This window comes from Pseudomonas triclosanedens, from assembly GCF_026686735.1.
Classification (GTDB): domain Bacteria; phylum Pseudomonadota; class Gammaproteobacteria; order Pseudomonadales; family Pseudomonadaceae; genus Pseudomonas; species Pseudomonas triclosanedens.
The window spans coordinates 3,203,238-3,260,908 of record NZ_CP113432.1 but is presented as its reverse complement, the minus strand read 5'-3'; the positions used below and the strand labels follow the sequence as shown (position 1 = coordinate 3,260,908).

The 57,671-nt window shown below is 65.8% G+C and carries 41 protein-coding genes and 2 pseudogenes (1 of these 43 only partly in view); 36 read left to right on the top strand and 7 right to left on the bottom strand.

The features are described from left to right. Window positions 1-8,157: the 3' portion of a calcium-binding protein gene (locus tag OU419_RS14980; RefSeq protein ID WP_268171615.1), read on the top strand. 447 nt of this gene lie to the left of the window's left edge; the window shows 8,157 of its 8,604 coding nt (coding positions 448-8,604); its start codon lies beyond the left edge, outside the window; its stop codon occupies window positions 8,155-8,157. 330 nt (window positions 8,158-8,487) lie between these two features. On the opposite strand, the gene OU419_RS14975 is transcribed toward OU419_RS14980, so the two are convergent. Further along, complete coding sequence (locus OU419_RS14975) at window positions 8,488-10,077, bottom strand: arylsulfatase (RefSeq protein ID WP_254476554.1); 1,590 nt, start codon at window positions 10,075-10,077, stop codon at window positions 8,488-8,490. Window positions 10,078-10,416: 339 nt separating this feature from the next. Between OU419_RS14975 and OU419_RS14970 the strand changes: the two genes are divergently transcribed. The 3 genes from OU419_RS14970 (at window position 10,417) to OU419_RS14960 (ending at window position 16,220) form a co-directional block, all read left to right on the top strand. Beyond that, window positions 10,417-12,273, top strand: a complete 1,857-nt coding sequence (locus OU419_RS14970; protein ID WP_254476553.1) for a DUF1302 domain-containing protein — start codon at window positions 10,417-10,419, stop codon at window positions 12,271-12,273. Window positions 12,274-12,285: 12 nt separating this feature from the next. Further along, window positions 12,286-13,650 (top strand): DUF1329 domain-containing protein, encoded by a 1,365-nt coding sequence (locus OU419_RS14965; RefSeq protein ID WP_254476552.1) that lies wholly within the window; start codon window positions 12,286-12,288, stop codon window positions 13,648-13,650. A gap of 155 nt (window positions 13,651-13,805) precedes the next feature. Beyond that, on the top strand, window positions 13,806-16,220 hold the full coding sequence (locus OU419_RS14960) for a LuxR C-terminal-related transcriptional regulator (protein ID WP_254476551.1): 2,415 nt from the start codon (window positions 13,806-13,808) through the stop codon (window positions 16,218-16,220). Here OU419_RS14960 and OU419_RS14955 read toward each other — a convergent pair. After that, entirely contained in the window at window positions 16,200-17,114 is a 915-nt protein-coding gene (locus OU419_RS14955; protein WP_254476550.1) for a LysR substrate-binding domain-containing protein, read from the bottom strand. The two genes, OU419_RS14960 and OU419_RS14955, sit on opposite strands and share 21 nt — an antisense overlap. A 116-nt stretch (window positions 17,115-17,230) precedes the next feature. On the opposite strand from OU419_RS14955, the gene OU419_RS14950 reads away from it, so the two are divergent. From OU419_RS14950 to OU419_RS14930, 5 genes and pseudogenes are all read left to right on the top strand, one after another. Next, window positions 17,231-18,058: an FAS1-like dehydratase domain-containing protein gene (locus OU419_RS14950; protein ID WP_254476549.1), complete on the top strand. Its 828-nt coding sequence runs from the start codon at window positions 17,231-17,233 to the stop codon at window positions 18,056-18,058. A gap of 50 nt (window positions 18,059-18,108) precedes the next feature. Then, window positions 18,109-19,268: pseudogene (locus tag OU419_RS14945) on the top strand (acyl-CoA dehydrogenase family protein). 30 nt (window positions 19,269-19,298) lie between these two features. Then, window positions 19,299-20,648 (top strand): MmgE/PrpD family protein, encoded by a 1,350-nt coding sequence (locus OU419_RS14940; protein ID WP_254476548.1) that lies wholly within the window; start codon window positions 19,299-19,301, stop codon window positions 20,646-20,648. 92 nt (window positions 20,649-20,740) lie between these two features. After that, window positions 20,741-21,931 carry a CaiB/BaiF CoA transferase family protein gene (locus OU419_RS14935; protein WP_254476547.1) on the top strand — a complete coding sequence of 397 codons (1,191 nt, stop codon included), beginning with the start codon at window positions 20,741-20,743 and terminating at the stop codon, window positions 21,929-21,931. Window positions 21,932-21,945: 14 nt separating this feature from the next. After that, complete coding sequence (locus tag OU419_RS14930; RefSeq protein WP_254476546.1) at window positions 21,946-22,761, top strand: HpcH/HpaI aldolase/citrate lyase family protein; 816 nt, start codon at window positions 21,946-21,948, stop codon at window positions 22,759-22,761. Window positions 22,762-22,845: 84 nt separating this feature from the next. Here OU419_RS14930 and OU419_RS14925 read toward each other — a convergent pair whose 3' ends face one another. Beyond that, window positions 22,846-25,536, bottom strand: a complete 2,691-nt coding sequence (locus tag OU419_RS14925; protein ID WP_254476545.1) for a LuxR C-terminal-related transcriptional regulator — start codon at window positions 25,534-25,536, stop codon at window positions 22,846-22,848. 260 nt (window positions 25,537-25,796) lie between these two features. Here OU419_RS14925 and OU419_RS14920 point away from each other — a divergent pair, with 260 nt between their 5' ends. The 19 genes from OU419_RS14920 (at window position 25,797) to OU419_RS14830 (ending at window position 45,390) form a co-directional block, all read left to right on the top strand. Then, window positions 25,797-26,927, top strand: coding sequence for a CaiB/BaiF CoA transferase family protein (locus OU419_RS14920; protein WP_254476544.1), 1,131 nt, complete (start codon window positions 25,797-25,799; stop codon window positions 26,925-26,927). 36 nt (window positions 26,928-26,963) lie between these two features. Beyond that, a complete protein-coding gene (locus OU419_RS14915; RefSeq protein WP_254476543.1) occupies window positions 26,964-28,652 on the top strand; it encodes a GMC family oxidoreductase in 1,689 nt (562 codons plus the stop codon). Window positions 28,653-28,864: 212 nt separating this feature from the next. Further along, complete coding sequence (locus OU419_RS14910; protein ID WP_254476542.1) at window positions 28,865-30,421, top strand: acyl-CoA synthetase; 1,557 nt, start codon at window positions 28,865-28,867, stop codon at window positions 30,419-30,421. Window positions 30,422-30,456: 35 nt separating this feature from the next. Next, the gene (locus OU419_RS14905) at window positions 30,457-31,641 is read left to right on the top strand and encodes a lipid-transfer protein (RefSeq protein ID WP_254476541.1); all 1,185 of its coding nucleotides are present in this window, start codon (window positions 30,457-30,459) and stop codon (window positions 31,639-31,641) included. 15 nt (window positions 31,642-31,656) lie between these two features. Next, window positions 31,657-32,097: a MaoC family dehydratase N-terminal domain-containing protein gene (locus tag OU419_RS14900; RefSeq protein WP_254476540.1), complete on the top strand. Its 441-nt coding sequence runs from the start codon at window positions 31,657-31,659 to the stop codon at window positions 32,095-32,097. 11 nt (window positions 32,098-32,108) lie between these two features. Then, window positions 32,109-32,516: a MaoC family dehydratase gene (locus tag OU419_RS14895; RefSeq protein WP_254476539.1), complete on the top strand. Its 408-nt coding sequence runs from the start codon at window positions 32,109-32,111 to the stop codon at window positions 32,514-32,516. A 15-nt stretch (window positions 32,517-32,531) separates the two neighbouring features. After that, window positions 32,532-33,359, top strand: a complete 828-nt coding sequence (locus OU419_RS14890) for an SDR family NAD(P)-dependent oxidoreductase (RefSeq protein WP_254476538.1) — start codon at window positions 32,532-32,534, stop codon at window positions 33,357-33,359. Between the two features lie 63 nt (window positions 33,360-33,422). Next, window positions 33,423-34,571: an acyl-CoA dehydrogenase family protein gene (locus OU419_RS14885; protein ID WP_254476537.1), complete on the top strand. Its 1,149-nt coding sequence runs from the start codon at window positions 33,423-33,425 to the stop codon at window positions 34,569-34,571. Between the two features lie 70 nt (window positions 34,572-34,641). Then, window positions 34,642-35,433 carry an enoyl-CoA hydratase/isomerase family protein gene (locus OU419_RS14880; RefSeq protein ID WP_254476536.1) on the top strand — a complete coding sequence of 264 codons (792 nt, stop codon included), beginning with the start codon at window positions 34,642-34,644 and terminating at the stop codon, window positions 35,431-35,433. 19 nt (window positions 35,434-35,452) lie between these two features. Next, on the top strand, window positions 35,453-36,859 hold the full coding sequence (locus tag OU419_RS14875) for a coniferyl aldehyde dehydrogenase (RefSeq protein ID WP_254476535.1): 1,407 nt from the start codon (window positions 35,453-35,455) through the stop codon (window positions 36,857-36,859). 9 nt (window positions 36,860-36,868) lie between these two features. Then, entirely contained in the window at window positions 36,869-37,960 is a 1,092-nt protein-coding gene (locus OU419_RS14870) for a Zn-dependent alcohol dehydrogenase (RefSeq protein WP_254476534.1), read from the top strand. Between the two features lie 16 nt (window positions 37,961-37,976). After that, entirely contained in the window at window positions 37,977-38,954 is a 978-nt protein-coding gene (locus OU419_RS14865) for an NAD(P)H-dependent flavin oxidoreductase (RefSeq protein WP_254476533.1), read from the top strand. Beyond that, the gene (locus tag OU419_RS14860) at window positions 38,951-39,403 is read left to right on the top strand and encodes a PaaI family thioesterase (RefSeq protein WP_254476532.1); all 453 of its coding nucleotides are present in this window, start codon (window positions 38,951-38,953) and stop codon (window positions 39,401-39,403) included. The genes OU419_RS14865 and OU419_RS14860 overlap by 4 nt, the downstream gene beginning before the upstream one ends. Window positions 39,404-39,417: 14 nt before the next feature. Next, a complete protein-coding gene (locus OU419_RS14855) occupies window positions 39,418-39,807 on the top strand; it encodes a Zn-ribbon domain-containing OB-fold protein (protein ID WP_254476531.1) in 390 nt (129 codons plus the stop codon). Further along, on the top strand, window positions 39,804-40,955 hold the full coding sequence (locus OU419_RS14850) for a thiolase (protein ID WP_254476530.1): 1,152 nt from the start codon (window positions 39,804-39,806) through the stop codon (window positions 40,953-40,955). Before OU419_RS14855 ends, OU419_RS14850 begins: the two co-directional genes overlap by 4 nt. A 210-nt stretch (window positions 40,956-41,165) precedes the next feature. Next, window positions 41,166-42,362 carry an acyl-CoA dehydrogenase family protein gene (locus OU419_RS14845; protein WP_254476529.1) on the top strand — a complete coding sequence of 399 codons (1,197 nt, stop codon included), beginning with the start codon at window positions 41,166-41,168 and terminating at the stop codon, window positions 42,360-42,362. A 13-nt stretch (window positions 42,363-42,375) separates the two neighbouring features. Then, window positions 42,376-43,518 (top strand): acyl-CoA dehydrogenase family protein, encoded by a 1,143-nt coding sequence (locus tag OU419_RS14840; protein ID WP_254476528.1) that lies wholly within the window; start codon window positions 42,376-42,378, stop codon window positions 43,516-43,518. 133 nt (window positions 43,519-43,651) lie between these two features. After that, on the top strand, window positions 43,652-44,416 hold the full coding sequence (locus OU419_RS14835) for an electron transfer flavoprotein subunit beta/FixA family protein (RefSeq protein ID WP_268171598.1): 765 nt from the start codon (window positions 43,652-43,654) through the stop codon (window positions 44,414-44,416). Then, complete coding sequence (locus OU419_RS14830; RefSeq protein WP_268171596.1) at window positions 44,416-45,390, top strand: electron transfer flavoprotein subunit alpha/FixB family protein; 975 nt, start codon at window positions 44,416-44,418, stop codon at window positions 45,388-45,390. Before OU419_RS14835 ends, OU419_RS14830 begins: the two co-directional genes overlap by 1 nt. 249 nt (window positions 45,391-45,639) lie before the next feature. Here OU419_RS14830 and OU419_RS14825 read toward each other — a convergent pair whose 3' ends face one another. Both OU419_RS14825 and OU419_RS14820 read right to left on the bottom strand, forming a co-directional pair. Then, window positions 45,640-46,791, bottom strand: coding sequence for a PASTA domain-containing protein (locus OU419_RS14825; RefSeq protein ID WP_254476339.1), 1,152 nt, complete (start codon window positions 46,789-46,791; stop codon window positions 45,640-45,642). Between the two features lie 236 nt (window positions 46,792-47,027). Next, a pseudogene (locus OU419_RS14820) lies at window positions 47,028-47,297 on the bottom strand (transposase); the annotation flags it as partial. A gap of 191 nt (window positions 47,298-47,488) precedes the next feature. On the opposite strand from OU419_RS14820, the gene OU419_RS14815 reads away from it, so the two are divergent. Continuing rightward, window positions 47,489-48,451: a bifunctional GNAT family N-acetyltransferase/nucleoside diphosphate kinase regulator gene (locus OU419_RS14815; RefSeq protein ID WP_254476341.1), complete on the top strand. Its 963-nt coding sequence runs from the start codon at window positions 47,489-47,491 to the stop codon at window positions 48,449-48,451. Window positions 48,452-48,753: 302 nt separating this feature from the next. Here the strand turns inward: OU419_RS14815 and catA are convergent, their stop codons facing one another. Together catA and OU419_RS14805 are read right to left on the bottom strand one after the other, a co-directional pair. Then, complete coding sequence (catA, locus tag OU419_RS14810) at window positions 48,754-49,674, bottom strand: catechol 1,2-dioxygenase (RefSeq protein WP_254476343.1); 921 nt, start codon at window positions 49,672-49,674, stop codon at window positions 48,754-48,756. Between the two features lie 166 nt (window positions 49,675-49,840). Beyond that, complete coding sequence (locus OU419_RS14805; RefSeq protein WP_254476345.1) at window positions 49,841-51,544, bottom strand: sigma-54-dependent Fis family transcriptional regulator; 1,704 nt, start codon at window positions 51,542-51,544, stop codon at window positions 49,841-49,843. A 386-nt stretch (window positions 51,545-51,930) separates the two neighbouring features. Between OU419_RS14805 and OU419_RS14800 the strand changes: the two genes are divergently transcribed. The 7 genes from OU419_RS14800 to OU419_RS14770 all read left to right on the top strand — a co-directional run bounded on the left by OU419_RS14800 (window position 51,931) and on the right by OU419_RS14770 (window position 57,521). Next, window positions 51,931-52,188 (top strand): phenol hydroxylase subunit, encoded by a 258-nt coding sequence (locus OU419_RS14800; protein WP_254476347.1) that lies wholly within the window; start codon window positions 51,931-51,933, stop codon window positions 52,186-52,188. A gap of 55 nt (window positions 52,189-52,243) precedes the next feature. After that, on the top strand, window positions 52,244-53,239 hold the full coding sequence (locus OU419_RS14795; protein ID WP_254476349.1) for an aromatic/alkene monooxygenase hydroxylase subunit beta: 996 nt from the start codon (window positions 52,244-52,246) through the stop codon (window positions 53,237-53,239). Then, a complete protein-coding gene (locus tag OU419_RS14790) occupies window positions 53,236-53,505 on the top strand; it encodes an MmoB/DmpM family protein (RefSeq protein WP_254476350.1) in 270 nt (89 codons plus the stop codon). The genes OU419_RS14795 and OU419_RS14790 overlap by 4 nt, the downstream gene beginning before the upstream one ends. A 32-nt stretch (window positions 53,506-53,537) precedes the next feature. Continuing rightward, on the top strand, window positions 53,538-55,052 hold the full coding sequence (locus OU419_RS14785; RefSeq protein WP_254476351.1) for an aromatic/alkene/methane monooxygenase hydroxylase/oxygenase subunit alpha: 1,515 nt from the start codon (window positions 53,538-53,540) through the stop codon (window positions 55,050-55,052). A gap of 58 nt (window positions 55,053-55,110) precedes the next feature. After that, entirely contained in the window at window positions 55,111-55,470 is a 360-nt protein-coding gene (locus OU419_RS14780) for a phenol hydroxylase subunit P4 (RefSeq protein ID WP_254476352.1), read from the top strand. Between the two features lie 11 nt (window positions 55,471-55,481). Then, on the top strand, window positions 55,482-56,543 hold the full coding sequence (locus OU419_RS14775; RefSeq protein ID WP_254476354.1) for an NADH:ubiquinone reductase (Na(+)-transporting) subunit F: 1,062 nt from the start codon (window positions 55,482-55,484) through the stop codon (window positions 56,541-56,543). A gap of 78 nt (window positions 56,544-56,621) precedes the next feature. Next, window positions 56,622-57,521 carry a SphA family protein gene (locus tag OU419_RS14770; RefSeq protein WP_254476356.1) on the top strand — a complete coding sequence of 300 codons (900 nt, stop codon included), beginning with the start codon at window positions 56,622-56,624 and terminating at the stop codon, window positions 57,519-57,521. The last annotated feature ends 150 nt before the right edge of the window (window positions 57,522-57,671 follow it).

The window sequence follows — 57,671 nt, the reverse complement described above, 5'->3', positions numbered from 1 at the left end:
GGCCTGCTGGTGCTCGATCGCAACGCCAACGGACGCATCGACGGCGGTGCCGAGCTGTTCGGCACCGAGACGCTGCTGGCCAACGGCAAGTTCGCCTCCAACGGCTTCGAGGCCATCGCCGACCTCGACCAGAACAAGGACGGCATGCTTTCCGCCGCCGACGAGGCGTTTTCCAACCTGCGAGTCTGGATCGATGGCAACAGCGACGGTGTTTCCACCGAAGCGGAACTGCACACGCTGACCTCGCTCGGGATCGAGTCGATTTCCACTCAGTACCAGGTAACGCCCCGGCGCGATGCCAATGGCGTGGAGCACCGTGAGTTCGGCGAGGTGACCTACGCGGATCAGTCCAAGGGGCTGGCCAATACGCTCTGGTTCAACTCCGACCGCACCGACACCATTCCCATTGAAATCCACACCGGCGAAGGTATTCCGCTGCCCGCCGATATCCTGGCCCTGCCCAATGCCGCGGGCTACGGCAACACCTATTCGCTGCACCAGGCGATGTCGCTGGATGCGTCCGGGCAACTGAAGAGCCTGGTCACTGCCTTCACCCAGGAAACCAGCGCCGCAGGCCGCAAGGCACTCATCGGCCAGATCCTGTTCCTGTGGACCGGCCAGAGCAACACGCCGCCCGGCAGCCGTGGCTCGGATATCGACGCCCGCCAGCTTGGCGTGCTGGAGTCCTTCTGGGGCTTCGCGGCCCTGCAGGAGAACCCCACCGGCCTGTATGCGCAGAGCTTGCGCACGGTCTACCAGCAGCTGGAACAGTCCATCTACTCGCAGTTGATGACATCCGGCTCGGCGCGCGGCGACTTTGCGCTGGTTTCCTCCACCGTCCAGGGCACCACCCGGACCTTCGACTTCACTTACCTGGCCTCCAAGTACGCCTTGCGTATCAGCCAGGGCGACGCGACGGCCACTGCCGATCTCAAGGATGCCATCGACATCGCTGCGGGCCTGAACCCGTACGATCCGTCCGTACGCAGCCAGTTCCTCGCGGCCCTGGAGAGCAGCTCGAACTACCTCAGTTCCGCCGACCGGCACACGCTGTACCAGGTGATCCGGGCCGGTGACGACACCATTGTCGGCACCAGCGGCGCGGACATCCTGCGTGGCTATACCGGCAACGATGTCATCAGGGGGGGCGCGGGGAACGACCTGATCCACGGCAACGAAGGCAACGACACCCTGTATGGCGGCGAGGGCAACGACTTCCTGCTGGGCAATCAGGGTAACAACACGCTGTACGGCGAGGCCGGCGACGACAACCTGTTCGGCGGCGAAGGACGCGACAATCTCCACGGCGGTGCCGGTAACGACGTACTCATCGCCGGCAGCGGGGCGAACTCTCTCTACGGCGATGACGGCGACGACACGCTGTTCGCCGGCGATGGCGCGAGCATGCTGTCGGGCGGCGCCGGCAACGACTTCTACATGTTCGCCGCCGGCAACGGCAATACCATCATCAACAACTGGGACAACCAGACCGGCAACATCGACAAGCTGATCATCGATGACTACGCGCTGTCAGAGCTGTCCATCACCCGCTTCAACGACGATCTGATCATCAGGGTGAAGGAGACCGGGCGGACGCTGACCGTCCAGTCCTATTTCCAGAACGATGGCGCGGGCGGCTACGCGCTCGACTACATCGGCCTGGAAAAGGACGGCACCATCCTCGACGTCGCCGCCGTCAAGGCGCTGGTGCAGGTACCTTCCGAGAACGCCGACCGGCTCTACGGCTATGCGGTCTCGGACACGCTGTCCGGGCTGGGCGGGAACGACCTGATCCATGGAGGTGCTGGCGACGACATATTGTCCGGTGACGCCGGCGACGACCAGGTCACCGGTGGTGCCGGCTCCGATGTCTATCGCTTCGAGCGCGGCTGGGGCCAGGACATCATCGACAACTACGATACCGGCACGGCCAAGACCGACGCCATCGTGTTCGGCCAGGGCATCGCCCAGGCTGATATCGCCATCACCCGCAATGGCTCCGACCTGGTGCTGAGCCTCAAGGGCACGACAGACCGGATCACACTGCGGAACTACTTCGAGAGCGACGGTGCCAGCGCCTACAAGCTCGAGGAAATCCGCTTCGCCGACGGCTCGCAGTGGACCGTCGAGCAGGTCAAGGCGCTGGCGATCCTCGGCACCGACGGCAATGATGTGCTGACCGGCTATGCCAGCGCCGACAGCATTTCCGCTGGCGCCGGCAATGACCGCATCGAGGCGCGTGGCGGCAACGACAGCCTGGACGGTGGCGAAGGCAACGACACCCTCGATGGCGGCGCTGGCGACGATGTGCTGACCGGCGGCACGGGCAACGACACGCTGACCGGCGGCGCAGGCTCCGATGTCTACCGCTTCGAGCGCGGCTGGGGCCAGGACATCATCGACAACTACGATACCGGCACGGCCAGGACCGACGCCATCGTGTTCGGCCAGGGTATCGCCCAGGCCGATATCGCCATTACCCGCAATGGCTCCGACCTGGTGCTGAGCCTCAAGGGCACGACAGACCGGATCACGCTGCGGAACTACTTCGAGAATGACGGCGCCAGCGCCTACCGGCTCGAGGAAATCCGCTTCGCCGACGGCGCGCAATGGAACATCGAGCAGGTCAAGGCGCTGGCGATCCTCGGCACCGACGGCAACGACGTACTGACCGGCTATGCCAGCGCCGACAGCATTTCCGCTGGCGCCGGCAATGACCGCATCGAGGCGCGCGGCGGCAACGACAGCCTGGACGGTGGCGAAGGCAACGACACCCTCGATGGCGGCGCTGGCGACGATGTGCTGACTGGCGGCACGGGCAACGACACGCTGACCGGTGGCGCAGGCTCCGATGTCTACCGCTTCGAGCGCGGCTGGGGCCAGGACATCATCGACAACTACGACTCGTCCGAGGCCAGGGTCGATGCCATCGCCTTCGGCAGCGGCATCGCCAGCGGCGACATCCTGGTCACCCGCAACTACTCGGACCTGATCCTCACGCTCGCGGGCTCAACCGACCGCATCACCGTTCGCGGCTATTTCAACCAGGATGGCGCCAGCCATTCGCGGCTGGACGAAGTGCGCTTTGCCGATGGCACTGTCTGGACCGTGGAAACGGTCAAGACCCTGGCCATCCAGGGCACCGCGGGCAACGACAACCTGCGCGGCTACGCTACCGCCGACAGCATTGCCGCTGGTGCCGGCGACGATTGGGTCTATGGCGAGGCAGGCAACGATTCGTTGAGCGGCAACGAAGGCAACGACCAGCTCTACGGCGATAGCGGAGACGATTCGCTCAACGGCGGTGCCGGCGACGACCGGCTGATGGGCGAGGCCGGCGACGATATTCTTGAGGGCGGCGAGGGTAACGACAACCTGGTCGGTGGCGCTGGTTCCGACCGCTATCGGTTCGCTCGCGGCTGGGGCCAGGACACGCTGGACAACTACGACACCGATACGACAGGGCTGGACGCCATCGTCTTCGCCGACGGTATCGTACCGGCAGACATCGCCGTCACCCGCAACGGCGACAACCTGGTGCTGTCGCTGGCCGGTACCGGCGATCGCATCACCGTGCTCAACTTCTTCCAGGCCGATGGCCAGAGCGACTACCGGCTCGACGAGGTCCGCTTCGCCGACGGTACCGCCTGGAATATCGAGCAGGTCAAGGCGCTGGCCATCACCGGCACCGCCGCGAACGATCACCTGCGCGGCTACGCCAGTGACGACGTGATCTCGGCCCAGGGTGGTGACGACACCGTCTACGGTGCCGCGGGCAATGACACCATCGATGGCGGCCAGGGCAATGACGGGCTGTATGGCGAAGCCGGCAACGACATCCTGTCCGGCAACGAAGGCGACGACCGGCTCTGGGGCGGCGATGGCAACGACGTGCTGGCAGGCGGTACCGGCACTGACCTGCTCAGCGGCGGCGCTGGTGCCAACACCTATGTCTTCCGCGCCGGCGATGGCCGGGACAGGATCAACGACGAGTACACCTCCGGCCTGACGCTCAAGCTGCCGGATGCGACCGACGCGAACGTGGTCTTCAGGAAGGTCGGCAACGACCTGCAGATCAGTTTCATCGGCAATGCCGGCGACCAACTGACGCTGGAGGGCTTCTACCAGGGTGAAACGCCGCGCACGACCATCGACCTGCACCTGGGCAGCAATCCGTCGGCCCTCCTGGGAGCGGCAGAGCTGTACCTGCTGACCCTCAAGGGCACGGCGCTGGCGGATGTCATCCATGCCTATACGGCCAATGACATGGTGCACGGGCTGGATGGCAACGACTTCATCGATGCCGGTGCGGGCGACGACCAGATACACGGCGGTTCGGGCGACGACACGCTGCTGGGTGGCGTCGGCAACGACATCGTCGATGGCGGTGTCGGCAGCGATCTGCTCCAGGGCGGCGACGGCGACGATACCTATACCTTCGCCGGCGGCAGTGGCAGCGATGTGATCGAAGACAGTGCCGGGGCGGATACCCTGAACTTCGGCGATGCGCTGGCGAGCGAGCTGCTGCTGCGTCGCGATGGCCTGGACCTGGTGATCACCCGCGCGGCCACCGGTGACCAACTGCGCATTCGCGGCCAGTTCTCCGACCAGGCCGGAGTGCCGGGTTCGACGGCGGTGGAGGCCATCACCTTCGCCGACGGAACGCGCTGGGATCACGCGCAGATCAAGCAGATGGCGCTTGCCGGTACCGAGGCTGCCGACGAGATCTTCGGGCACGCCGATAGTGACCTGATCCACGCCGGCGGTGCCGACGACATCGTTCACGGCCAGGACGGCAACGACCAGATCCACGGCCAGGACGGCGCCGATACCCTCAACGGCGGCGACGGTGACGACCTGCTGTTCGGCGAGGCCGGCGACGACCTGCTCAACGGCGACTGGGGCAACGACACGCTGCACGGCGGTGCCGGCAACGACACCCTTAATGGGGGTGGCGGCGACGATCGCCTGTATGGCGAGGAGGGCGACGATAACCTGGTCGGCTCCGGCGTGCTCGACGGTGGTGCCGGTGACGATATCCTCGTCGGTTCCGGCGAGCTGCATGGCGGCGACGGCAACGACCAGTTGACCGGCGAAGCGTTCGACCTGCTTTCCGGCGGCGCCGGCGACGACATCCTGATCGCCTACAACAGCCCGTGGGACCAGGGCAGCAACATCCTCCAGGGCGGTACCGGCAACGACACGCTGTACGGTTCCTTCGGCGAAGACACCTACCGCTTCGCCCTCGGCGACGGGCGTGACCTGCTGATCGAGCGGCGCCCGGACGAGGCTTACAGCAACGTCGCCGCGACCGCGGATGTGCTGGAGTTCGGCGAAGGCATCTCGGCCGGCGACCTGACCTTCAACCGCCGTGGCCTGGACATGATCATCGAGCACGCCAATGGCACCGATTCGATCACCGTGCAGAACTGGTTCAGGGAACCGACGGATCACTTCAAGCTGGACCGCTTCGTCTTCGCCGACGGCAGCGAGCTGTCGCAGGCCGAGGTGGAAAGCCGGGTGATCCACTGGGGAACCGTGGGGGCTGACAGCTTCCTGGGCTACCGTGCGCAGGACGATCTGATGCGCCTGGGCGACGGTGACGACAAGGCCTGGGGCCGCGCCGGCAACGACACGCTGCATGGCGAGGGCGGCAACGACTACCTCGAAGGCGAGGCGGGCGACGACACTGTCTTCGGTGGCAGCGGTGACGACCAGCTCGACGGCGGCGCCGGCAGCGACTGGCTCGCGGGCGGCACCGGCAACGACAAGTATGTCTACAACGAAGGCGATGGCTTCGATGTCATCGACAACAGTGGCGGCGGCAACGATGGAGTGTTCTTCGGCGAGGGCATCGGCGCAGACCGCCTGAGCTTCCGCCGTGACGGCGACGACCTGCTGATCGAGGTCGATGCCGATCCGGCCCAGGGTGTTCGCGTCCTGGGGCACTTCGCTGGCGGCGACAAGGCTATCGCCTATGTCCAGCCCAACGGCGGCTTCATGATCCAGGCGGCGCGCATCGCCCACATCGCGGCAGCCAACGGCGTGCCCGGTGGCTATAGCGCGGTGATCGACGGCACGTCCGCCGGCGAGCAGCTCTCCGGTTACGACAGCCGCGACCTGATCCGTGGCGGTGCGGGCAACGACACCCTGTTCGGCATGGGCGGCGACGACCAGGTCGAGGGTGGCGATGGCAACGACTACCTGTCCGGCGGCAACGGCATGGCCACCGGTTCGGGCAACGATGTGATCATCGGCGGCGCCGGCAATGACGTGCTGGACGGCGAGGATGGCAACGACCAGTTGGCCGGCGGCGCGGGTGACGACAAGTACTACTACCGCGCCCAGGGTGGCCTGGATGTGATCGACAACGCCGGTGGCGGGTTCGACGGGGTGTTCTTCCTCGAAGGGATCGATCGCAGCCGCCTGAGCTTCCACCGCGAAGGCGACGATCTGGTGATCCTGGTCGACAAGGACCTGGCGCAGCAGGTGCGGGTGAGCAAGCACTTCCTCGGCGGCGACAATGCCATCGACTACGTGCAGCCCGACGGCGGCAGTTACCTGACCACCGCGCAGATCGCCGGGATGCTGACGGCTCTGCCGGACGGATCGGGAGGGCCGACCGACCCGACCGATCCGACGGACCCGACCGATCCTACCGACCCGACCGATCCGGGCACTCCGCCGGTGCCCGGTGTGGGTGGCGACGATGTGCTGACCGGCACCGCAGGGCATGACGTACTGCTCGGCGGCGCCGGCAACGACACGCTCAACGGTGGCGCCGGCAACGACCGGCTGGTGGGCGGCGAGGGCAATGACCTGTACATCTATACCGCCGGCCAGGACGTCATCGAGGAGCAGGGCAACGGTAACGACACGCTGCGCTTCGGCAATGGCATCACCTTCAACCAGGTCGGTTCCGGGCTCACCAAGTCCGGCAACGACCTGATCCTCAAGGTGAACGGCAGCACCACCAACCAGGTGACGCTGAAGAACTACTTCCTGGGCGGCGAGAACCTGGTCGAGACCATCACCTTCGAGACCGGTGGCCAGCTCACGGCGGCGCAGATATTCGGCGCCTTCGGCCTGCCGGTTCCGTCCGCGCCGGCGGCGAGCTACGACAATACGCTCCAGGGCTCGGCCGGCAACGACGCGGCACTCAACGGTGGCGCCCAGCGCGACCTGCTCCAGGGCTTCAACGGCAACGACGTGCTGTTCGGCGATGCCGGTGCGGATCGCCTCGAAGGCGGCAATGGCGACGACACCCTCAACGGCGGCGTCGGCAACGACACCCTCGTCGGCGGTCGCGGTGACGACGTGTACATCTTTGCCGCCGGCAGCGGCCAGGATGTCATCGACAACACCGGCGGTGGCGTCGATACCCTGCGCTTCGAGGGCATCACCTTCAATCAGGTCGGCAGCGGGCTGATGAAGAGCGGCAACGACCTGGTGCTCAACGTCAGCGGCGGCACGGACAAGGTGACGCTGAAGAACTGGTTCCTGGGTGGCGACAACGTCGTCGACAACATCGTGTTCGCCAGTGGCGGCTCGTTGAGCGCGGACCAGATATTCGGCGCCTTCGGCCTGGCCAACCCGGACCCGAAAGGCTCGCCGGTGTACCGCAACGTGCCCGATGAGCGTGCTTTCGGCACGGTGACAGCGGGGCAGGCTGGCGACCAGATCATCCTCGGTTCGTCCGATGCCGACCTGATCGACGGCGGCGCCGGCAACGACCAGTTGCGCGGCAACAAGGGCAACGACTATCTGCTGGGCGGGGATGGTTCGGACACCTATCGGTTCGCTGCCGGCGACGGCCAGGACGTCATCAACAACCTGTCCAACACACCGGCGGACAATGATGTGCTCGCCTTCGAAGGCATCGGTCGCGACAACCTCTGGCTGTCGCGCGATGGGGACAATCTGGTGCTGGACGTCAGGGGATCGGAAGATCGCGTGACCATCCAGGACTGGTACCGCGACCCGGCGCAGAAGGTCGATGCGATCCAGGCTGGCGGTTCGACGCTGTATGCCAACGCGGTCGACAACCTGGTGAACGCGATGGCGGCCTTCGGCGCACCGGCCGGAGGGGAGATCAACCTGACCCAGGCGCAGCGCGACCAGCTCAATGTGGTGATCGCCGCGAACTGGCAATCCTGATCGAGTGCCACTGACAGAACCCGCCGCAAGGCGGGTTCTTTCTTTCCGGTGTGCATGTCGCCTGGCGACGGCGGCCCGGGTTGCATCCGGTATCCGGTGCGTGGCGCTGCCCCCGGCGGGCTGCGGACCGTGGAAAGGCAGGTCGCCCGCTTGGGAAAACGCTACCGCAACTGGCCAGTTTCGGCCCTGAACTTCGTGGCCGGCGACTCCATCCTCAGTTGCGATGCGGCGCTGGAACCGGGCCTGGCTGCCGACGCGCGGTCAAGGCCGTCGGCGTCCCGTTCCGAGACTCCAGCCAGGGCACCGCCAGGTGCTCTGGCTGGCCCACCGTCAGGGCTTCTGCTGCGCCTGCTGGCGCGCCTTTTCGGCGATCTTCTGGTACACCGCCTGCTGCACCTGGTCGATGGTGAAGCTGGCCGGGCGCTGGCTGGGCGGCCATTCGATGAAGGTCTGCAGGAACTGCGTCGATTTCATGGTGGCGATACCCAGCAGGTAGGCGTTCTTCACCAGCCAGTTGTTGTACTGGTCGGAGACGATGTCGGCGGTCTCGTACGGGTCCATGCGCAGGTTGTACAGCTTGGGAATGCGCAGGCACACGAACGGCTCGCTCCACACCTCGAAGCCACCGGGCTTGCGCTGCTCGCAGAACACCGCTTTCCAGTCGCCGAAGCGCATGGCCACCAGTTGCCCGTCGTCGTTGAAGTAGTAGAACTCGCTACGCGCGCTGTCCTTCTGCTTGCCGGTGAGGTAGGCAAGCTGGTCGTAGCCGTCCAGGTGCACCTTGAAGCTCGGTCCGCCCGCTGTCGGCGCCCAGCCTTTGAGCAGGCGCTCCTTGGCATCGGGAACACCCACTGCCGAGAGCAGGGTGGGGAACCAGTCCAGCCCCGAGAACAGCCCGTTGGAAACCTGCCCGGCCTCGATGTGCCCCGGCCAGCGAATCATCGCCGGCACACGGAAGGCGCCCTCGTAGTTGGAGTTCTTCTCGTTGCGGAACGGCGAGGTGGCGGCATCCGGCCAGGTGAAGCGGTTCGGGCCGTTGTCGGTGGTATAGATGACGATAGTGTTGTCGGTGATCTTCAGGTCATCGAGGGTCTTGAGCAGCTTGCCGACGTCGCCATCGTGTTCGAGCATGCCGTCGGCGTACTCGTTGCCGGGCATGCCGCTCTGTCCCTTCATCGAGTCGCGCACGTGGGTGTAGAGGTGCATGCGGGTGGTGTTCATCCAGACGAAGAACGGCTTCTCCGCCTTGACCTGCTTGCCGATGAAGTTGATCGCGGCCTGGGTGGTTTCGTCGTCGATGGTCTCCATGCGCTTCCTGGTCAGCGCGCCGGTGTCTTCGATCTTGCCGTCGGCATAGGAGTGGATCACCCCGCGCGGGGAGAAGTGCTGGACGTATGGGTCCTTGGGATCCTTCGGCCAGTACGGACGCTCGGGTTCTTCCTCGGCGTTGAGGTGGTAGAGGTTGCCGAAGAACTCGTCGAAGCCATGCCTGGTTGGCAGGTATTCGTCGCGGTCGCCCAGGTGGTTCTTGCCGAATTGCCCGGTGGCATAGCCTTGCCCCTTGAGCGCCTGGGCCAGAGTGACATCGCGGTCCTGCAGGCCCACCGGTGAACCGGGCACGCCAACCTTGGTCAGCCCGGTGCGCAGCGATGCCTGCCCGGTGATGAAGGTGGAGCGCCCTGCGGTGCAACTGTTCTCCGCGTAGTAGTCGGTGAACAGCATGCCTTCCTTGGCGATACGGTCGATATTCGGCGTGCGATAGCCGACCACCCCTTGTGAATAGGCGCTGATATTGGTCTGGCCGATGTCGTCGCCGAAGATCACCAGGATGTTCGGCTTGTCGGCGGCCTGGGCGCCGGCTCCGGCAAGCAGGCCGACGGCCAGAGCGAGCCGCGGCAGCCAGCTGCGGTTGCGGGTCATAGCACGGTACTCCGAGATGCTTGTTGTTGTGATGAGTGGCCGGGCCGGAAGGGCGCGGACACTGGGCGTCATTGAACGCGGCATGGGGTGGGGTGCAAATCACCCGATCGGGTGGTTCGCCAAGGCGGATGGGTAGGCGTTTCTGGCGGGTGTTACGCCGGGTACCGCGGATTCTGCCGGTCTGCGGGACAAAAGCACGGGGGCGGCGGGTAAAAGGCGGGGAAAGGCGGCTTCGCCACCCGCACGGGTGAGGTGAAAAATCACCTGTTCAGGCGGTTTTTCGCGCTATCGGCGGCTGACAGCATGCGCACTCCAACACATGGACCACTGGAGTACCGCATGCCAACAATAACAATGCGCGGAAGCTTCCGACCGCAGGCCCTGGCCGTCGCCGTGGCGCTGGCCTGGACCGCACAGGCGCACGCCGTAAACTTCAACATCGGCGAGCTCGAAGGGCAGTTCGACTCGTCGCTTTCCCTGGGCACCAGTTGGGCCCTGCGCAATCCCGACCCGAAGTTCATCTCCAACTACAACGTGGTTGGCGCCAAGGGCACCGCCGCCTCGCGCACCGCCGACGATGGCCGGCTGAACTTCAGCAAGGGCGATACCTTTTCGAAAATCTTCAAGGGCACCCACGACCTCGAACTCAAGTACGGTGACTCCGGCGCCTTCCTGCGCGGCAAGTACTGGTACGACTTCGAGCTCAAGGACGAGGACCTGCGCTACTACAACATCGACGACCGTGGCCGCGACCAGTCGGCCAAGGCCTCGGGCGCGGAATTCCTCGACGCCTTCGTCTACCACAACTACCAGTTGGGCGATCTGCCGGGCAACGTGCGCTTCGGCAAGCAGGTGGTGAGCTGGGGCGAGAGCACCTTCATCCCCAACTCGATCAACTCGATCAACCCGGTGGATGTCTCCGCGCTGCGCCGTCCCGGCGCCGAGGTCAAGGAGGCACTGATTCCGGTGCAGCTCTTCTACCTATCCCAGGGGCTCAGCGAGAACGTCACTGCCGAAGGCTTCTACCAGATCAAGTGGGACAAGACCACGACGGAGAACTGCGGCACCTTTTTCGCCGTGGACGCGGTGGCCAAGGGCTGCGACGACCGCCTGGTGATTGCCGGCCCGGACTTCGCCCCCGGCGATCCGCGCGCCAACAGCGGCAACATCCTCGATGTCGCGGCCAACCGTGCCAACGCCTATATCCCGCGTACCGACGACCACGAGCCGGGGGATTCCGGGCAGTTCGGCCTGGCCCTGCGCTGGTTCCTGCCGGAGCTGAACGACACCGAGCTGGGGGCGTACGTGATGAACTATCACAGCCGCAACCCCTACCTGAGCTTCACCCGCACCACCTTCGCCGGGGCGTCCAGTGCGCTGACCACCGCCAGCCGGGTACGCGGTGCGAGCTACTTCGTCGATTACCCGGAAGACATCCACCTGTACGGCCTTAGCTTCCAGACCAACCTCTCGGGGGTCGCGCTCAGCGGCGAAGTCAGCTACCGGCCGAACATGCCGATGCAGATCAACACCGCGGACCTCAACCTCGCCGCGGTGAACCAGGTCGGCCGGGTCAACGGCGTGACCACGGCGGTATCGCCGGTGTTCCTCGACGGTCAGGCCAGCAACACACCGGGCGCGGCGATCCAGGGCTACAAGCGCCTGCCGTTCACCCAGGTGCAGGTTACCGCGACCCAGTTCTTCGACCAGGTGCTGGGTGCCGAGCGCCTGACCCTGGTGGGCGAGGTGGGCTATGACCACATCAGCGGTATCGACAACTCCCTGGGCAGCCTGCGTTTCGGCCGCAGCCCGACCTTCGGCGCCGGCGAACTGGTCGACCAGTCGGTCTGCGTCGGTACTGCACCGGGCACCGCCGGCGCCAGCAACCCGCAGCAGGAGTGCAACAACAAGGGCTACTACACCACCAGTTCGTGGGGCTACCGGGTGCGCGGCATCCTCGATTACCCGAACGTCATCGCCGGCATCAACTTCAAGCCGAACATGGCCTGGTCGCAGGACGTCAACGGCACCGGCCCGAGCTTCGAGGAAGGCGCCAAGGCCATCAGCCTGGGCCTGGATGCCGACTATCAGAACACCTACACCATGAGCCTCAGTTACACCAACTACTTCGGTGGCGATTACAACACCCTGACCGACCGCGACTACATGTCGGTCAGCGTCGGCGTGAACTTCTAAGCAGGTGACCACATGCAAGCAACCACAATGATCAAGGGCGCCATCCTCGGCCTGAGCCTTCTGGCGTGTTCCGTACAGGCCGCGGTTTCAGCGGAGGAGGCGGCGAAACTCGGCACCAGCCTGACCCCGATGGGGGCGCAGAAGGAAGGCAATGCCGACGGCACCATCCCGGCCTGGAACGGCGGCCTGCAGCCGGGCGCGGCGCACGTCGAGAACGGCTTCCTCTCCGACCCGTTCCCCAATGACAAGCCGCTGTTCGTGATCAGCGCGGCCAACGCCGAGCAGTACAAGGACAAGCTCACCGCCGGGCAACTGGCGATGTTCAAGCGCTACCCGGACAGCTACCGCATGCCGGTGTTCCAGACCCGCCGCACCGCGGCCTCGCCGCAGTCGGTCTACGATGCCGTGAAGCAGAGCGCGGTGAGTACCCAGGAAACCAACGACGGCAACGGCCTGGCCAACTTCACTTCGCACTACTATGCCTTCCCGATCCCCAAGAACGGCGTCGAGGTGGTGTGGAACCACATGACCCGCTATCGCGGCACCAACCAGCACCGCGAGACCGTGCAGGCCACCCCGCAGACCAACGGTTCCTACAACACCATCAATTTCGTCGAGGACGTCGCCTATCCGCAGATGCTCAAGGATGCCGACGCGGCGCAGAGCAGCAACGTGCTGTTCTATTACAAGCAGCAGGTGACCGCGCCGGCGCGCCTGGCAGGTAACGTGCTGCTGGTCCACGAGACCATCGACCAGGTCAAGGAGCCGCGCCTGGCGTGGATCTACAACGCCGGCCAGCGCCGCGTGCGCCGTGCCCCGCAGGTTGCCTACGACGGCCCGGGCACCGCTGCGGACGGCTTGCGCACCGCCGACGACCTGGACATGTACAACGGCGCTCCGGACCGCTACCAGTGGAAGCTGCTGGGCAAGAAGGAGATGTACATCCCCTACAACAACTACCGCCTGTGGTCGACCAAGCTCAAGTACGACGACATCCTCAAGGCCGGCCACATCAACCCCGACCTGACGCGCTACGAGCTGCACCGCGTGTGGGTCGTCGAAGCCACGCTCAAGCCCAACGAGCGGCACATCTATGCGACCCGCCGGATGTACATCGACGAAGATACCTGGTCGATCGTCGCCACCGACCAGTACGATGGCCGCGGCCAGCTCTGGCGCGTCGGCGAGGGCTTCCAGGTCAATGACTACGAACAGGGCATCGCAGTGTATGCCGTGCAGTCGCTGAACGACCTGATCGCCGGTCGCTATATTGCGATGGGGCTGCTCAACGAGGCTCGCAAGGGACCGCAGTTCGGTGTGAGCAGCAGCCAGACCGACTTCACCCCGGCCGCCCTGCGCAACGCCGGGATCCGCTGAAACAACGGCGCCGTCCGCTTCCCTCCCAGGGAGCGGGCGGCGCCGCTTCGGAGCTAGTCCCCCGGCTAGTCCGAACGACCGATTGCCCGTCTATCCCGCGAATGCTCTGCTGGCACCCCGACGCAGCACGAATTACAACGAAAACGGGTGTCGCCATGTCCAGTTTCCCCGCCATTGCCGCCGGCCTTCCGGCGTCCGTGTCCGCCACGCAGCTACCGCGTGAACACCTGCTGCAAGCCTTGCTGGAAGCCCCTCGCCGCCTGAACCTGCTCTGCGCCCCGGCCGGCTACGGCAAGAGCGCGCTGGCGCGTGCCGCGCTGGAGCGCCTGCCGGCAAGCTGCGCGCGCCTCTGGCTCGACTGTGCCGGCCAGCCGCTGAGCATCGCTGCCTGTTGCGCGCAGATCGCCCACACGCTGGGGTTGCTCGACAGCGACCCGGCCAGCGTGCTGCTGGCTTTGCAACTGCGCCGCCAACCGCTCTGGCTGGTGCTGGACGATTACCCGCAGGACCCCGACGTCCAGCTCGATAGCTGGATACAGCGCCTCCTGGGCCTGAGCGAAGCGCCATTGTACCTGCTGGTCAGTTGCCGCCAGCGGCCCGACTGGAACCTCTCGCGTCTGCTGCTCGACGAGCGCCTCTGCGAACTGGGCGTCACGCAACTGGCCTTCACCCGCGAGGAGAGCGATGCGCTGGCCCAGGCCCAGGGCTATGACGCCGAATGCCGTGAACGCCTGTGGACTGCGACCCTGGGCTGGTGCGCCGGCGCGCGTCTGCTGCTCAGCGCCCGCGACGGTGTGCATGCGCCGGGCGAAGTGGCGTCCTGGCTGCGCTCGTACCTGGCGCAGGAACTGCTCGGCCGTCTCGACAGCGAGACCGGGGCAATGCTCTGCGGCCTGGCATACCTGCCGCGCTTCAACCGGGAAATCTGCGCCGGTCTGTGGGAAGAGCAGGGCGGTGAGCTGTTCGACCGCCTGCAGCAAGGGCAGGGTTTCTTCCTCGCGATGGACGCCGACGCCAGTTGCTTCCGCCTGCCGCCGCTGGTGGCCAAGGCGCTGCAAGGCCATCTCCAGGGTCCGGCGCTGACCCGTCTGCGCCTGCGCGCCTGCGGTGTGCTGGGCCAGTTGGGCTGGCTCAACGATGCTATCGAACTGGCCCTGGGGGCAGGACAGCCGGAAGTCGCGGCCAGCTACATGGACCGGCTGGACATGGACTGGCTGTTCGCCGGACGTCACCTCTGCCTGCTGCTGGACTGGCGTGAAAAGCTCCCCGCCACGTTGATGGAAAGCACGCCTCGGCTGATCTGCCTGAACGCCCGCGCGCTGTTGTTCAGTTGGCGGCTGGACGAGGCCGAGGCGTGCATCGCCCGCCTCGGTGACTTCCTGCCGCAGGCCCAGGCGACGCGCAACCGGCGCCTGCTGGCGAACTGGCTGGCGCTGCGCGGTGCGCTGGACGGCATGCGCGGTGACCTGAACTCCGCCCGTGAGCGCTGCACTGCCGCGCTGGCAGAGCTGGAACCGCGGGACTGGCGCTCGGTACTGCTGTGCCAGACCACCCTGGCGCGCCTGGACATGGCCTGCGGCCGGCCCCAGGCGGCGCGGCGCGCGCTGCTGGATGCCGTGGAGCTCGCGCGGCGCTGCGGTTGCCTGGCCAGCGAAGTGCTGCTCGACTGTGACCGCATCCGCCTGGCGCTGCTCGGCGGCGAGGCGGGGCAGGCGCAGGCGTTGCTCGACGCCTGCTGCGAGCGGGTAGCGGCCACCGGGCAGGAACATGGCTTGCTCATCGCTCGTCTGGCCTTCCTGCGTGGCGAGCTGCATCTGCTGCAAGGCGAACCGGCTGCCGCCGGGGCAGTGCTCGAGCGCGGAGTCGCGCAGGCCCGCGCCTGTGCCGATCCGTACATCCTGCATGGGCTGCTCGGCCTTGCCGAAGTCGCCTCGCGCAGCGGCGACCCGCTGGGCGCCGATCGTGCTGCGGAAGAGGCGGAGCGCTGCATGCATCGTTGGCGCGTGCAACCGGCATGCTATGCGCTGCCGCTGCAAAGCCTGCGCCTGCGCCTGCTGGCGCGGCAGGGCCAGTGGCAGCGTCTGCAACAGGAAGGCCAGGCGCTTACCGGGCAGTTGGCGGCGCCGCCGCTGCATGCGCCTTCGCTGCCGCAGCGCTTGCGTTACCTGCTGGCGCTGGCCGAGGCCGGTTGCGGCGATCCGGAAGCCGCTGGTGCGCGCCTGCGTCGATTGCAGGACGAATGCCAGCGCCTGGAACTCTTCGGCCTGGCGCGGGAGGCGCAGCACGCGCTGCATAGCCTGGCGGGCGGCCTGCCGGTCGATCAGTTGCCCGGCCTGCTGCCTGCGGGGCCGGGAGGGAGTGCGGAAAGCCCCGGGCATGGCCTGACCGCCCGCGAGGTGGCGGTGTTGCGCCTGCTGGCCGAAGGTCTGTCGAACCAGGAGATCGGCAATAGCCTGTTCATCTCCCTGAATACCGTGAAGACCCACACCAAGAAGATCAACGTGAAACTCGGCGTACGCCGGCGCACCCAGGCCATTGTCCGTGCCAAGTCATTGGGGCTGCTTGGGTGAGCGGCCTTCGCCGGTCTGCCGCAGCAGGTCCACCAGTGCCCGTGCACAACCGGGCAGCGCCTCGCGGTCGCGCAGCAGCACGCTGCGTTCGCGCACCACCCAGGGTTCGTGCAGCGGCAGGGTCCGCAGGTTCATGGTGCGGCTGTGGCGCAGCGCCGCCGTTTCCGGGATCACCCCGATGCCGACGCCGGCTTCCACCATGCGGCAGATCGCTTCGAAGCTGGCTACCTGAATACGCAGGCTGAGACTGCCGCCGACGCGCTCCACCTGCTCACGCAGGAAGCTTTGCAGGGTGCTGCCCTCGTGCAGGCCGATGTGCGGGTAGTCCAGGGTGTCGGCCAGGGTCAGGCGGCGCAGGCGGCACAGCGGGTGCTCCGGTGGCACTGCCAGGACCAGGCGGTCGGTACTGAAATGCACTACCTGGAGGCCCTCGGCACGTACCGGGCCGGCGACGATGCCGAGGTCGGCAGAGCCATCGAGGATGGCGCGGACGATATCGCGGTTGAGGCGTTCCTGGAGGTCCACGCTGACGCCGGGGCGCACGGCGAGAAAGCCCGCCAGCAGCTCGGGCAGGAACTCGGTGACCGCCGTGGTGTTGGCGAAGATGCGGATGTGCCCGACCTGATCGCCGCCCTGTTCGCTGAAGTCATCCTTGAGGTGGTCCACCTGGCGCAGGATCAGCCGGGCGTGCTGGAGCAGGCGCTGGCCCGCCGGGGTCAGTTCCACGCCGCGGTTGTCGCGATACAGCAGGCGGCAGTCGAGCTGGCCTTCCAGGGCCTTGATCCGCGCGCTCGCCGCCGCCGCCGAAAGGTGCGCCCGGCGTGCGCCCTGGGTCAGGCTCGGAGCTTCGGCGATGTGAGCGAAGAGGCGCAGGTCGGCGAGGTCGAAGTGCATGGTCAGCCCTGTAATTGGCGTTCGGTTTTACTTAACGCTGGATTATGAAAATGCAGATTCTCGGAACGCAAGTGGAACTGCATGCTGGAGGAAAATTAACGATGGAGAGCCAAGCGATGAGCGATTCCCCCTACGCCGCCTGGATCGGCCGGCGCCAGGAGCGCCATGAAGAACTGAGCGAAGTGCTGGTCCGCCGGCTCGCCGCCACCCTTGGCGAAGAAGCGCCCGGTGCCGGTGAAGCGTTGCCGCCGCTATGGCAGTGGGCGTTCTTCCAGGACGCCGAGGCCGAGCCGGGCCTCGGTGCCGACGGTCATCCGGCGCGCGGTGGCTTCCTGCCGCCGGCGGATGGGCGCAACCGCATGTGGGCAGGCAGCCGCCTTGAGTTCCACGGGGTGCTCTGTGTCGGGCGCCAGGCCAGCCGGGTCACCACCATCCTCAAGGTCGAGGAAAAGCACGGGCGCACCGGCTCGCTGCTGTTCGTCACCCTGCGCCACGACTACCTGCAGAACGAGCGGCTGACGATCCGCGAGGAGCAGGACATCGTCTACCGCGAACCCACTCCGCCGAAACTGGCCAGCGCCGAGCAGATGCCGGCGGGAGCCTGGAGCGAAGCGGTGGAGCCTTCGCCGGTATTGCTGTTCCGCTATTCGGCGGTGACCTTCAACGGCCACCGCATCCATTACGACTGGCCCTACGTCACTGAGACCGAAGGCTACCCGGGGCTGGTGGTGCATGGCCCGCTGATCGCCACCCTGAACCTGCGTGCCTTTTGCCGTGCCAACCCCCGCGCACGCCTGCGCCGCTTCGCCTTCCGCGGCTTGAGGCCGCTGATCTGTCCGGAAAGCTTCGAACTCGGCGGGCGCCTGCTGGCACCCGGCAAGGCCGAGGTGTGGGCTGGCAACGGCGCCGGCATCGCCCAGCACGGCGAAGTGGAATTCGACTGACCACCTTCCGCGGCCCTGACGTGGCCGCAACGACGCACCGAGGAAACCGCATGAGCAGCACCCCCGAAGAAATCCAGGCTATCCGCGACGGCGTGCGCGCCCTCTGCGCGGAGTTCCCCGCCGAGTACTGGCGCCGGATCGATGAAGAGAAGGGCTTCCCCGAAGCCTTCGTCAGCGCCATGACCCGCGCCGGGTGGTTGTCGGCGATGATCCCCGAGGAGTACGGCGGCTCCGGGCTGGGCCTGGCCGAGGCCTCGGTGATCCTCGAAGAAGTGAACCGCTGCGGCGGCAACTCCGGAACCATCCACGGGCAGATGTACAACATGTTCACCCTGCTGCGTAACGGCAGCGTGGAACAGAAAGCCTACTACCTGCCCAGGCTGGCCAGTGGCGAGCTGCGCCTGCAATCGATGGGCGTCACCGAACCGACCACCGGCACCGACACCACCAAGATCAAGACCACCGCCGTGCGCCGTGGCGACAAGTATGTGATCAACGGACAGAAGGTATGGATCTCGCGCATCCAGCATTCCGACCTGATGATCCTGCTGGCCCGCACCACGCCGCTGGCGGAAGTGAAGAAGAAGGCCGAGGGCATGTCGATTTTCCTGGTCGACCTGCGTGAAGCCATCGGCAACGGCCTGACCGTGCAGCCCATTTCCAACATGGTCAACCACGAGACCAACGAACTGTTCTTCGACAACCTGGAAATCCCTGCCAGCAGCCTGATCGGCGAGGAAGGCAAGGGCTTCCGCTACATCCTCGACGGTCTCAATGCCGAGCGCACCCTGATCGCCGCCGAATGTATCGGCGATGGCCGCTGGTTCATCGAGAAGGCCAGCCAGTATGCCCGCGACCGCGTGGTGTTCGGCCGCCCGATCGGGCAGAACCAGGGCGTGCAGTTCCCTATCGCCGAAGCGCCATCGAAGTGGAAGCCGCCGACCTTATGCGCTGGAAGGCTTGCCAGGAGTATGACGCCGGCCGCAATGCCGGGGCCGCGGCGAACATGGCCAAGTACCTGGCGGCCAAGGCGAGCTGGGAAGCGGCCAACGCCTGCCTGCAGACCCACGGCGGCTTCGGCTTCGCCTGCGAATACGACGTCGAGCGCAAGTTCCGCGAGACCCGCCTGTACCAGGTGGCGCCGATCTCCACCAACCTGATCCTTTCCTATGTGGCCGAGCACCTGCTCGAACTGCCGCGCTCCTTCTGAACCGGCGTGCCCGATAACGAGAACAACGACATGAACAACACCCACGCCCTTGCCGAATTCCTTGCCGGCCTGCGCTACGAAGACCTGCCGCAAGCCGTGGTCGAACGTACCGAAGACCTGTTCCTTGACTGGCTCGGTTCCGCCCTGGCCAGCCAGGGCCGCCACCCGATCCCACTGTTCCAGCGCTACGCCCGCAAGATGGGGCCGGGCGTGGGCAGCAGCCGCATTCTCGTCGATGGCAGTGGCAGCAGTGCGTATTTCGCGGCGCTGGTCAACGGCGCCAGCTCGCACCTGGTGGAGCAGGACGACCTGCACAACAGCTCGGTGCTGCACCCGGCCACCGTGGTGTTCCCCGCTGCCCTGGCCGCTGCCCAGGACCTGGGCAAGTCTGGCCGCGAGCTGATCCTCGCCAGCGTAGCCGGCTACGAGGCCGGTATCCGCATCGGCGAATTCCTTGGCCGCTCGCACTACCGCATCTTCCACACCACCGCCACGGTGGGCACCCTGGCCGCCGCGGTGGCGGTGGGCAAGCTGCTGGGCTTCGACAGCCGCCAGTTCATCAACTGCCTGGGTAGCGCCGGTACCCAGGCCGCCGGTCTGTGGGAATTTTTGCGCGACGCCGCCGACTCCAAGCAACTGCATACCGCCAAGGCCGCCGCCGATGGCCTGCTGGCCGCCTACCTGACCGCCGACGGCCTGAGTGGCGCGCAGAACATCCTCGAAGGCGAACAGGGCATGGCCGCCGGCATGTCCAGCGACGCCGACCCACGCCGGCTGGTGGATGGCCTGGGCACGCGCTGGGCACTGGCCGAGACCTCCTTCAAGTTCCACGCCTCCTGCCGTCATACCCATCCGGCCGCCGATGCGTTGCTCGCACTGATGCAGCGGGAAGGTCTCGGCCATGACGACATCGCCCGCGTCACCACGCGGGTGCATCAGGGCGCTATCGACGTACTGGGCCGGGTGGTGGTGCCGCAGAGCGTGCACCAGGCGAAGTTTTCCATGGGCACTGTGCTGGGGCTGATCGCCGTGCACGGCAAGGCCGGGCTGGTGGAGTTCGAGGAATTCGCCCTGCAGGACCCACGCATCGCGGCGTTCCGCGAGAAGGTCGAGATGCGCCTCGATGCCGAGGTCGATGCCGCCTATCCGCAGCGCTGGCTGGGCCGTGTCGAGGTGCTGACCCGTGACGGACGCCAGCTCGAAGGCGCCATCGACGAGCCGAAGGGCGACCCGGGCAACACGCTCAGCCGCGCGGAGCTGGAGGACAAGTTCCGTCGCCTGCTGGCCTTCGCCGGTGCCCGTGGCGACGCCGAGGCGACACGCCTGGTCGAGTCCACCTGGCAACTGCACGAGCTGGCCGATCTGCAGGCGTTTTCCTGAACCCTTCACGGCCCGGCAAGCAACGGTCCGTGGAACCCCCATTGCGGCGCCTGCCACCCTGGACGGGCGCCGCAAGCAAGTGGAGCAAGCCGATGAACCTCCGTCCCCTCGACGGTATTACCGTTATCAGCCTCGAACACGCGATCGCCGCGCCGTTCTGCACCCGCCAACTGGCCGACCTCGGCGCGCGCGTGATCAAGATCGAGCGCCCCGGCGCCGGCGACTTCGCTCGTGGCTACGATGAGCGCGTGCGCGGCATGGCCTCGCATTTCGTCTGGACCAACCGCTCCAAGGAAAGCCTCGCCCTGGACCTCAAACAGGAGCCGGCGCAGGTCGTCCTGGAGCAGTTGCTGGAACGCGCCGACGTACTGGTGCAGAACCTGGCTCCCGGTGCCGCCGCGCGCATGGGACTGTCGTTCGAGACGTTGCGCCAGCGCTTCCCGCGTCTGATCGTCTGCGACATCTCCGGCTACGGCGAAGGCGGCCCGTACGAGCAGAAGAAAGCCTACGACCTGCTGATCCAGAGTGAGAGCGGCTTCCTTTCGGTCACCGGCGGCCCCGGCGCGGAGCAGATGGCCAAGGCCGGCTGCTCGATCGCCGACATCTCTGCCGGCATGTATGCCTACAGCGGCATCCTGTCGGCGCTGCTGCTGCGTGAGCGCACGGGGCAGGGCAGCCGGGTGGAAGTGTCGATGCTCGAAAGCATGGCCGAGTGGATGGGCTTCCCCATGTACTACGCCTTCGAAGGCCAGGCCCAGCCGCCGCGTGCCGGTGCCGCCCACGCCACGATCTACCCCTACGGGCCGTTCCCGGTGGGCGATGGCGGCAGCGTGATGCTCGGCGTACAGAACGAGCGCGAATGGCAGGCGTTCTGCACCCAGGTGCTGCGCCAGCCGGAGCTGGCGGGCGATACGCGCTTCACCAGCACCAGCCTGCGGGTGGCCAACCGCGACGTGTTGCGGGCGCTGATCGTCGAAGCATTCGCCGACCTGACGGCGGAGCAAGTGGTGCAGCGCCTGGAACTGGCCCAGATCGCCAACGCCCACGTCAACGATATGGCCGGCCTGTGGCAACACCCGCAGTTGGCGGCCCGCGACGGCTGGCGCGAGATCGGCAGCCCGGTCGGCAGCCTGCCGGCTTTGCTGCCGCCAGTGCGCAGCAGCGCGTTCGTCGCGCGCATGGATCCGGTGCCGGCGCTGGGCGAGCACACCCAAAGCCTGCTGCACGAGTTAGGCTATACCCCCCATGATGTCCAGCGCCTGCACCAGCAAGGCGCGGTATGAGCCAGGAGAGTTTCATGAATCCCATCGTCCGCTCCGCCCTGTTCGTTCCCGGCAGCCGCCCGGAACGCTTCGCCAAGGCACTGGCCTGTGGCGCCGACGCGGTGATCGTCGATTTCGAAGACGCCGTGGAGGCATCGCTCAAGGGCCTGGCGCGGGACAACCTGGCGGCGTTTCTCGACGCCGAACCCTCGGCGCGGGTAATGGTGCGGGTGAATGCTGCCGGCGACCCCGAGCAGGCAGCCGACCTGGAACTCTGTGGCCGCCTGCCCGGCGTCGTGGGCATTCTGCTGCCCAAGGCCGAGCGCGCGGCGCAGGTGCGTATCGCGGCGGCCTGCGGCAAGCCGGTGTGGCCGCTGATCGAAAGTGCGCGGGGGCTGCTCGCGGTGGGCGAGATCGCCGCCTGCGAGAGCGTGGAGCGTCTTACCTTCGGTGGCCTGGACCTGGCTCTGGACATCGGCATGAGCAATGGCACTTCGGCGGTTGCCAGTGTCTACGACCAGGTACGCCTGAGCCTGCTGCTGCACTCGCGGGTCAATGGCCTGCAACCACCGCTGGACACGGTCTACCCGAACTTCGACGACGCCCAGGGGCTGGCGGCGACCATCCGCCACGGGCGCGATCTGGGGATGGTCGGGGCGCTCTGCATCCATCCCCGGCAGGTGGCGGTGGTGCATGCCGCCCTGACGCCCGGCGCCGACGAACTGAACTGGGCCCGGCGCGTGGTAGCGGCAGCGCAGGACGGCGCGGCGGCGTTTCAGGTCGATGGGCAGATGGTGGATGCACCGGTACTGGCGCGCGCCCGGCGAGTATTGGCCAGCGCCGGCCAGTGAGGCTCTTCGCACGCCACGCCGGGAGCCGGAGGAGGCGTCTGCGGTCGCCGAAGCGCGTTGCCGTCGGGCTTCGGCAACCTGGCTTCAATCCAGCAGGCCCCGCGCCCGCGCGATCGCCACAGCCTCGGTCCGGCCCTGCGCGCCAAGCTTCGCGTTGATGTTGCGCAGGTGCGACTTCACGGTGAACTCCGACAGGAACATCTTCTCGGCGATCACCTTGTTCCGATGGCCAGCGGCCAGCAGGCGGATCACCTGGATCTCTCTGCCGGTAAGAGCCTCGCTGGCGGCGCCGGGCATGGCGCCGGCCGCCGGCGGTTCGCCGTTGCCGGCGAAGCGTTGCAGCAGAGTCGCCAGGAAGCGCGGTTCGATACCCAGGGCGCGGCTTTGCGCCTGGTAGGGGACTGCCCAGCGCTGCAATAGCGCCGCCAGGGCCGGCCCTTCGTCGAGGAAGGTCCGCAGGAACCCTTCGTGGCTGGCGAAGCGCAGAGCCTCGCTGAGTTCGTCGAAGGCCGCCTCGCCACGTCCTAGCCCGTCCAGCGCAAGGGCATGGAGCAGGCGCAGCTTGAGTTCGCGGCGATGTTGCTGGCGTTGCTGGGCATCGTTCATGGCCTGTGCCAGCAATTGCTCGGGCTCTGCGAAGTCGCCCTGGGCAATGCGCAGGCGCAGGCGGGCGATGCTGGGCGTATCGACGTCATTGCCGTTGAACAGGATGCCGGGCCGGTCCCAGTCGCTGTGCAGTTCGGCGTAGCGCAGCGACTGCGCGGCGGCGTCCAGGCGGTTCTCCAGGGTGGCGATGCGTGCCCGCTCCAGCCAGGCCGAGCAGATCGCCCGCGCCGAGCCGGCCTGCTGGCCTATCTGTTCGAGGTCGGCGAGATGACGCAGCCAGCTATCGCGGTCGCCATGCAGCAGGGCGATGCGCGCGAGCAGCACGTGGGAGGAAATCAGCGAGTCCGGCGGGCTGCTTTCCTTGGCATTGGGCAGCACTTCGCTGAGCAGTTGCGCCACTTCATCCAGCGCGTCGGTTTCGTAGAGTGCGATGGACAGCGTGATTTCCATCGAGGGCCGGCCGGCCAGTACCTTCTCGACCCCGCCGTCGGACTGACGCTGGGCCGCAGCCTGCAGGCGCGCCACGGCATTGCCGAGGCGCCCCTGGATCATGTCCAGCACACCTTCGATACAACTGGCGACGCTGCCCATCGACTGGGTGCGGCTCTGCGAGCAGCGCAGGATCGCCCGCGACAGCAGGCGCCGCGCCTCTTCGTAGCGGCCGGTTGAGACCAGGCTGTAGGCCAGGCTGTTGGCGATCACGCCGTACTGGAACTGCTCGTCGTCGGGCATCCGCTGGATATGCGCAAGCCCTGCCTCGCAGCATTCTTCGACCTGGTCGGTGAGGGCCAGCAGCAGGCAGCGGATGGTTTCCGCTTCCAGCGCCACCGGCTGCTGGCCAGCGCCATTGGCGTCGCGTTCGAGCAGGCCGATGCTGCGCAGGGCGTCGGCATAGCGGCGGTGCAGGGCAAGGGTCCAGGAGTAGCCCAGGCACAGGCTTGGGTAGTCCTTGAGCACCTGCGGCGGAAACTGGTCCAGCCAGCGCAGCAGCAGGCGCGAGCGGCCGACATCCATGAAGTTGCCGATATGGCTGGCCAGGTGGCGCGCCGCGTCGCTGCGGGCGCCGGCGCGCAGCAGGTGGTCGATGACCGGTACCGGACGCTCCTGTTCCAGGTACCAGCGCGCCGCGGCCCGGTGCAGCTCGCTGGCACGGCCCGGATGGCGCCGCTCCAGTGCGTCGCGCAGGTAGCTGGAGAACAGGCTGTGGTAACGGAACCACTGATGTTCGTTGTCCGCCGGGAAGATGAACAGGTTGGCTCGTTCCAGGTAGTCGAGCATGGCCTGGCCGTTACTCATGCCGGTGAGCGCATCGCATAGTGGCGCGGTGAGCTGGTCGAGCACGCAGGTGTGCAGCAGGAACTCGCGGCATTCGTCGCTCTGCCGGGCGAGGATGTCTTCGGCCAGGTATTCGGCCAGCTCCAGGTTGCTGCCAGAGAAGCTGGCGACGAAGGCGGCGTGATCGGTGCGTCCCTGCAGCGACAGGCTGGCAAGGTAGATGGCGGTGATCCAGCCCTCGGTACAGCGGTGCAGGGTGGCGATTTCGTTGTCCCGCAGCGGCAACTGGCGCTTGTCACGGATGAAGCGGGTTGCCTCGTCGAGGGAGAAACGCAGAGCGCCGGGGTTGATTTCCAGCAGTTGGCCGCGTGCGCGGATGCGGCCCAGGCCGATATCCGGTGTGGACCGCGAGGCGAGCAGCAGTACGCCGCAGGATGGCAGGGCGTCGATCAGTTGCTGAATGAAACTGAGCACCGCCGGGTTATGCACCGTCTCGAACTCGTCGAAGAGCAGGGCGAAGGGCCGGCCGCGGTCGGACAATTCCTCCAGCAACTCCTGCATCGGATGGACCCGGCACGGTTCGTCGGGATGCGCGCCGCCATCGAGTTGCCGCAGCCCTGCGGCCAGGTGTGCAACGAAGCGCAGCAGGTCGTTGTCGGCAGCGTCGAGATTGAGCCAGAGCACCTGGCGGCCATTGGCCAGGCAGCGCTCGCGGTATTGCTGCAGCAGGGTGGTCTTGCCGAAGCCGGCGGCGGCGCGAATGAGGATCAGGCGTGCGGTATCGGCCTGCTCCATCTGCTCCAGCAGATGCTGGCGGGGCAGGTGGCTACTGGCGGCCGAGGGGGCGGCGAACTTGCTGGCAAGGATACGCGGCGGATGGACTTGGGCAGACATGGCGGCTCCGCTGGCCGGTCGGCTGGCGTGCGCTGGGCGCCGCCTCCGGCTCGTTTGTTGTTCTGTATCGCGACATCTTGCCACGCTTGGCGACCCTGGGCAGTCGTCCTTTCGAACTAAGCGATGTTTGAGGCACGGCAGAAGCCCAGGGACTAGGTGGGACTTTCGTTCCTTCGAACCATTGTCGGCCCGTGGTGCGTCGCTAGGCTGGGTAGCCGCCGGATGATCCGGCACTTGCGCAGCCAGACAGGAGCGATGCGATGGCGGGCCCGCTGACGGGATTGAAGGTAATCGAGATGGTCGGTCTTGGGCCGGCGCCGTTTTGCGCCATGCTGCTGGCCGACATGGGTGCGGAAGTCATCCGCGTGCAGCGCCCCGGCCAGTCCCTGGGCGAGCGCGCGCGCTTCGACGTGCTCTCCCGTGGTCGCCGCGTCGTCGAGCTGGACCTGCGCCAGGCGCAAGGCGTGGAAACCCTGCTGCAACTGGTGGAGCGCGCCGACGCGTTGATCGAAGGTTTTCGTCCGGGCGTGATGGAGCGCCTGGGCCTGGGGCCTGCCCAGTGCCAGCAGCGCAACCCCGGGCTGGTGTACGGCCGCATGACTGGCTGGGGCCAGAGCGGCCCGTTGGCTCAGGCCGCCGGCCACGACATCAACTACATCGCCCTGGCTGGCGCGCTGCATGCCATTGGCCGTGCGGGCGAGAAGCCGGTGGTACCGCACAACTACATCGGCGACTTCGGCGGTGGCGGCATGCTGCTCGCCTTCGGTGTGCTCTGCGCGCTGCTGGAGGCCCGCCAGTCCGGCCGTGGCCAGGTGGTGGACGCGGCCATGACCGACGGCACCGCGTTGCTGTCGGCGATGATGTACGGCTTCCGCGCGGCCGGCCGGCTCAGCGATGAGCGCGGCGTCAGCCTGCTCGACGGCGGCGCACACTTCTACGACACCTACGAGTGCGCCGATGGCAGGTACATCGCCCTGGGCGCCATCGAGCCGCAGTTCTACGCCGAACTGCTGCGCCGCTGCGGCATTGACGACCCGGCGTTCCAGCGGCAGATGGATGCCAGCCAGTGGCCGGCGCTGAAGGACAAGCTCACTGCGCTGTTCCTCCAGCGCAGCCGCGCCCAGTGGTGCGAGCTGCTCGAAGGCAGCGACGCCTGCTTCGCCCCGGTGCTCGACTGGGCCGAGGCCGCGCAGCATCCGCACAACCGTGAGCGCGGTACCTACCTCGAACTCGGCGGCGTGCTCCAGCCCGCGCCGGCCCCGCGTTTCAGCCGCACCTCGGCGGATACACCCACGCAGCCCCGCGGCGAGCCACAGAGCGAAGCCGTGCTGCGCGACTGGGGCGTGCCCGAGGCGCGCATCAGCGCATTGAAGAGCGCCGGCGTCATCTGACCCGGGCCCGTCCTCAACAACAAGAAAGGTGAACAGATGGAACGGATATTCGACTACATCGTGGTGGGCGCCGGTTCCGCCGGGTGCGCCGTGGCGGGCCGCCTCGCCGATGCCGGCTGCAAGGTTGCATTGCTGGAAACCGGTGGCCACGATCACCACGGCAAGGTAACGGTACCGGTCGGCCTGGTACTGACCATTCCGCGCAAGGGCGACTACAACTACGCCTACGAAAGCACTGCCCAGGCGAGCCTGGCCGGCCGCGCCAGCTATCTGCCGCGAGGCCGGGGGCTGGGCGGCAGTTCGTCGATCAACGGCATGCTGTACCTGCGCGGCACGCCGTCCGACTACGACGGCTGGGCCGCGCGCGGCTGCGAAGGCTGGAGCTGGAGCGAGGTGCTGCCGTACTTCAAGCGCGCCGAGAACAACGAGCGGGTCGCCGGCCAGGACGACGCGCTGCACGGTGGCAACGGCCCCCTGCATGTGACCGACCCGCGCTCGCCGTGCTCGTGGGCGCGGCACTTCATCGAGGCGGCGGCCAGCGCCGGCCACCCGTACAACCATGACTTCAACGGCCCGCGCCAGGAAGGCGTAGGCTACTTCCAGGTCACCCAGTTCAATGGCGAACGCTGGAACGCCGCTCGCGCCTACCTGCACCGCGGCAAGGCCGAGGACGGCAGCTACAGCGGCGGCCGCGCCAATCTTCTGGTGCTCACCGGCACCCGTGCGTTGCGCGTGCTGTTCGAAGGCAAGCGCGCAGTGGGTGTGCTGGTGGAGCGTGAGGGCACCCAGGAGACCCTGCGCGCCGGGCGTGAAGTGATCGTCTGTGCCGGCAGCCTGGTGTCGCCGCAACTGCTGATGGTCTCGGGCGTCGGCCCGGCGGAGCACCTGCGGCAGATGGGCGTGCAGGTGCTGCACGATGCCCCGGAAGTCGGGCAGAACCTCCAGGAACACCCCGACCTGATCCTGCACAAGCGCATCTTCAGTACCGACCTGTTCGGCGTGACGGTGCGCGGCGCGCTCAGCTACCTGTGGCAGTGGCGCAAGTACAAGCGCGAGCGCGGCGGCCTGTTCACTCGTACCTTTACCGAGGCAGGCGCGTTCCTCAAGACCGACCCGGCGCTGGCCGAGCCGGACATCCAGTTGCACTTCGTGATGTCCTCCGGCGACAACCACGGGCGCACGTTCCACTACGGCAGCGGCTACTCGATCCATGTCTGCGTCCTGCGCCCCCACAGCCGTGGCCAGGTGCGCCTGAACAGTGCGGACATGCGCGACGACCCGCTCATCGAACTGAACCTGCTGAGCGATGAGCGCGACATGGAAACCATGCTCAAGGGCGTCAAGATCGTCCAGCGGATCCTCGAACAGCCGGCACTCAAGCGCTTCGGCGGGCGGCCGCTGTTCCACGGCCACCTGAAGTTCGACGGTAGCGACGACGAGGCGGTCAAGCAGATGATCCGCGAGCACTGCGACAACGTTTACCACCCGGTGGGCAGTTGCCGGATGGGCGGCGATGAGCTGTCGGTGGTCGATCCACAACTGCGCGTGCGCGGTGTGCAGGGCTTGCGGGTGGCGGACGCCTCGGTGTTCCCGGCGCAGGTCGGCGGCAACACCAACGCGCCGGTGATCATGGTGGGCGAGCGTTGCGCCGACCTGTTGCTGGCCGAGTGGCGCGGCGCCCAGCCGCCCCGTACCGAAGCGGTTGGTGCGGCAGTCGCGGGCTGAAGCCGGGTTGTACGGGGGGAGGGCCGGGCGGCTTCGGGCGCCCGGCCCTCTTTTTGGCGTGGCAATGGCGGTGCGCGATCCGCCGTGCGGGCTCGCTGGTCCATTCGAACTAGCTGCCGAATCCCCGCACGTTCATCCCTTCGACCGACGCCGCATTTTTCAGCGCTCCCTAGTATCGAACACACAAGAACAACATCCATTGGAGACCTGCCATGTACCTGACCCAAGGCCTGCAGCGCATGCTGCAGCAGGACCCGGACCACGTCGCGACCATCTTCCGCGGCCGCACGCGGACCTTCCGCGAGCAGGGTGAGCGCGTTTCGCGCCTGGCCGCGGCCCTGCAAGCGCTGGGCATGCGCGACGGCGACCGGGTTGGCATGCTGGCCCTGAACTCCGACCGTTACCTGGAGTACATGCTGGCCACCTGGTGGGGCGGCGGTGTGCTCAATCCGGTGAACATCCGCTGGAGCGTGCCGGAGATCGTCTACTCGCTGGACGACTGCCAGACCGAAATCCTGCTGATCGATGATCACTTCCTGCATCTGGCCGAGGGCATCCTTGCCGGCGCCCGCAAGGCTCCAGTGCTGATTCACGTTGGTGATGGCGCCGCCCCGGAAGGCATGCACTCCTTCGAGGCGCTGATCGCCAGCCACTCGCCCGTCGAAGACGTACTGCGCGGCGGCAACGACCTTGCCTCGATCATGTACACCGGCGGCACCACCGGCCTGCCCAAGGGCGTCATGCAGTCGCACCTGAACCTCTGGTCTTCCGCCGTGGCGCGCATGGCCGAGTACCCGGCCGAGGATCAGTCGCGCACGCTGCATGCGGCGCCGATGTTCCATACCGCGGCGATGGCGCGCTGCCTGAGCCAGGTGATCAGCGGCGATGTCAACGTATTCATCCCGATGTTCGATGCCCTGGAAGTACTGCAGACCATCGAGCGCGAGCGCATCAACGAGATGCTGCTGGTGCCGACCATGCTGCAGGCGGTGATCAACCACCCGGAGTTCGAACGCTTCGATCTTTCCTGCCTCAAGCGCATGGCCTACGGCGCCTCGCCGATTTCCCTGCCGGTGCTGGAACAGGCACTGGTCAAGTTTCCCGGTGTCGCCTTCATGCAGGCCTACGGCATGACCGAGTCCTCGCCGGTGATCTCGGTGAGCCCGGACTGGACGCACAAGGCCGAAGGCATCGCCAGCGGCCTGGTGCGCAGTGCCGGGCGCGGTGGCTATGGCGGCCTGGTGAAGATCGTCGACGAGCAGGGCAATGAAGTACCGCGCGGCACGGTGGGCGAGATCATCGTCTGTGGCCCCAACGTCATGCTCGGCTACTGGAACCGCCCGGAGGAGACCGCCAAGGCCCTGCGCAACGGTTGGCTGCACACCGGTGACGGCGCCTACATGGACGAGCGCGGCTTCCTGTTCATCGTCGACCGCCTGAAGGACATGATCGTCACCGGCGGCGAGAACGTGTACTCCGCCGAGGTCGAGAACGTGGTGGCCCGTCACCCGGCCGTGCAGAGCTGCGCGGTGATCGGCATCCCCCACGAGCGCTGGGGCGAGGCGGTGCACGCGGTGGTGGTGCTGCACGCGGGCAGCGACGTCTGCCCCGACGACATCCGCGCCCACTGCGCCCAGCACATCGCCGGCTACAAGTGCCCGAAATCCGTGGAATTCGTGACCTCGCTGCCGCTTTCGGCGGCAGGCAAGGTCCTCAAGCGCGACCTGCGCGCCCCCTACTGGAAAGACCAGAAACGCGCCGTCAACTGACGGTGCGCGACACGCCCATCCCCAAGGAGAAACACATGAGCAATAAAGTAGTGGTGGCCGGGGTCGGCATGATCCCCTTCACCAAGCCAGGCCAGAGCGACGAATACCACATCATGGGCGCGAATGCGGCCAAGGCTGCCCTGGCCGACGCCGGCGTCGACTACGCCCTGGTGCAGCAAGCCTATGTCGGCTACGTCTACGGCGATTCCACTTGCGGCCAGGCCGCGGTATACGGCGTGGGCCTGACCGGCATCCCGGTGATCAACGTCAACAACAACTGCGCCACCGGCTCCACCGCCCTGTTCCTGGCGCGTCAGGCCGTGGAAAGCGGTGCGGTGGACTGTGCCATCGCCCTGGGCTTCGAGCAGATGGTGCCGGGTGCGCTCAAGGGTGCCTACACCGACCGCACCGGCCCGATGGATCGTTTCGCCAAGACCATGCAGCAGATCCAGGGCTTCGACGAGCAGGCTCCACGTGCCGCCCAGTTCTTCGGAGGCGCCGGGCGCGCCTACATGAAGGAATACGGCATCAGCCGCGAAACCTTCGCCCGTATCCGCGTAAAGACCAGCCAGCATGCCGCGCGCAACCCGCTGGCGGTGTTCCGCAACGTGGTCAGCGTCGAGGAAGTCATGGCTGCGCCGATGATCTTCGACCCGCTGACCCGCCTGCAGTGCTGCCCGCCGACCTGCGGTGCCGCCGCGGCCATCGTCTGCTCCGAAGCGTTCGCGAGGAAGCACGGCCTGCGCACCGACGTGGTGATCGCCGCCCAGGCCATGACCACCGACCGCAACAGCACCTTCGACGAAGGCGACATGCGCAAAGTGGTCGGCTACGACATGACCCGCAACGCCGCTACCGCGGTATACGAGAAAGCTGGCGTCGGCCCGCAGGACATCCAGGTGGTGGAACTGCACGACTGCTTCACCGCCAACGAGCTGATCACCTACGAGGGCCTGATGCTGACCCCCGAGGGCAGCGCCGAGAAATTCATCCTCGACGGCGACAACACCTACGGTGGTCGCATCGTCACCAACCCGTCCGGCGGCCTGCTGTCCAAGGGCCACCCGCTGGGGGCCACGGGCCTTGCCCAGTGCTTCGAGCTGACCCGCCAGCTGCGCGGCAGCGCCGATGCCACTCAGGTGGAAGGCGCGCGCTTTGCCCTGCAGCACAACCTGGGCCTTGGCGGCGCCTGTGTCGTCACGCTGTTCCAGCGTCAGTGACAGGGAGCCGCGAGCATGATCGACAAGAGCCATATCGGCGCGGTGGTTTCCAGCCACACGCAACTGGTGGAAGCGGGACGTCTGCGCTTCTTCGCCAAGGCTACCGGCCAGGCGGACCCGCGCTACAGCGACGAGACTGCTGCCCGCGATGCCGGCTACCCCGGCCTGCCGGTGCCGCCGACTTTCCTTTTTTGCCTGGACATGGAAGCCGGCGGCTCGGGTTCGGTGCTCAAGCGCCTGAACATCGACCTCGGCCGAATCCTACATGCCGAGCAGGGCTTCACTTACCACCGCATGGCCTTCGCCGGCGAGCGCCTGTCCTTCGAGACGAAGATCGTCGATATCTACGACAAGAAGGGCGGCGCCCTGGAATTCGTGGTGCGCGAAACCCGCGTGACCAATGGCGCCGGAGAGCTGGTGGCGGAACTGCGCAACAGCCTGGTCGTACGCAATTGAAGGAGCCGCACGTGAACCTGAATGCAATCGCCGTCGGCGATGAACTGCCGAGCTTCACCACCGACCCGGTGAACCGCACCACGCTGGCGCTGTACTGCGGCGCCTCGGGGGACCACAACCCGATCCACGTCGATATCGACTTCGCGAAGAAGGCCGGCATGCCCGACGTGTTCGCCCACGGAATGCTGTCGATGGCCTACCTCGGCCGGCTGCTGACCAACTGGGTAGCGCAGGAACGTCTGCGCGGATTTTCGGTGCGCTTCGCTGCCATCACCCAGCTCGGCGATGCCATCACCTGCTGTGGCCGCGTGCTGGAAAAGGACGAGGCCGCCGGCACCGTGCGTCTGGAAATCACCACCCGCAACCAGGCGGGTGAAATCAAACTGTCCGGCGAAGCCGTCGTGGCCCTGGACGCCTGAAACAGGAGAACAACAATGAGCAAGAAACTCGCAGGCCAGGTCGCCATCGTCTCCGGCTCCGGTCGTGGCATCGGTCGTGAGATCGCCCTGAAACTGCACCGCGACGGTGCCGCCGTGGTGGTCAACGACCTCGACGCGGCACCCGCCGAGGAAGTGGTCGCGCAGATCGTCGCCGAAGGCGGCCGCGCCGTCGCCTGCGTCGGCAGCGTTACCGACAAGGATTTTGGCGAGCGTTTCGTGAAGACCGCGCTGGACTCCTTCGGCGGCCTCGACATCATCGTCAACAACGCCGGCTACACCTGGGACAACGTGATCCAGAAGATGACCGACCAGCAGTGGGACGACATCATGGAAGTTCACGTCTCCGCGCCGTTCCGCATCCTGCGCGCCGCTTCCGGGCATTTCCGCGAAGCCGCCAAGAAGGAAGCCGGGGAAGGCCGCGAGGTGTTCCGCAAGGTGGTCAACATCTCGTCGGTTTCCGGCGTCATGGGTAACCCCGGCCAGGCCAACTACTCGGCCGCCAAGTCCGCGATCAACGGCCTGACCAAGGCCCTGGCCAAGGAATGGGGCCGCTACAAGGTCTGCGTCAACAGCGTCGCCTTCGGCCTGATCGAGACTCGCCTGACCTCCGCCGCGGCGGGAGAGGGCGCCACCATCAACGTCGGTGGCCGCGAGCTGAAGGTCGGCATCAGCGAGCAGATGGCGAAGAACGCCGCCGCGCTGATCCCGATGGGCCGCGCCGGTACCCCGGAAGAGGCCGCCGGTGGCGTGTACCTGTTCTGCATCCCGGAATCCAACTACGTCTCCGGCCAGGTGCTGATCGTCGGCGGCGGTCGCCCCTGACCGTCCCGCTGCCGGCCGCCTCGCGCGGCCGGCCCTCTCTCAATCGCTTGCCGAGGAGCCGCCATGAGCGCCACTCAATCGCCGTGGATCACCGATGACCTGGTGATCTTCCAGGACTCCATTCGCCGTTTTATCGCCAACGAACTGGTGCCCCATGAGGAGCGCTGGTGGAAGCAGCAGCACATCGACCGCGACATCTGGCTCAAGGCCGGCGAATTCGGCATGTTGCTGCCGAGCATTCCCGAACAGTACGGCGGCGGCGGTGGCACCTTCGCCCACGACGCCATCGTCACCCTGGAGCAGAGCCGGGCGATGTGCACCAGCCTGGGCACCAACGTGCACAGTGGCATCGTCGCGCACTATATCCTGCGTTACGCCAGCGAGGAGCAGAAGCTTGCGTGGCTGCCGAAGATGGCACGCGGCGAACTGGTGGGCGCCATCGCCATGTCCGAGCCGGGCGCCGGCTCCGACCTGCAGGCGATCAAGACCCGCGCCGTGCGCGATGGCGACGAGTACGTGATCAACGGCTCGAAGACCTTCATCACCAACGGCTTCCATGCCGACATCATCCTGGTGGTGGCCAAGACCGACCCGGAGAAGGGCGCCAAGGGCACCTCGATCATCGTCATCGAGACCAGGGAACTGGCCGGCTTCCGCCGTGGCCGCATCCTGGAGAAGATCGGCCAGAAGGGCCAGGACACCACCGAGCTGTTCTTCGACGATGTGCGCGTGCCTGCCGCCAATCTGCTCGGCCCGGAGGAAGGCAAGGGCTTCATCCAGTTGATGCAGCAGTTGCCCCAGGAACGCATGATCATCGCCCTCGGCGCGTTGGCGACGATGGAGCGCGCGGTCGAAGAAACCGCCGAATACGTGCGTAGCCGCAAAGTCTTCGGCCAGACCCTGCTGGATCTGCAGAACACCCGCTTCAAGCTCGCCGAGTGCAAGAGCGTGGCGACCATCGCCCGAGCCTTCGTCGACGACTGCATGGTCAAGGTGCTCAAGGGCGAGCTGTCCGGTGAGACTGCCGCGATGGCCAAGTGGTGGTGCACCCAGCAGAACTGCCAGGTGATCGATGAATGCCTGCAACTGCACGGTGGCTACGGCTACATGCTGGAGTACCCGATTGCGCGGATGTACGCCAACGCGCGAGTGGGCCGCATCTTCGGCGGCTCCAACGAAATCATGAAGGAAATCATCGCCCGCACCCTGTGATGCGGGCGCGCCGGGCCGTACCACGGGTACGGGCCGGCTACTCCCGCCGGGCTGCCGCCGCGAGGTACGCATGTCTAGCATCGAACTTTCCATCGAAGACGGACTGGCGCGGCTGACGCTGGCCAATCCTGAGCGCAAGAACGCGCTGTCCACGGCAATGGTCGCCGAGCTGATCGACGCACTTACCGCGCTGCGCCGCGACCCCGAGGTACGCGCCTTGCTGCTCAGCGGTGCTGGCGGGGCGTTCTGCTCCGGCGGCGATGTTGGCAGCATGGGCGGCACGCCGGAAGCTGGCGCGGTGCGCATGCGCATGACCGAAACCAATCGTCTGCTGGCCGCTCTGGCAGACTTCGACCGCCCCGTGGTGGCGCTGGTGGACGGCGTGGCCTACGGCGCCGGCTTCAGCCTGGCCCTGGCCGCCGACTTCGTCATCGCCAGCGACCGGGCACGCTTCTGCATGGCCTTCGCCCGCATTGGCCTGGTCCCGGACCTTGCCGCCTCCTGGCTGCTGCCGCGCCTGGTGGGCATGCAGCGGGCGCGGGAAATCCTCTATTCGGCCCGCGAGATCGGCGCCGCCGAAGCCGTGCAACTGGGCATCGCCCTGGAAACCCATGCCGGCGCACGTGCCGTCGCCCGCGCCGAGGAGCTGGCACGGGCCGTGGCGCAGATGTCGCCGCCGGCCTTCGCCATGAGCAAGCGCCTGCTCGCCCGCAGCTTCGAGAACGACCTGGCCAGCCAGCTCGACGCCGAGGCCGCCGCCCAGGCCGTGGCGCTCACCTCCAGCTACGTGAAGGAAGCCTCGGCCCGCTTCATGCGCAAGGAGGCCCCGATGTACCAGTGGCCGACGTTGCGCGACGACTGAACACACAAGGAGAACCGTCATGACCCAGACCTGCCCCGGCGCCGCGGTCCGCGCCATTCTCGACTGCCAGCGCGCCGCGCACCTGGCCAGCGAACCGATGAGCGCCGAGCGCCGCATCGAACTGATCGACCGCGCCATCGGCCTGCTGGTCGATCACCAGGACGAAATCGTCGCCGCCGTGCGCGCCGACTTCGGTCAGCGCAGCGATGACTTCTCCCGCGTGGTGGAAGTGCTTTCGCCGCTGATGAGCCTGAAACAGACCAAGGCCCAGCTCGCCGGCTGGATGCAGCCGGAGCCGCGCCACTGCGAGCGTGGCGAAGCCTGGGTGGAATACCAGCCGCTGGGCGTGGTGGGCATCGTGACGCCGTGGAACTTCCCGGTGAACATGGTCTTCACCGGCCTGGCCGGGGTTCTGGCCGCCGGCAACCGGGCAATCATCAAACCTTCGGAATTCACGCCGCACAGTTCGGAGCTGATCGCCCGGATGATCGCTTCGGTGTACGCCGAGGACGAAGTCGCTGTCGTCACCGGCGGGCCGGAAGTCGGCCAGGCGTTCTGCGCGCAGCCGTTCGATCATCTGCTGTTCACCGGTGCCACCAGCATCGGCAAGCAGGTGATGCGCGCCGCCGCGGAGAACCTGGTGCCGGTCACCCTGGAGCTTGGCGGCAAGTCGCCTACCATCATTTCCCGCTCGGCGGACTTCCAGGCCGCGGTACAGAAGATCGTCGCCGGCAAGCTGCACAACGCCGGGCAGATCTGCCTGGCGCCGGACTACGTGTTCGTCCCCGAAGAGTCGCTGGACGACTTCATCGCCAGCGCCCGCGAGGTGGTGGCGCGCTTCTACCCGAGCCTGCGCGACAACCCCGACTACACCTCGGTGATCAACGCTCGCCACCAGCAGCGCCTGCTGGGCTACCTGGAGGAAGCGCGTGCAGCCGGTGTCGAGCTGGTCGAGCTGAACCCGGCCGGTGAGGACTTCGCCGCGCAAGGCGGGCACAAGGTAGTGCCGACCCTGCTGCGCAACCCCGGCGACGAACTGCGAGTGATGCAGGACGAAATCTTCGGCCCGCTACTGCCGATCAAGCCGTACCGCGAGATCGGCGAGGTCATCGACTACATCAACGCCCATCCGCGTCCGCTGGGCCTGTACTACTTCGGCAGTGATGCCGACGAGCAGGCGCTGGTGCTGCGTCGCACTACCTCCGGCGGGGTGACCATCAACGATGTGATCAAGCACGTCGGTATCGAGAGCCTGCCGTTCGGCGGTGTCGGCCCGTCGGGCATGGGCGCCTACCACGGCCGCGACGGTTTCCGCGCATTCAGCCACGCCAAGGCGGTGTTCAAGCCCGCCGACGGCCCGGACCTGATGCGCCCGCCGTACGTCGAGCCGGTTCGCCAGGCCGTTGCCGCCATGATCTGCCGCTGAGGAACGAGCATGAAAGCTGCCGTATTGCGCCAGCCGGGCACGCCTCTGAGCATCGAGGACGTCGCCATCGGCAAGCCTGGCCCGCGTGAGGTGCTGATCCGCACCCGCGCCGTGGGGCTGTGTCATTCCGACCTGCACTTCATCGAAGGCGCCTACCCCTGGCCGATGCCGGTGATCCTCGGCCATGAGGCCGCCGGGGTCGTCGAGCAGGTGGGCTCGGAGGTGCGCTCGGTGAAGCCGGGCGACCACGTGGTCACTTGTCTCTCGGCATTCTGCGGGCACTGTCCGCACTGCGTGTCCGGCCACCTGTCGCTGTGCGTGTCGCCGGAAACCAAGCGCGGCAAGGACGAAGAGCCGCGCCTGAGCGAGGTCGCCAGCCTCAAGCCGGTCAACCAGTTCATGAACCTCTCGGCCTTCGCCGAGCAGATGCTGGTGCACGAAAACGCCTGCGTGGCGATCCGCCGCGACATGCCGCTGGACCGTGCCGCCGTGCTCGGTTGCGCGGTGATCACCGGAACCGGCGCGGTGTTCAACACCGCCAAGGTGCGTCCGGGCGAAACGGTGGCGGTGATCGGTTGCGGCGGCATCGGCCTGTCGACCGTCAATGGCGCGGCGCTGGCCGGAGCAGGGCGGATCATCGCCATCGACATGCTCGATTCCAAGCTGGAGCTGGCGAAGACCTTCGGCGCCACCGATGTGATCAACGCCAAGGACGGCGACGCCGTGCAGCAGGTGCTGGAGCTGACCCGTGGCGGCGTGCAGCACGCCTTCGAGTGCATCGGCCTGAAGCAGACCGCCGAGCAGGCCTTCGCCATGCTTGCGCGCGGCGGCAGCGCTACCGTCATCGGCATGATCAAGCCCGGCGTGAAGTTGGAGCTGAGCGGCCTGGACTTCCTCGCCGAACGGCGGATCCAGGGCTCGTTCATGGGTTCGAACCGTTTTCCGGTGGACCTCCCCAGGCTGGTGGACTTCTACCTGCAAGGCCGGCTGAAGCTCGACGAACTGATCTCCCAGCGCATCGAGCTTGCGCAGATCAACCAGGGCTTCGACGAGCTGCGCCGGGGCGAACTGGCGCGCTCGGTGATCCTGTTCGACCAGTGAATCGCGGAGAACTTCGATGAAAACACGTATTACCGAATTGCTCGGCATTCGCTACCCGATCATTCAGGGCGGCATGATGTGGGTTGGCCGCGCGGAGATGGCCGCCGCAGTGTCCAACGCCGGCGGCCTGGGCATTCTCACCGCGCTGACGCAGCCGACCCCGGAGGCCCTTGCCGAGGAGATCGCGCGCTGCCGCACGCTGACCGACCAACCGTTCGGGGTCAACCTGACCCTGCTGCCGTCGATCAACCCGCCGCCCTACGAGCAGTATCTGGACGTCATCATCGCCAGTGGTGTGAAGGTGCTGGAAACCGCCGGCAACAATCCCGGCGAACACATCGCCCGCGCAAAGGCCGCCGGCATGACGGTGATCCACAAGTGCGTGGCCGTGCGCCACGCACTCAAGGCGCAGAGCCTGGGGGTGGACGCGGTGTCCATCGACGGCTTCGAGTGCGCCGGGCACCCTGGCGAGGATGACGTGCCCGGGCTGGTGCTGATTCCGCTGGCGGCCAGTCGCCTGCAGATTCCGGTAGTCGCCTCCGGCGGTATCGCCGATGGTCGCGGCATGGCTGCCGCGCTGGCCCTGGGCGCCGAAGGGGTGAACATGGGCACGCGCTTCTGCGCCACCCGTGAGGCGCCGATCCACGACAACATCAAGCGTGCCCTGGTTGGCGCCACCGAGCGCGATACCCGGCTGATCTTCCGCACCTTGCACAACACCGCACGGGTGCTGCGCAACCCGATCTCCGAGGAAGTGGTGAGCATCGAACAGCGTGGCAACGCGCAGTTCGAGGACATCCGCCACCTGGTGGCCGGCGCCCGTGGCCGCGCCGCGCTGGAGAACGGCACGGCAGACGACGGTATCGTCACCGCCGGGCAGTGTGTGGGGCTGATCGACGACATTCCCAGTTGCGCGGAGCTGATCCAGCGAATGGTCCGCGAGTGCCGCAGCAGCCTCGATTCGGCCCGCCGCTTCCTGGAGGACGAGGCATGAGCACGGCGGACTTCGTGGGAGAAAGCGGCGTGGTTCCGGCGGGATTCCAGCCGATGTCGCGCCCCGGTTTCGTCAACAACTGCCAGGGCGTGTACGTCAACCTGGAACGCCGCATGGTGGCCGCGCGCATCCTGCCCGAGCACCTGAACCCGCTGGGTATCGCCCACGGCGGCTTCCTCGCCACCCTGGCCGATACCGGCTTCGGCACGACCATCAAGCTGACCGCCGGCGCCGAGCTGCCGCCGGCCACCATCAACCTCGACATGGACTACCTGAGCCCGGCGCTGCCGGGGCGCTGGATCGAGGTCCAGGTACAGATCCACAAGCTTGGCCGCAACATCAGCGTGGCCAGTTGCAGCCTGCTCGACGGCGACACCCTGGTGGCGCGTGGCAAGGGTACTTTCATCAACAACACGCGCAGCCTGCATGGCCGCGCCGATCCGAGCTGAACGAGGAACCAAGCATGGCTGAAGTTTCCCAGAGCGCCGCGCCCGTGGGGCCGGAGGCGCAATACCAGCGGTTCCTCCAGGAGGGCCGCTTCATGCTGCAGCGCAGCGTTTCCACTGGCCGCTACGTGTTCTACCCGCGGGTGGCGATCCCCGGCACTGGCGAAACCGACCTGGAATGGGTCGAAGCTGCCGGTACCGGACGTATCTACGCCATCACCGTGAACCGCTCGCGCAACGCCAGCCACAACGTGGCGCTGATCGACCTGGACGAAGGCGTGCGGATGATGTCGCGCGTCGCGGACCGGGAAACCGCCGCCATCGGCAGCCGCGTGCGCGCACGGGTGCTGGAGGAAGACGGGCAGGCGCTCGTGGTGTTCGACGTGATCGATGAGGTGCAGGCATGAATTCGTCCCTTCGCGGCAAGACCGCCATCGTCGGCATCGGCAGTGCCGGCATCGGCGAGGCCCACGGCTTCAGCGCGATGGAGCTGCTCGGCCAGGCATCGCTGAAGGCCATCGCCGACGCCGGGCTCAAGCTCTCCGACGTCGATGCGGTGTTCTCCGCCACCAGTTCCCATGCCTTCCCGACGCTCTCGGTGTGCGAGTACCTGGGCATCAGGCCGAAGTTCGTCGACGGCACCAATGTCGGCGGCTCCAGCTTCGAATGGCACTTGCTGCAGGCAACCTTGGCGTTGCAGGCCGGCCTGTGCGACGTGGCGCTGATCTGCTACGGCTCCAACCAGCGCACCGCCGGCGGCAAGCTGGTGTCGATGAGCGAGCCGCAGTGGCACGAGACGGCCTACAAACCGCGCCATCCGATCACTTCGTATGCACTGGCGGCCAGCCGTCACATGCACCAGTACGGCACCACTCGCGAGCAACTGGCGGAAGTGGCGGTGGCGGCGCGTGGCTGGGCCAATCTCAACCCGGAAGCCTTCGCCCGCGGCCCGCTTTCGCTGGACGACGTGCTCGCCTCGCGGATGGTCAGCGACCCGCTGAGCGCTGCCGACTGCTGCCTGGTCACCGACGGCGCCGGTGCCTGCATCATGGTGCGCGCCGACCGCGCTCGCGACCTGCCGAACAAGCCGGCGTACTTCCTCGGCGCCGGCGGCGCGCAATGGCACCGCTCGGTGGTGTGCATGCCTGACCTGACCGTTACTGCTGCCTCGGAAAGCGGCCCACGGGCCATGCAGATGGCGGGGGTGAGCCACGCAGACATCGACCTGGTGATGCTCTACGACGCCTTCACCATCAACACCATCCTGTTCCTCGAAGACCTCGGTTTCTGCCCGAAGGGTGAGGGCGGACGCTTCGTCCAGGGAGGACGCATCGCTCCCGGCGGCGAGTTGGCGGTGAACACCAACGGCGGGGGACTGTCCTGTGTGCATCCGGGCATGTACGGGATGTTCCTGATCCTCGAAGCGGTGACGCAGATTCGCGGCCAGGCCGGCGCACGGCAGTTGAAGAAGGCCGATATCGCGCTGCTGCACGGCAATGGCGGCACGCTGTCGAGCCAGGTGACGGCGTTCCTGGGAAGTGACGCGGCCCTCTGATCCCGCACAGCACCTGCAGAAAACCAAGCGAAGGCCCGCCGGCGCATGCCGTGCGGGCTTTTCGCTTTCTGTACCGGCAAGAAAATCCCTCCCGAAATTGGTCCGAACGAACTACAGCCAGCCCTGCGCCGCATCCCGATACTCGACCCCGGCACCCAACTCGTCGCGCCTGCGCGGCCCACAAGAACAACAGGTCTGAGGAACACCTCGATGGACATCCACTACACGCCCGAAGAGCTGGCCTTCCGCGAGGAAGTGCGGACCTTCCTGCGCGACAAGCTGCCGGCCGACCTGGCCGCCAAGGTCAAGCTCGGCAAACGTCTGAGCAAGGAAGACAACGTCTTCTGGATGCGCACCCTGAACGAGCGCGGCTGGCATGCCTCGCTGTGGCCGGTGGAATACGGCGGCACCGGCTGGAGCGTGGTGCAGAAGTACATCTTCGAGGAAGAGTGCGCGATCTTCGGTGCGCCGCGTGTGCTGCCCTTTGGCGCGGTAATGGTCGGGCCGGTGATCATCAAGTTCGGCAACGAGGAGCAGAAGGCCCATTACCTGCCGCGCATCCTCGACATGACCGACTGGTGGGCGCAGGGTTACTCCGAGCCGGGCTCGGGCTCTGACCTCGCCAGCCTGAAGACCCGCGCGGTACGCGAAGGCGAGCACTACATCGTCAACGGCCAGAAGACCTGGACGACGATGGGCCAGCACGCCGACTGGATTTTCTGCCTGGTGCGCACCGACCCGCAGGCCCAGGCACAGCGCGGCATCAGCTTCCTGCTGATCGACATGAAGTCGCCGGGCGTGACCGTGCGGCCGATCATCACCCTGGATGGCGAACACGAAGTCAACGAAGTGTTCTTCGACAACGTGAAAGTCCCGGTGGCCAATCTGGTGGGCAAGGAAAACGAAGGCTGGACCTGCGCCAAGTATCTGCTCACTCACGAGCGCACGGGGCTTGCCGGCATCGGCTTCTCCAAGCAGTTGCTGCGCCAGCTCAAGGCCATCGCCGGCCGCGAGCTCAAGGCTGGCAGGCCGCTGATCGAGGACCCGCTGTTCCGCGCCCAGGTTGCGGAAGTGGAAATGCAGCTGATGGCTGCCGAGATGAGCAACCTGCGCATCCTCGCCGCCGCCCGCGAGGGTGCCGGTAGTGGTGCGGAAAGCTCGATCCTCAAGGTGCGCGGCACCGAGATCCGCCAGGCCATCACGCACTTGCTGCGCAAGGCGGTAGGCCCATACGCGCTGCCGTTCCTGGAAGAGGAAATGGACCAGGCCAACTCCGGCGATCTGCTGCACACCGACTACAGCGCCACCGCCGCCAGCCAGTACTTCATCATGCGCAAGCTTTCGATCTACGGCGGCTCCAACGAGATCCAGAAGAACATCGTTTCCAAAGTGAACCTCGGACTCTGAGAGGCAGCCGATCATGGACTTCAAACTCAATGAAGAGCAGCAGATGCTGCAGGATACGGCGGCGCGTCTGGTGCGCGACGCCTATGGATTCGAACAGCGCGAAGCCTTCCGCCGCAGCGAGCTGGGCTATGGCGCAGAGTTCTGGCGCCAGCTCGGCGAACTGGGCCTGACCGGTGTTTCCCTGCCGGAAGCCTATGGTGGCTTCGGTGGTGGCGTGGAAAGCATGCTGGTGCACACCGAACTGGGCCGCGGCCTGTGCCTGGAGCCTTACCTGCAATCGGTGGTGTTCGCCGGCGGGCTGCTCGCCCAACTGGGCAGTGAGGCGCAGAAGGACCGGTTGCTGGGTTCGGTCGCCAGCGGCGAACTGCAACTGGCGGTGGCCTTCGAGGAACCGCAGAGCCATTACGAACTGAACGCCGTGGCCACCCGCGCGGAGCCGGTGAACGGCGGCTGGCGGCTGAGCGGCCGCAAGGTCGCGGTGATCGGCGGACACAGCGCCGGGATGATCCTGGTGTCGGCGCGGGTTTCCGGCGGCGAGCGCGACGAGCAGGGCCTGGGCCTGTTCCTCCTCGATCCGACCGAGGCGGGCGTCAAGCGCCGCGTCTATCCGACCGCTGACGGCTTCAAGGCATGCGAGCTGTACCTGGATGGCGCTTTCGTCGCCGCCGAGCAGGTGCTGGGCGAGCCGGGCAATGCCTTCGCCGCGCTGCGCTACCAGCAGGGCCGTGCCATCGCCGCGCAATGCGCCGAGGCGGTGGGGGCGATGGAAGCCACCTGTGACCTGACCCTGGAGTACCTCAAGACGCGCAAGCAGTTCGGTGTGCCCATCGGTTCGTTCCAGGTCCTGCAGCACCGCATGGTGGACATGCGCAGCGAGCTGGACCAGGCGAGCAGCATGGCGATTCTCGCCGCCTGCGTCGCCGATCAGCCGGACAGCATCGAGCGCAGCCGCGCCCTGGCAGCCGCCAAGTTCATCGTCAGCCGGGCAGGGCGCTTCATCTCCGAACAGTGCATTCAGTTGCACGGCGGTATCGGCCTCACCGATGAGTACCTCGGCTCGCACTACGCCAAGCATCTGGTGATGATCAGCCACCAGTTCGGCGATGACGACCATCACCAGCAGGTGTTCAGCCAGTTGATGGACGTGAGCGCATAGCGCGCCAGCGTTATCCGCCGATGCCCGAATGACGGCGGATAACCGCAAGCGGTTATTCGCCCTACGGGCCGAACCCGCACAGAGTCACCCCTTGTTCCGGGCCCGCAAGGCCCGGTTTTTTTCAGGAGTCCCCATGAAAGTCCTCGTAGCCGTCAAGCGCGTGGTCGATTACAACGTCAAGGTCCGCGTCAAGGCGGATAACTCCGGCGTCGATCTCGCCAACGTCAAGATGTCCATGAACCCCTTCTGCGAAATCGCCGTGGAAGAAGCCGTTCGCCTGAAAGAGAAAGGCATCGCCACCGAGATCGTTGCGGTCTCCGTCGGCCCGAACGCCGCTCAGGAGCAACTGCGTACCGCGCTGGCGCTGGGTGCTGATCGCGCCATCCTCGTCGAGGCAATCAAGGGGGAGAGCAACGACGAACTGAACTCCCTGGCCATCGCCAAGGCCCTGAAAGCCATCGTCGATAAAGAGCAACCGCAACTGGTCATTCTCGGCAAGCAGGCCATCGACAGCGACAACAACCAGACCGGCCAGATGCTGGCTGCGCTGACCGGCTACGCGCAGGGCACCTTCGCTTCCAAGGTGGAAGTGGCTGGCGACAAGGTCAACGTCACCCGTGAAATCGACGGCGGCCTGCAGACCGTTGCCCTGAACCTGCCGGCGATCGTCACCACCGACCTGCGCCTGAACGAGCCGCGCTACGCATCGCTGCCGAACATCATGAAGGCAAAGAAGAAGCCGCTGGACGTGGTGACCCCGGACGCCCTTGGCGTTTCCACCGCTTCCACCGTGAAGACCGTGAAAGTCGAAGCTCCGGCTGCCCGTAGCGCCGGCATCAAGGTCAAGTCCGTTGCTGAACTGGTCGAGAAACTGAAGAACGAGGCGAAAGTAATCTGATGGCTATCCTGGTAATCGCTGAGCACACTTCCTCTGGAAAAACAGACGGCGCACTGGGCGCTGCCACCCTGAACACCGTCGCTGCTGCGCAACGGATCGCCGCCCGGAATATTGGTGGCGACATCGTTGTTCTGGTCGCTGGCCAGAACGTTGGTAGTGTGGCCGAAGCCGCTGCCAAGATCGCAGGCGTTTCCAAGGTGCTGGTCGCCGACAACGCCGCTTACGCTCATCAACTGCCGGAGAACGTTGCTCCGCTGATCGCTGAGCTTGTGAAAGAGGAGGGGGGCAAGGGCTACAGCCACGTGCTGGCCGCCGCCACAACCAACGGCAAGAACTTCCTGCCGCGCGTCGCTGCTCTGCTGGACGTCGACCAGATCTCCGAGATCATCGAAGTCGTCAGCGCCGACACCTTCAAGCGCCCGATCTATGCCGGTAACGCCATCGCTACCGTGCAGTCCTCGGCTGCCGTCAAGGTCATCACCGTGCGTGGCACCGGCTTCGACGCCGCTGCCGCCGAAGGTGGCTCCGCCGCTGTCGAAGCGGTTTCCGGCCCGGCCGATGCCGGCAAGTCCGCCTTCGTTGGTGAAGAGCTGGCCAAGTCCGACCGTCCGGAGCTGACCGCTGCCAAGATCGTCGTTTCCGGCGGCCGCGGCATGGGCAATGGCGACAACTTCAAGATCCTCTACTCCCTGGCCGACAAGCTGGGCGCTGCCGTCGGCGCTTCTCGCGCTGCCGTTGACGCCGGCTTCGTGCCGAACGACATGCAGGTCGGCCAGACCGGCAAGATCGTCGCGCCGCAACTGTACGTGGCCGTTGGCATCTCCGGTGCCATCCAGCACCTGGCGGGCATGAAGGATTCGAAAGTGATCGTTGCGATCAACAAGGACGAAGAGGCGCCGATCTTCCAGGTTGCCGACTACGGCCTGGTCGCCGACCTGTTCGAAGCGGTGCCGAGCTTCGAGTCCAGCGTTTGAGGTGTGCTGTCGTCCACCTTGGTGCCAGGTATCGCCTGCATGCAGGAAGTGAAGGAGCGAGCATGAGTGCGGTGGTGATCAACATGGTCGTCCCGGACTTTGCATCCGCTTCCAGCAGCGGACTCTTGCGCCGGCAACGAAGATGGATACCGTGAGGAGCCACTCCTCCAGGCAGATGATGAGGCTTGCGCCCCTGGTTCGGAGCGAATTGCGGGCGCCGCCAGTCGATACTGACGATGCCCGCGAGCATCACATGGGCTGGATGAAGCACTGCGACTTGTTCAGCACGGTGATGGTTTCATCGATGGCGCGTTCTTTCATCGGCTCGGGATTGTTGCCGCCCACATACAGGTAGGCCCGGTTGAGCAGGCGGCTGCAGGTGCCCTGATCCTTCACGTTGGACTCCAGGCCCTGGACGATCATCATCTGGGCGTCCACGGTCTTGTCGTAGCGGGTCTTCATGAGCGAGCGGAAGGCGCGTGGATCCTCGCTGGCCAGCCGCGCATCGCGGAACCCCTGAACGTACTGGCGTTGAGCGGGTTCGGAGACATCCTTCATGTCGTCGTCGGCATTCGCGATCCACACAGCCGAGGAGCGCATGGTGCCAAGGTCGGTGCCGGTCATCTCGACCTTGATCATGAAGCCCTGGTTGTCCATGAAGATCAGGGTGCAGGTCAGCCCCTTGGGCGCCTCGCGGCAGTAGCGGGTCGATTGCTTCGAGGCCAGGAACAAGGCTTTGGATACCGGCGAGGCGTTGAAGTCGTATTCGGGGTTGCCGAAGCTCACGGTCCCCAGTTGGCGCTGCTGGGTGATCTCCATCAGTTCGGCGATATTGAGGTTGCGGTAGTCCGGTATCGGCTTGCCGGTGAACATATCGTTGGTCGATTTGATCACTGGCAGCTTCTTCGGCGCGAGCCTGGCGATTTCTTCCTGGACGCATGCCTCATCGCATTGGCCCGCCGCTACGCGCATCTGCAGGGCGTTGAGCGCAATGGTAGTGGCATCGGCCGCGTAGCGACCATTCGCGCCGGGAAGCTCAAGGTGGCGGCTGGTTTTTTCGAGCTTCTCCACACGATCATTACCGCCGCCTTCGGGGATGTAGACGCTGGCGCCATAGATGTCGCCGTCCTTGTTCTTCAGCAGGTAATAGCAGTAGAAAACTCCTGCGCCGCTGCAACTCTCAACCTCCGGTCGCCCTTGCTGGCGCTGTTCGGTGACGGAGTCGTCGACGGGTTCGGAGGAAACCTTCGCTACTTCTTCCTGAGTCAGCGGCGTAATACCGGCTGCGGCCAGGGTCTGCCTGGCTGTGTCGTAGGTCTGTCCAAGCACATTGGGCGTGCCAGCCGCATGGGCGCAGGTGATCGAGGCGATAAGAAGGGTGGAGCTGAGCAATAGCTTCATGGACATCCCTGTTGTCTACGTGTGATTGCGTTGTGACATCATAGAAGAAATGCCCGCTTCTGGCCCAGGCTGTGTAAAAACGCAGCGTGTGATGGATTGCTGGTTATTGGATTGTTATAGCGGCGCTCAGAGGCCCTGCGGGCTTCTGACGTGTCGCCCCGAGTCATTCAACTGATTCGGGAAACTGCAGCTTCCGTGATGCTGCGCGACGAGTTCATCGGGGCGCGAAGAGGGTTTCAGGCCCTCATCGCGGCCATCAGTGCACTATTGCCCAGCAGGCTGAGCACCCGTTTGAAGCTGTAGGCGAGCACATGCAGGCTCATTTCCGTGCTTACCCGGTCGAGCGTTCGGGTGAGTAAATGGGTGGCGCCCATCCAGGCCTTCAGTGTGCCAAATGGATGCTCCACCGTCTGACGGCGGATGCGCATCATCTCCGGTGCCTGATCCAAGCGGGACTGCATATCCTCGAGCACCGCCTCGTGTTCCCAGCGACTCACCCGACGCCGACGGCAGTTCAGCCAATGAACGCCTATGTTGCCGGGCGTGTGATCAGCAGCAAATGCAATTGAAAGCCCAGGTGCAGGAATGCAAATCCTCGCGCTCAAGCTTGCTCTTGGCTGGCCAACAGGAGCCTGCGTCAGTTGCTCGGCATTAACCCCGAAATGTCTTAACATGACCGGTTGCCGAAAGAACCGTCATGGCCACAGCCATGAAGGGCTTTCATCCTTTACAAATGAGTGTGGTGAAGATGAACAAGCCTTTCATTTCGCTGTGCCCTGAAATTACTCGGGCACATGCGCTGACGCTGATGAATTGGTTGGAGGATGAGCGGGTCACCTGTTATCTGAGCGATTCACGTCATGTCTCCCGCTCCATCGAGCAAGCCATCGACCGGACTCAGTTGCCGATCCTGACCCATCTATTCAATCGGGGCGGCCGATTCTTCATGGCCCATGACCGGCATGACGCCCCGGTGGGCTTTGTCCGTCTCATCAAGACCGGCTCGAATTGCGAGATAGTCCTGGCGATCGGAGACAGTGACAAATGGGGCCGAAACCTTGGCTCCCGCACGATCCGCGAAGGCATGAAGTTGGCATTCCTCGACATGCGGGCCGAGAATCTCATCGCCAGGATCCATCCGGACAACGCGCGTTCGCTGAAAGCCTTTCTGCGCAGTGGCTTTTTGCTTGAGAGTGAAACGCCGACATTGAAGTCATTTTCCATGACGGCGGGGCGTTATCTTCAGCTCTTGCGCGAAGGTGCCATTAGCGACTCCACGGAGATCTACATCACTGAAATCGACAAGGCCAGGCTCGAAAGCCTGATCGTGCTCGAACAAGGCCCGGCCGTAGTTGAGCTCGAACATGAGCTGGAGCGAGCCATTGTCGTCAAACCCCAGCAGGTGGCGCGGAATGTTGTCACGATGAACTCCAGGGCCTTGCTGCAGTTGGACGACGAAGAGATCGAAGTGGCCTTGGTCTACCCTGAAGACGCGGACAGCAGCGCCGGGAAGCATTCAGTGTGTTCCGACATCGGCGCCGCCATCCTGGGTTATCAGGAGGGGGACGCCATCGACTGGCGAGTTTCTGATCGGACCCGCCGAATCGGGATTAGGAAAGTGCTTTACCAGCCGGAGGCAGCGGGCGACTTCCATCTGTAATCGCGCCTTTGGCTCGGTGTTTGTCCGTCAGGCAGATCCCCCACAAGACGGGCCGCGCCTTCCATTGGACCGTTCTGCAGCGGCCCGAGACAGCGCCTGCCAACCTCCGCGGAGGTTCGGCGAATCGCCGTTGTGCTGCCCGGCGCCAGTAAATCAGCGGTGCCAGTCAATTCTATCGTTGGCCGCGACCGTTCATTGATTTCGCCCTTTCCTCGTCGCGGTGTCGATGGCGTTGCCGCTGGAACCCAAGCGTCTGCCGTCCGTCCAGCGCGTCGCCCTGAACGGATCACTTGCCGGGCCGCTCAATGGTCCTGCAGCGCTCGCGGGCGCAGGCTGCGCTGCTCGTCGTCACTGCTCGTGGCCTGCTGCAGTCGGAAGTCGAAGTTGAGCTCGGCGATACGGCCTGCAATGCCGTGGGCTCCATCTTCAGCGAAGGTCACCTCGCCGATCAGGCCGTCGCGAGTGGCATAGGCGAAGTCGTCCCACAGGTATTGGTCGCCCGAGAGGTTGATCTGCGTGGTGAGATGGCGGTGGCCCGGCGCCGAGATGAAGAAGTGGATGTGTGCCGGACGCTGGCCGTGGCGGCCCAACTGATCAAGGCACTGCTGGGTCGGACCGTCGGCGGGGCAGCCATAGCCGCTGGGCACGATGCTGCGCGCGCGGTAGCGCCCCTGGGCGTCGGTACGAATGCGCCGGCGCAGGTTGTACTCCGACTGGCTCGGGTCGAAGTAGGAGTACAACCCCCGGGTGTTGGCGTGCCAGACATCGACGATGGCGCCGGCAATCGGCTGGCCGTCGAGGTCCAGCACCTTGCCCTGCAGCAGCATCGGCGTGCCCGGATCGAGCCCGTCGTCCAGCCGTGCTTCGCCTTCGCACAGTGGCGCACCTGCCACGTACAGTGGGCCTTCGATAGTGCGTGGGGTGCCGCCGGTACGCCCCGTCAACTGGTCTCGGGCGTCGCTGAGGAGGTCGAGGAAATGCTCTATGCCCAGGCCCGCCACCAGCAGCCCGGCTTCGCCACGTGCGCCGAGACGGTTGAGATAGTCGACGGCGGTCCAGAACTCGTCGTCGCTGATGGCAAGGTCCTCGATCAGTTTGGCGCTGTCCTGCAGGATGCGCAGGACGATCTGCTTCAGGCGCGGGTTGCCCTGGTCATGGGTGAGGCCGGCGGCGTGTTCGAAGAAGCTGCGGACTTCGGCAGAGTGGGAAATTCTTACAGTCATGGGGCACCTCATCGGTCGTTGTTGTTATCGGTGACAGACCGGTGAGCAAAGGTAGTGCCACTTTTTTATGAGACTGAAATATAAGGAATTTTTGTTTTAGGCTGGCGGATCGGCCGGCCCGTCCTCGATCATTTGATCAAGCCGGGCCGGTCGATTGCGCAAATGCTCAAGATGAGTCGGCTGCGCTTTCACCCGATGACTTCTTCAGTCGGTAGGCCAGGGCAGGGCGGGTCATGCCGAGCAGGCGGGCAGCTTCCGAGACGTTCTGCCGGCAGCGCGTCATGGCTTCCTGCATAAGGGCTTCCTCGACGGCTTCGAGGCGGATTCCGCTGTCGATGATCTGTGCGATCCAGTCCGGCGCACTCTGCTCGCTGGCCGCCACCAGGCGTCCGTCGCTGCCCAGGCCGATGCTTTCGGTGGGTGCCGCTGCGTGGGGGAAGAGGGCGTCCAGACCGATGCTCTGGTTCTCATCGGTGATGATGACGCCTCGCTCCATGAGGTTTTCCAGTTCGCGGATATTGCCCGGCCAGTCGTGGTTGAGGCAGGCCTCCAGGGCCCGGTCGCTGAGGCCCAGGGTCTTCTTGCCGTAGCTTTCGTGCAGGCGCTGGAGGAAGTGTTCGATCAGCAGCGGGATGTCCTCGCGGCGCTCGCGCAGGGCGGGAATATGCACCGGGAAGACGTTCAGCCGATAGAACAGGTCCGCGCGGAATCGTCCCTGCTTGACCGCTTGCTCCAGGTTTTCGTGGGTGGCGGCGATCACCCGCACGTCGATCTGCCGGGTGCGCGTGTCTCCCACGCGTTCCAGCTCGCTTTCCTGCAGCACGCGCAACAGGCTGGCCTGGGCGCGCGGCGTGAGTTCGACGATCTCGTCGAGGAACAGGGTGCCGCCATGCGCGCGTTCGAAACGGCCCATGCGCGACTGCTGGGCGCCGGTGTAGGCGCCTTTCTCGACGCCGAACAGCTCGGCCTCGATCAGGTCTGGCGGGATGGTCGCGCAGTTCAGCGCGACGAAGGGTCCGCCGGCGCGCTCGCTGCGCAGGTGCAGGCTGCGGGCGATGACCTCCTTGCCGACTCCGGTTTCGCCCAGCAACAGTACCGAGGCCTTGCCCGGCGCGACCTTGTCGATCAGCGCGCAGCAGCGGCGGTACACCGCTGCCTGGCCGATGCCGTAGAACTGCCCGGCTTCCTGCTGCAGGCGCTGGCGCAGATTCGCCACCTGCACCTGCAGAGTCTGCAGTTCATCGATGATCGGGTCGCTCTGGAAGTAGCGCAGGAAGGTCTCTGCGTCCTCCCATTGTTCCACCGGCTTGCCGACGATCCGGCATTGGGAATCGCCGCATCCGCGGCAACTGACTTCCTTGTAGAGCACCTGGCGGCCAACAAAGAACGAACTGTAGCTGATCGCGTAACCCAGCAGCATCCAGCACACCGGCTGCTCGGAGTGCAGGCTTTCGAGCTGGCAGTTCTCCACCTCGAAGCTGTCCTGCCATTCGATGTCGGCATAGAAATGGCCGCTGTCCAGGTCGATCTCCAACTGCAGCGGACGCACCTTGACCATGCCCTTGAGCGAGTGCAGTTGCGGGCCGATGAAGAACATCTCCACCGGGTTGCCGTTCGGGCGCAGCTTGCGCGCCAGTTCCGCGTCCTTCAGGCCGGACTGGTAGCCCAGGCGCAGGAAAAAGCCCTTGGCGCGCTCGACGCCGAGCATCTCGATCAGCTCGCGGCGCATGCTCGCCATGGTCGCTGCCTGGACGAGCAGCATGCGTTGCTCGTCCAGCCAGATCTTGCCCTCGGTGCCGAGGAAGCGGACCCGCTCGGTGAGGTCCTTCAGCGCCGGTGCAGGTTCCGGCGCCCTGTACTGCGTGATCATCGGTTGCGCCCCTTGGTTGTAATTGTATGGGGTGGTGGCACGCTCCGCCCAGGCAATGGCGGACGGGTAACGGGTGCCGGGACGACCTCGGTGATTCAGGCAAGGCACGGGTCGTTCTCTCTTCTTTCTAAGCCGCCTGAAAGCCGGGGAAAAGTCAATCGGGCAGCGCATTGCGCATTTGCTTCAGCAGCTGTCGGACGATTGAGCAAATGATCAATCCGGGCCGCGCGGGTAGCTCGCACGCTGGTCGCTGACGATCTTTCACCGGGCCTGTGATCTTCCGATAAATCTTTATAAATCAATTAGATGAATTTTGTTCGGGCGACTTTTCCCGCGCCTGGCACAGCCGTTGCTCTGGCCCTTGCGAGCCCACCGGAGCATGTCCCATGACCTCAGCGACCACCCCCTTCGAGCAGATGCCGCGCTACGTCCGCGTACGCAGCGAGCCGGATGCCACTTTCGTCGAGTTCGACTTCGCCATCGGCTATCCGGACCTGTTCGTCGAGCTGGTCCTGCCGCGTGCAGCCTTCGCCAGCTTCTGCGAAAGCAACCGGGTCCGCCACATGGACGCGACGATGGCCGCCGCCGTCGACGCCGACATGGAGAAGTGGCGCTACGGCGAGAGCCGCGGCCAGGACGACTGACGCCGGCACCCGCTGTCCATCGCTTTCCCACAACAACAAGTACAGGACGCCTTGCATGAGTATCGAGATCAAGACGGCCACGGTCGAGCCGATCCGCCAGACCTTCAGCCATACCCGCCGGCGCTTCGGCGACAAGCCTGCCAGCCGCTACCAGGAAGCCAGCTTCGACATCGAGGCGGCCGCCAACTTCCACTACCGCCCGCTGTGGCAGCCGGACAAGCTGCTCAATGACCCCACCCGCACCGCTGTACACATGGCTGACTGGTACACCGTCAGCGATCCGCGCCAGTACTACTACGGCGCCTACGTCCAGGCCCGTGCACGGATGCAGGAGAACGCCGAGCACGACTTCGCCTTCTGCGAAAGGCGTGAGTTGCTGGCGCAAGTGCCCGCGCAAAAGCGTGCGCTGATCGCCCGGCTTCTGTTGCCACTGCGCCATGCCGAACTGGGCGCCAACATGAATAACAGCGGCATCGCCGCCGATGCCTTCGGCACCAGCGTCACCCAGATGCACATGTTCCAGGCCATGGACCGCCTGGCCATCGCCCAGTACCTGTCGCGCATCGGCCTGCTGCTGGAAGACGACGGCCTGGCGCTGCTGGCTGAGGCCAAGCAGCGCTGGCTGCACGACACGGCCTGGCAAGGCGTGCGCCGCTACGTCGAGGACACCCTGGTGGTGCGCGACTGGTTCGAGCTGAGCCTGGCGCAGAACCTGGTGAGCGATGGCTTGCTGTACCCGCTGCTGTTCGAGCGCTTCGACGCCCAACTGGTCGCCGAGGGGGCAGGGCAGGTGGGCATGCTCACCGAGTTCATGCGCCTGTGGTTCAGCGAGAGCCAGCGCTGGGTCGACGCCCTGGTCAAGACCGTGGCCGCCGAGAGCGAGCACAACCGCCAGTTGATCGATGGCTGGCTCACCCAATGGCGCGCTCGCGCCCTGGAGGCCCTGGCGCCGTTGGCGGAAGTCGGGCCCGGGCGCGAGGCCCTCGACGCCATCGACAACGCCTTCAGCGCGCGCCTGAAGAAACTCGGCCTGAGCGGAGCTGCCCCATGACTTCCCTCGTCTACATCGCCTTCCAGGACAACGACGCCGCCCGCTACATCGTCGAGGCAATCGTCCAGGACAACCCCCACGCCGAGGTCCAGCACCAGCCGGCGATGATCCGCGTGCAGGCCGAAGGCCGCCTGGATATCCACCGCGCCACGGTGGAGGAAAAGATCGGCCGCGAATGGGACGTGCAGGAAATGCTGATCGACGTCATCACCCTGGGCGGCAACGTCGAGGAAGACGAAGACCGCTTCGCCCTGCACTGGAACTGATCCGCACAACGACAAGAATCCGGAGATCGAGCATGGCCGCCAAACGCCTGAACCAGAAAGACAAGTACCGCTGCATGACCCGCGACCTGGGCTGGGAGCCGAGCTACCAGAGCAAGGAAGACATCTACCCCTACGAGCGCTTCGAGGGCATCAGGATCACCGACTGGGACAAGTGGGAAGACCCCTTCCGCCTGACCATGGATGCCTACTGGAAGTACCAGGCCGAGAAGGAGAAGAAGCTCTACGCGATCTTCGATGCCTTCGCCCAGAACAACGGCCACCAGAACATCTCCGACGCCCGCTATGTCAACGCGCTGAAGCTCTTCCTGTGCGGCGTCACCCCCCTGGAATACCAGGCCTACCAGGGCTTCGCGCGGGTCGGCCGGCACTTCGGCGGCGCCGGCGCGCGGGTTGCCTGCCAGATGCAGGCGATCGATGAGCTGCGTCACGTGCAGACTCAGGTTCACGCGATGAGCCACTACAACAAGCATTTCAACGGCCTGCACGACTTTGCCCACATGCACGACCGCGTGTGGTTCCTCTCGGTGCCCAAGTCGTTCTTCGAGGATGCGCGTACCGCCGGCCCGTTCGAGTTCCTCACGGCCATCTCGTTCTCCTTCGAGTACGTGCTGACCAACCTGCTCTTCGTGCCCTTCATGTCCGGTGCGGCCTTCAACGGCGACATGGCCACAGTCACTTTCGGCTTTTCGGCGCAGTCCGACGAAGCCCGGCATATGACCCTGGGCCTGGAGGTGATCAAGTTCCTGCTGGAGCAGCACGAGGACAACGTGCCCATCGTCCAGCGCTGGATCGACAAGTGGTTCTGGCGCGGCTACCGCCTGCTGACACTGGTCGGGATGATGATGGACTACATGCTGCCGAACAAAGTCATGTCCTGGGCCGAGGCCTGGGAGGTGTACTTCGAGCAGGCCGGCGGCGCGCTGTTCAAGGACCTGGAGCGCTACGGCATCCGCCCGCCGAAATACGTCGAGCAGACCAGCATCGGCAAGGAGCACATCAGCCACCAGGCCTGGTCGATCTTCTACCAGTACAGCCAGGCCACCAACTTCCACACCTGGATTCCTACCGACGAAGAGCTGGACTGGCTCTCGGCCAAGTACCCGGACACCTTCGACCAGTACTACCGCCCGCGCTACGAGCACTGGCGCGAGCTGCAGGCGCGCGGCGAGCGCTTCTACAACCCGACGCTGCCGATGCTCTGCCAGATCTGCCAGATCCCCCTGGCATTCACCGAGCCGGACGACCCGACGACCCTGAGCCACCGCAGCGTGCTGCATGAGGGCGAGCGCTATCACTTCTGCTCCGACGGCTGTTGCGACATCTTCACTCACGAGCCTGAAAAGTACGTGCAGGCCTGGCTGCCGGTGCATCAGATCCTGCAGGGAAACTGCGGCGGCGGCGACGTCGAGGCAGTGGTGCGCGACTACTACAACATCGCTCCCGGACAGGACAATTTCGAGTATCAGGGCTCCCCCGAACAGCAGCGCTGGCAGGACCTGCAGGGCGCCGCGCGCAAGACCGGCTGAACCGCGGCGGGCGCGCAGGCCGCGTCCCGCTTCCGACAAGAACAAGAGGAATATCGTCATGCCCGTGACCGCCATCGGTAGCTATACCGCCCAACCCCTGGACCGCCAGGCCAACTTCCACGGTGCGCAACTGGTCTACCTGTGCTGGGAGAACCATCTGCTGTTCTGCGCGCCCTTCACCTTGCCGGTGAACCCGGCCCAGCCCTTTGCCGAGTTCGTCGAGCAGGTGGTCAAGCCGGCCATCTCGCTGCACCCGGATGCCGCGCAGGTCGACTTCGCCGCGGCCCGGTGGCGCCTCGATGAACAGCCGTTCACGCCCGATCCGGCACGCGGCCTGAGCGACAACGGCGTTACCCACAAGAGCCTGCTGCACCTTCACACCCCGGGCCTCGAAGGCCTGGGCGGCAGCCGCAACTGAGGAGCGCCGCCATGAGCTATCAAGTCACCATCGAACCCACTGGCGAACAGATCGAGGTGGAAGAGGGCCAGACCATCCTCCAGGCCGCCCTGCGCCAGGGTGTCTGGCTGCCCTTCGCCTGCGGCCACGGCACCTGCGCCACCTGCAAGTGCCAGGTGCTCGAAGGCGAGGTCGACCTCGGTGCGGCCTCGTCCTTTGCGCTGATGGACATGGAGCGCGACGAGGGCAAGGTTCTCGCCTGTTGCGCCATTCCGCGGAGCGACCTGGTGATCGAGGCCGATATCGATGTCGATGCGGATTTCGCCGGCCACCCGGTGGAGGACTATCGCGCCGTGGTCACCCGCCTGGTGGAACTGTCGCCGACCATTCGCGGCGTGCATCTGAAGCTCGACCGGCCGATGGCCTTCCAGGCTGGCCAGTACGTCAACCTGCAGCTACCAGGCATCGAGGGCACGCGGGCATTCTCCCTGGCCAATTCGCCAGACCGCCCGGACGAGGTGGAACTGCACGTGCGCCTGGTGGAAGGCGGCGTTGCCACCGCGCACATCCACCAGCGGTTGCAGGTGGGGGACTCGTTGGAACTCTCCGGCCCCTACGGCCAGTTCTTCGTGCGCGGCTCGCAGCCCGGCGACCTGATCTTCATTGCCGGCGGCTCGGGGCTCTCCAGCCCGCAGTCGATGATCCTCGACCTACTGGCGCGCGGCGATACGCGGCGCATCACGCTGTTCCAGGGGGCGCGCAACCGCGCCGAGCTGTACAACCGTGAGCTGTTCGAGGAACTGGCCGCCCGGCACGACAACTTCACCTACGTGCCGGCCCTAAGCCAGGCCGCCACGGATGAGCTGTGGGATGGCTATCGCGGTTACGTACATGATGCCGCCCGACACCATTTCGATGGCCGCTTCAGCGGGCACAAGGCCTACCTGTGCGGGCCGCCGCCGATGATCGACGCCGCCGTCACCTGCCTGATGCAGGGCCGCCTGTTCGAGCGCGACATCTTCATGGAGCGTTTCTACAGCGCTGCCGATGGAGCTGGCGAAGGCCAGCGCTCGGCGCTGTTCAAGCGCATCTGAATCCGCACCATCCGGCACCCTGCCTTGCGCGGGGGGCCGGCGTGCACCCGACCGATAACAACAACAAAGGTTGACCCGATGAATCCCACCCTTGCGAACCTGTTCCGCCTCGCCGCCTGCGTCACGCTGTTCGGCGCTGCCAACCTGTCCCATGCCACCGAGGGCGGTGGCACCTCTTATCCACTGGGCGCGGAGAACTACATGTCCGGGGCGATGCCGCCGCCGGGTTTCTACGGTCAGGTGTTCGTCAATCACTACGAGGCCGACAACCTGCGCGGTAACGACGGCCGCAAGCTGCCGGTGGACTTCAGCGTGCGCGCCAACGCCATCGTTCCGCGGCTGATCTGGGTCAGCGACCACAACCTGCTGGGCGGCAGCCTTGCCTTGCACGCCATCGTACCGCTGGTGGACGTGAAGGTGCAGCTCAACGGCCAGTCGCAGCACAACCGCGGGTTGGGCGACGTGATCTTCGGTCCGGCCCTGGGTTTCCACCACAACGACAACTTTCACAGCATTCTGGCCTTCGACATGATCGCTCCCACCGGCCGCTACGATAAGGACGACCTGGCCAACCCCGGCCGCAACTACTGGGTGTTCGAGCCGGTATACGCCATGACCTACGTAGACCCCGCCGGGCTCAATGCCGACGCCAAGGTGATGTACGACTTCAACCGCAAGAACCCCGACACCGATTACCGCTCGGGGCAGGAGTTCCACGTGGACTACGCGGTGGGCTGGGGCTTCGGCAACGGTTGGGTGGCAGGCCTGGGCGGCTACTACTACCGGCAGACCACGGATGACCGCCAGGACGGCGAACGCATCGAGGACAACAAGGGGCGCAGCTTCGCCATCGGCCCGTCGATCAAGTACAGCGGCGAGCAGGGCTGGTTCGTCACCGCCAAGTGGTCAAAGGAAACCGAAGTGCGCAACCGTGCTCAAGGCGATGCGTACTGGCTGAAATTGACAGTACCCTTCTGACGCATCGATTGCCCATCGTCGCTTTTGCGATGGATATTGTTAATGGACTCCGTTGCTCTGGTGGCCTGCGCCGCCAGAGCAAGAGTACCGGCCACGTCCAGGTCAGCCGTGCAGATAGAGGGGCTCGGTTCGTTTGCGAAGGAGCACCGG

What these genes read in the sequence shown, in the direction of transcription:
- OU419_RS14905 (WP_254476541.1), top strand. Translation starts at nt 30,457, where the DNA reads ATGAGCAATAAAGTAGTGGTGGCCGGGGTCGGCATGATCCCCTTCACC.
- OU419_RS14770 (WP_254476356.1), top strand. Translation starts at nt 56,622, where the DNA reads ATGAATCCCACCCTTGCGAACCTGTTCCGCCTCGCCGCCTGCGTCACG.
- OU419_RS14775 (WP_254476354.1), top strand. Translation starts at nt 55,482, where the DNA reads ATGAGCTATCAAGTCACCATCGAACCCACTGGCGAACAGATCGAGGTG.
- OU419_RS14915 (WP_254476543.1), top strand. Translation starts at nt 26,964, where the DNA reads ATGGAACGGATATTCGACTACATCGTGGTGGGCGCCGGTTCCGCCGGG.
- catA (WP_254476343.1), bottom strand. Translation starts at nt 49,674, where the DNA reads ATGACTGTAAGAATTTCCCACTCTGCCGAAGTCCGCAGCTTCTTCGAA.
- OU419_RS14890 (WP_254476538.1), top strand. Translation starts at nt 32,532, where the DNA reads ATGAGCAAGAAACTCGCAGGCCAGGTCGCCATCGTCTCCGGCTCCGGT.
- OU419_RS14940 (WP_254476548.1), top strand. Translation starts at nt 19,299, where the DNA reads ATGAACAACACCCACGCCCTTGCCGAATTCCTTGCCGGCCTGCGCTAC.
- OU419_RS14960 (WP_254476551.1), top strand. Translation starts at nt 13,806, where the DNA reads ATGTCCAGTTTCCCCGCCATTGCCGCCGGCCTTCCGGCGTCCGTGTCC.
- OU419_RS14865 (WP_254476533.1), top strand. Translation starts at nt 37,977, where the DNA reads ATGAAAACACGTATTACCGAATTGCTCGGCATTCGCTACCCGATCATT.
- OU419_RS14825 (WP_254476339.1), bottom strand. Translation starts at nt 46,791, where the DNA reads ATGAAGCTATTGCTCAGCTCCACCCTTCTTATCGCCTCGATCACCTGC.
- OU419_RS14925 (WP_254476545.1), bottom strand. Translation starts at nt 25,536, where the DNA reads ATGTCTGCCCAAGTCCATCCGCCGCGTATCCTTGCCAGCAAGTTCGCC.
- OU419_RS14870 (WP_254476534.1), top strand. Translation starts at nt 36,869, where the DNA reads ATGAAAGCTGCCGTATTGCGCCAGCCGGGCACGCCTCTGAGCATCGAG.
- OU419_RS14845 (WP_254476529.1), top strand. Translation starts at nt 41,166, where the DNA reads ATGGACATCCACTACACGCCCGAAGAGCTGGCCTTCCGCGAGGAAGTG.
- OU419_RS14860 (WP_254476532.1), top strand. Translation starts at nt 38,951, where the DNA reads ATGAGCACGGCGGACTTCGTGGGAGAAAGCGGCGTGGTTCCGGCGGGA.
- OU419_RS14935 (WP_254476547.1), top strand. Translation starts at nt 20,741, where the DNA reads ATGAACCTCCGTCCCCTCGACGGTATTACCGTTATCAGCCTCGAACAC.
- OU419_RS14955 (WP_254476550.1), bottom strand. Translation starts at nt 17,114, where the DNA reads ATGCACTTCGACCTCGCCGACCTGCGCCTCTTCGCTCACATCGCCGAA.
- OU419_RS14850 (WP_254476530.1), top strand. Translation starts at nt 39,804, where the DNA reads ATGAATTCGTCCCTTCGCGGCAAGACCGCCATCGTCGGCATCGGCAGT.
- OU419_RS14950 (WP_254476549.1), top strand. Translation starts at nt 17,231, where the DNA reads ATGAGCGATTCCCCCTACGCCGCCTGGATCGGCCGGCGCCAGGAGCGC.
- OU419_RS14900 (WP_254476540.1), top strand. Translation starts at nt 31,657, where the DNA reads ATGATCGACAAGAGCCATATCGGCGCGGTGGTTTCCAGCCACACGCAA.
- OU419_RS14795 (WP_254476349.1), top strand. Translation starts at nt 52,244, where the DNA reads ATGAGTATCGAGATCAAGACGGCCACGGTCGAGCCGATCCGCCAGACC.
- OU419_RS14780 (WP_254476352.1), top strand. Translation starts at nt 55,111, where the DNA reads ATGCCCGTGACCGCCATCGGTAGCTATACCGCCCAACCCCTGGACCGC.
- OU419_RS14975 (WP_254476554.1), bottom strand. Translation starts at nt 10,077, where the DNA reads ATGACCCGCAACCGCAGCTGGCTGCCGCGGCTCGCTCTGGCCGTCGGC.
- OU419_RS14800 (WP_254476347.1), top strand. Translation starts at nt 51,931, where the DNA reads ATGACCTCAGCGACCACCCCCTTCGAGCAGATGCCGCGCTACGTCCGC.
- OU419_RS14840 (WP_254476528.1), top strand. Translation starts at nt 42,376, where the DNA reads ATGGACTTCAAACTCAATGAAGAGCAGCAGATGCTGCAGGATACGGCG.
- OU419_RS14880 (WP_254476536.1), top strand. Translation starts at nt 34,642, where the DNA reads ATGTCTAGCATCGAACTTTCCATCGAAGACGGACTGGCGCGGCTGACG.
- OU419_RS14785 (WP_254476351.1), top strand. Translation starts at nt 53,538, where the DNA reads ATGGCCGCCAAACGCCTGAACCAGAAAGACAAGTACCGCTGCATGACC.
- OU419_RS14965 (WP_254476552.1), top strand. Translation starts at nt 12,286, where the DNA reads ATGCAAGCAACCACAATGATCAAGGGCGCCATCCTCGGCCTGAGCCTT.
- OU419_RS14790 (WP_254476350.1), top strand. Translation starts at nt 53,236, where the DNA reads ATGACTTCCCTCGTCTACATCGCCTTCCAGGACAACGACGCCGCCCGC.
- OU419_RS14910 (WP_254476542.1), top strand. Translation starts at nt 28,865, where the DNA reads ATGTACCTGACCCAAGGCCTGCAGCGCATGCTGCAGCAGGACCCGGAC.
- OU419_RS14805 (WP_254476345.1), bottom strand. Translation starts at nt 51,544, where the DNA reads ATGATCACGCAGTACAGGGCGCCGGAACCTGCACCGGCGCTGAAGGAC.
- OU419_RS14815 (WP_254476341.1), top strand. Translation starts at nt 47,489, where the DNA reads ATGGCCACAGCCATGAAGGGCTTTCATCCTTTACAAATGAGTGTGGTG.
- OU419_RS14920 (WP_254476544.1), top strand. Translation starts at nt 25,797, where the DNA reads ATGGCGGGCCCGCTGACGGGATTGAAGGTAATCGAGATGGTCGGTCTT.
- OU419_RS14830 (WP_268171596.1), top strand. Translation starts at nt 44,416, where the DNA reads ATGGCTATCCTGGTAATCGCTGAGCACACTTCCTCTGGAAAAACAGAC.
- OU419_RS14970 (WP_254476553.1), top strand. Translation starts at nt 10,417, where the DNA reads ATGCCAACAATAACAATGCGCGGAAGCTTCCGACCGCAGGCCCTGGCC.
- OU419_RS14930 (WP_254476546.1), top strand. Translation starts at nt 21,946, where the DNA reads ATGAATCCCATCGTCCGCTCCGCCCTGTTCGTTCCCGGCAGCCGCCCG.
- OU419_RS14835 (WP_268171598.1), top strand. Translation starts at nt 43,652, where the DNA reads ATGAAAGTCCTCGTAGCCGTCAAGCGCGTGGTCGATTACAACGTCAAG.
- OU419_RS14875 (WP_254476535.1), top strand. Translation starts at nt 35,453, where the DNA reads ATGACCCAGACCTGCCCCGGCGCCGCGGTCCGCGCCATTCTCGACTGC.
- OU419_RS14855 (WP_254476531.1), top strand. Translation starts at nt 39,418, where the DNA reads ATGGCTGAAGTTTCCCAGAGCGCCGCGCCCGTGGGGCCGGAGGCGCAA.
- OU419_RS14885 (WP_254476537.1), top strand. Translation starts at nt 33,423, where the DNA reads ATGAGCGCCACTCAATCGCCGTGGATCACCGATGACCTGGTGATCTTC.